Source organism: Streptomyces sp. PA03-1a, from assembly GCF_033792805.1.
Taxonomy (GTDB): Bacteria; Actinomycetota; Actinomycetes; order Streptomycetales; family Streptomycetaceae; genus Actinacidiphila.
Genome location: NZ_JARAVO010000041.1, coordinates 1 through 48,517 on the forward strand (window position 1 = coordinate 1; position 48,517 = coordinate 48,517).

General features: G+C 70.0%; 43 protein-coding genes, 6 pseudogenes and 1 CRISPR repeat array. Of the genes and pseudogenes, 29 read left to right on the plus strand and 20 right to left on the minus strand.

The genetic code is table 11. From position 1 onward, the window contains the following. The first annotated feature begins 134 nt into the window (after nt 1-134). Nucleotides 135-1,538: a Si-specific NAD(P)(+) transhydrogenase gene (gene sthA, locus PV341_RS11870; RefSeq protein ID WP_499509511.1), complete on the plus strand. Its 1,404-nt coding sequence runs from the start codon at nt 135-137 to the stop codon at nt 1,536-1,538. A gap of 150 nt (nt 1,539-1,688) precedes the next feature. Next, a complete protein-coding gene (locus tag PV341_RS11875) occupies nt 1,689-2,465 on the plus strand; it encodes a class I SAM-dependent DNA methyltransferase (RefSeq protein WP_500357619.1) in 777 nt (258 codons plus the stop codon). A gap of 191 nt (nt 2,466-2,656) precedes the next feature. Here the strand turns inward: PV341_RS11875 and PV341_RS11880 are convergent, their stop codons facing one another. Both PV341_RS11880 and PV341_RS11885 read right to left on the minus strand, forming a co-directional pair. Continuing rightward, nucleotides 2,657-2,833 (minus strand): hypothetical protein, encoded by a 177-nt coding sequence (locus PV341_RS11880; RefSeq protein ID WP_500357620.1) that lies wholly within the window; start codon nt 2,831-2,833, stop codon nt 2,657-2,659. Nucleotides 2,834-2,857: 24 nt separating this feature from the next. Continuing rightward, nucleotides 2,858-3,118 (minus strand): acyl carrier protein, encoded by a 261-nt coding sequence (locus PV341_RS11885; RefSeq protein ID WP_500357622.1) that lies wholly within the window; start codon nt 3,116-3,118, stop codon nt 2,858-2,860. A 371-nt stretch (nt 3,119-3,489) separates the two neighbouring features. On the opposite strand from PV341_RS11885, the gene PV341_RS11890 reads away from it, so the two are divergent. Beyond that, complete coding sequence (locus PV341_RS11890; protein ID WP_500329627.1) at nt 3,490-4,713, plus strand: alpha/beta hydrolase family protein; 1,224 nt, start codon at nt 3,490-3,492, stop codon at nt 4,711-4,713. A 32-nt stretch (nt 4,714-4,745) separates the two neighbouring features. Here the strand turns inward: PV341_RS11890 and PV341_RS11895 are convergent, their stop codons facing one another. Continuing rightward, nucleotides 4,746-5,678: a 2-dehydropantoate 2-reductase gene (locus tag PV341_RS11895; protein ID WP_500357624.1), complete on the minus strand. Its 933-nt coding sequence runs from the start codon at nt 5,676-5,678 to the stop codon at nt 4,746-4,748. Nucleotides 5,679-5,746: 68 nt separating this feature from the next. On the opposite strand from PV341_RS11895, the gene PV341_RS11900 reads away from it, so the two are divergent. Further along, nucleotides 5,747-6,379, plus strand: a complete 633-nt coding sequence (locus PV341_RS11900; protein WP_500357625.1) for a CGNR zinc finger domain-containing protein — start codon at nt 5,747-5,749, stop codon at nt 6,377-6,379. Nucleotides 6,380-6,388: 9 nt separating this feature from the next. On the opposite strand, the gene PV341_RS11905 is transcribed toward PV341_RS11900, so the two are convergent. From PV341_RS11905 to PV341_RS11915, 3 genes are all read right to left on the minus strand, one after another. After that, on the minus strand, nt 6,389-7,288 hold the full coding sequence (locus PV341_RS11905) for a LysR family transcriptional regulator (protein ID WP_500357627.1): 900 nt from the start codon (nt 7,286-7,288) through the stop codon (nt 6,389-6,391). A 137-nt stretch (nt 7,289-7,425) separates the two neighbouring features. After that, nucleotides 7,426-8,385 carry an NAD(P)-dependent oxidoreductase gene (locus PV341_RS11910; protein WP_500329633.1) on the minus strand — a complete coding sequence of 320 codons (960 nt, stop codon included), beginning with the start codon at nt 8,383-8,385 and terminating at the stop codon, nt 7,426-7,428. A 417-nt stretch (nt 8,386-8,802) separates the two neighbouring features. Further along, a complete protein-coding gene (locus PV341_RS11915) occupies nt 8,803-9,264 on the minus strand; it encodes an ATP-binding protein (protein WP_499509520.1) in 462 nt (153 codons plus the stop codon). 173 nt (nt 9,265-9,437) lie between these two features. On the opposite strand from PV341_RS11915, the gene PV341_RS11920 reads away from it, so the two are divergent. Further along, entirely contained in the window at nt 9,438-9,674 is a 237-nt protein-coding gene (locus tag PV341_RS11920) for a DUF397 domain-containing protein (RefSeq protein WP_500329635.1), read from the plus strand. A gap of 89 nt (nt 9,675-9,763) precedes the next feature. Then, the gene (locus PV341_RS11925; protein WP_499509522.1) at nt 9,764-10,672 is read left to right on the plus strand and encodes a Sco1979 family transcriptional regulator; all 909 of its coding nucleotides are present in this window, start codon (nt 9,764-9,766) and stop codon (nt 10,670-10,672) included. A 53-nt stretch (nt 10,673-10,725) separates the two neighbouring features. Here PV341_RS11925 and PV341_RS11930 read toward each other — a convergent pair whose 3' ends face one another. Beyond that, entirely contained in the window at nt 10,726-11,541 is an 816-nt protein-coding gene (locus PV341_RS11930) for an SAM-dependent methyltransferase (protein WP_500329637.1), read from the minus strand. Between the two features lie 238 nt (nt 11,542-11,779). Between PV341_RS11930 and PV341_RS11935 the strand changes: the two genes are divergently transcribed. After that, nucleotides 11,780-12,067 (plus strand): DUF1905 domain-containing protein, encoded by a 288-nt coding sequence (locus tag PV341_RS11935; protein ID WP_500329639.1) that lies wholly within the window; start codon nt 11,780-11,782, stop codon nt 12,065-12,067. A gap of 139 nt (nt 12,068-12,206) precedes the next feature. After that, nucleotides 12,207-12,590: a VOC family protein gene (locus PV341_RS11940; RefSeq protein ID WP_500329641.1), complete on the plus strand. Its 384-nt coding sequence runs from the start codon at nt 12,207-12,209 to the stop codon at nt 12,588-12,590. 645 nt (nt 12,591-13,235) lie between these two features. Here PV341_RS11940 and PV341_RS11945 read toward each other — a convergent pair. Together PV341_RS11945 and PV341_RS11950 are read right to left on the minus strand one after the other, a co-directional pair. Then, complete coding sequence (locus PV341_RS11945; RefSeq protein ID WP_500329643.1) at nt 13,236-14,825, minus strand: site-specific integrase; 1,590 nt, start codon at nt 14,823-14,825, stop codon at nt 13,236-13,238. Between the two features lie 26 nt (nt 14,826-14,851). Next, nucleotides 14,852-15,472: a helix-turn-helix domain-containing protein gene (locus PV341_RS11950; RefSeq protein ID WP_500357629.1), complete on the minus strand. Its 621-nt coding sequence runs from the start codon at nt 15,470-15,472 to the stop codon at nt 14,852-14,854. A gap of 103 nt (nt 15,473-15,575) precedes the next feature. Between PV341_RS11950 and PV341_RS11955 the strand changes: the two genes are divergently transcribed. Next, on the plus strand, nt 15,576-15,806 hold the full coding sequence (locus PV341_RS11955; protein WP_500329646.1) for a DNA-binding protein: 231 nt from the start codon (nt 15,576-15,578) through the stop codon (nt 15,804-15,806). A 75-nt stretch (nt 15,807-15,881) separates the two neighbouring features. Here PV341_RS11955 and PV341_RS11960 read toward each other — a convergent pair whose 3' ends face one another. Next, nucleotides 15,882-16,187, minus strand: a complete 306-nt coding sequence (locus PV341_RS11960) for a hypothetical protein (protein WP_500357631.1) — start codon at nt 16,185-16,187, stop codon at nt 15,882-15,884. 105 nt (nt 16,188-16,292) lie between these two features. Further along, nucleotides 16,293-16,697, minus strand: coding sequence for a protein kinase family protein (locus tag PV341_RS11965; RefSeq protein ID WP_500357633.1), 405 nt, complete (start codon nt 16,695-16,697; stop codon nt 16,293-16,295). 350 nt (nt 16,698-17,047) lie between these two features. On the opposite strand from PV341_RS11965, the pseudogene PV341_RS11970 reads away from it, so the two are divergent. Next, nucleotides 17,048-17,254 (plus strand): annotated as a pseudogene (locus PV341_RS11970) (ABC transporter ATP-binding protein); the annotation flags it as partial. Here the strand turns inward: PV341_RS11970 and PV341_RS11975 are convergent. Beyond that, nucleotides 17,234-17,314, minus strand: a pseudogene (locus tag PV341_RS11975) (helix-turn-helix domain-containing protein); the annotation flags it as partial. The pseudogenes PV341_RS11970 and PV341_RS11975 sit on opposite strands and share 21 nt — an antisense overlap. Nucleotides 17,315-17,582: 268 nt before the next feature. Between PV341_RS11975 and PV341_RS11980 the strand changes: the two are divergent. From PV341_RS11980 to PV341_RS11990, 3 genes are all read left to right on the plus strand, one after another. Further along, entirely contained in the window at nt 17,583-18,530 is a 948-nt protein-coding gene (locus tag PV341_RS11980; protein ID WP_500357635.1) for an NmrA/HSCARG family protein, read from the plus strand. A 58-nt stretch (nt 18,531-18,588) separates the two neighbouring features. Next, nucleotides 18,589-19,653, plus strand: a complete 1,065-nt coding sequence (locus PV341_RS11985) for an MBL fold metallo-hydrolase (RefSeq protein WP_500357636.1) — start codon at nt 18,589-18,591, stop codon at nt 19,651-19,653. Nucleotides 19,654-19,806: 153 nt separating this feature from the next. After that, nucleotides 19,807-20,664, plus strand: a complete 858-nt coding sequence (locus PV341_RS11990; protein WP_500357638.1) for a helix-turn-helix transcriptional regulator — start codon at nt 19,807-19,809, stop codon at nt 20,662-20,664. Nucleotides 20,665-20,901: 237 nt separating this feature from the next. On the opposite strand, the gene PV341_RS11995 is transcribed toward PV341_RS11990, so the two are convergent. After that, entirely contained in the window at nt 20,902-22,464 is a 1,563-nt protein-coding gene (locus PV341_RS11995) for an MFS transporter (protein ID WP_500357640.1), read from the minus strand. A gap of 89 nt (nt 22,465-22,553) precedes the next feature. Between PV341_RS11995 and PV341_RS12000 the strand changes: the two genes are divergently transcribed. The 7 genes and pseudogenes from PV341_RS12000 to PV341_RS12030 all read left to right on the plus strand — a co-directional run bounded on the left by PV341_RS12000 (nt 22,554) and on the right by PV341_RS12030 (nt 29,421). Then, nucleotides 22,554-23,456 carry a LysR family transcriptional regulator gene (locus PV341_RS12000; RefSeq protein ID WP_500357642.1) on the plus strand — a complete coding sequence of 301 codons (903 nt, stop codon included), beginning with the start codon at nt 22,554-22,556 and terminating at the stop codon, nt 23,454-23,456. A 282-nt stretch (nt 23,457-23,738) separates the two neighbouring features. Then, nucleotides 23,739-24,635, plus strand: coding sequence for an alpha/beta fold hydrolase (locus PV341_RS12005; RefSeq protein WP_500357644.1), 897 nt, complete (start codon nt 23,739-23,741; stop codon nt 24,633-24,635). A gap of 318 nt (nt 24,636-24,953) precedes the next feature. Continuing rightward, nucleotides 24,954-25,717: pseudogene (locus PV341_RS12010) on the plus strand (transposase family protein). Nucleotides 25,718-25,962: 245 nt separating this feature from the next. Next, nucleotides 25,963-27,167: pseudogene (locus PV341_RS12015) on the plus strand (IS110 family RNA-guided transposase). A 40-nt stretch (nt 27,168-27,207) separates the two neighbouring features. Then, nucleotides 27,208-27,426, plus strand: a complete 219-nt coding sequence (locus PV341_RS12020; RefSeq protein ID WP_500329663.1) for a deazapurine DNA modification protein DpdA family protein — start codon at nt 27,208-27,210, stop codon at nt 27,424-27,426. A 373-nt stretch (nt 27,427-27,799) separates the two neighbouring features. Then, a protein-coding gene (locus PV341_RS12025) for an IS630 family transposase (RefSeq protein ID WP_500357646.1) occupies nt 27,800-28,884 on the plus strand; the annotation gives its coding sequence in 2 pieces (ribosomal slippage) (nt 27,800-28,247 and nt 28,247-28,884; 1,086 coding nt in all). Between the two features lie 84 nt (nt 28,885-28,968). Further along, the gene (locus tag PV341_RS12030; protein WP_451636275.1) at nt 28,969-29,421 is read left to right on the plus strand and encodes a DUF5959 family protein; all 453 of its coding nucleotides are present in this window, start codon (nt 28,969-28,971) and stop codon (nt 29,419-29,421) included. A gap of 229 nt (nt 29,422-29,650) precedes the next feature. Here the strand turns inward: PV341_RS12030 and PV341_RS12035 are convergent. Both PV341_RS12035 and PV341_RS12040 read right to left on the minus strand, forming a co-directional pair. Continuing rightward, nucleotides 29,651-30,213: pseudogene (locus PV341_RS12035) on the minus strand (DDE-type integrase/transposase/recombinase); the annotation flags it as partial. Nucleotides 30,214-30,386: 173 nt separating this feature from the next. Further along, nucleotides 30,387-30,713, minus strand: a complete 327-nt coding sequence (locus PV341_RS12040; RefSeq protein WP_500329665.1) for a winged helix-turn-helix transcriptional regulator — start codon at nt 30,711-30,713, stop codon at nt 30,387-30,389. Between the two features lie 357 nt (nt 30,714-31,070). Between PV341_RS12040 and PV341_RS12045 the strand changes: the two genes are divergently transcribed. The 4 genes from PV341_RS12045 to PV341_RS12060 all read left to right on the plus strand — a co-directional run bounded on the left by PV341_RS12045 (nt 31,071) and on the right by PV341_RS12060 (nt 35,290). Further along, the gene (locus PV341_RS12045) at nt 31,071-31,841 is read left to right on the plus strand and encodes an SDR family NAD(P)-dependent oxidoreductase (protein WP_500329667.1); all 771 of its coding nucleotides are present in this window, start codon (nt 31,071-31,073) and stop codon (nt 31,839-31,841) included. A gap of 82 nt (nt 31,842-31,923) precedes the next feature. Next, complete coding sequence (locus PV341_RS12050) at nt 31,924-32,484, plus strand: NAD(P)H-dependent oxidoreductase (protein WP_500357648.1); 561 nt, start codon at nt 31,924-31,926, stop codon at nt 32,482-32,484. A gap of 631 nt (nt 32,485-33,115) precedes the next feature. Next, nucleotides 33,116-34,108 (plus strand): aldo/keto reductase, encoded by a 993-nt coding sequence (locus tag PV341_RS12055; RefSeq protein WP_500329671.1) that lies wholly within the window; start codon nt 33,116-33,118, stop codon nt 34,106-34,108. A 1,026-nt stretch (nt 34,109-35,134) separates the two neighbouring features. Beyond that, a complete protein-coding gene (locus PV341_RS12060) occupies nt 35,135-35,290 on the plus strand; it encodes a hypothetical protein (protein ID WP_500357650.1) in 156 nt (51 codons plus the stop codon). A 47-nt stretch (nt 35,291-35,337) separates the two neighbouring features. On the opposite strand, the gene PV341_RS12065 is transcribed toward PV341_RS12060, so the two are convergent. Then, on the minus strand, nt 35,338-35,724 hold the full coding sequence (locus PV341_RS12065) for a winged helix-turn-helix transcriptional regulator (protein WP_500357651.1): 387 nt from the start codon (nt 35,722-35,724) through the stop codon (nt 35,338-35,340). Nucleotides 35,725-36,011: 287 nt separating this feature from the next. Between PV341_RS12065 and PV341_RS12070 the strand changes: the two genes are divergently transcribed. From PV341_RS12070 to PV341_RS12080, 3 genes are all read left to right on the plus strand, one after another. Beyond that, a complete protein-coding gene (locus PV341_RS12070) occupies nt 36,012-36,956 on the plus strand; it encodes an aldo/keto reductase (protein WP_500357653.1) in 945 nt (314 codons plus the stop codon). Nucleotides 36,957-37,317: 361 nt separating this feature from the next. Beyond that, nucleotides 37,318-37,968, plus strand: a complete 651-nt coding sequence (locus PV341_RS12075) for a DsbA family oxidoreductase (protein ID WP_500329678.1) — start codon at nt 37,318-37,320, stop codon at nt 37,966-37,968. An 808-nt stretch (nt 37,969-38,776) separates the two neighbouring features. Beyond that, nucleotides 38,777-42,493: a S8 family serine peptidase gene (locus PV341_RS12080; RefSeq protein ID WP_500357655.1), complete on the plus strand. Its 3,717-nt coding sequence runs from the start codon at nt 38,777-38,779 to the stop codon at nt 42,491-42,493. Here PV341_RS12080 and PV341_RS12085 read toward each other — a convergent pair. Then, a complete protein-coding gene (locus tag PV341_RS12085) occupies nt 42,456-42,878 on the minus strand; it encodes a transposase domain-containing protein (protein ID WP_500357661.1) in 423 nt (140 codons plus the stop codon). The genes PV341_RS12080 and PV341_RS12085 overlap by 38 nt on opposite strands. Before the next feature lie 42 nt (nt 42,879-42,920). Here PV341_RS12085 and PV341_RS12090 point away from each other — a divergent pair. Together PV341_RS12090 and PV341_RS12095 are read left to right on the plus strand one after the other, a co-directional pair. Then, nucleotides 42,921-42,977 (plus strand): annotated as a pseudogene (locus PV341_RS12090) (hypothetical protein); the annotation flags it as partial. Between the two features lie 3 nt (nt 42,978-42,980). Continuing rightward, nucleotides 42,981-43,220, plus strand: a complete 240-nt coding sequence (locus PV341_RS12095; RefSeq protein WP_500357663.1) for a MerR family DNA-binding protein — start codon at nt 42,981-42,983, stop codon at nt 43,218-43,220. A gap of 100 nt (nt 43,221-43,320) precedes the next feature. Next, nucleotides 43,321-46,283: direct repeats of the CRISPR family, unit length 29 nt; unit sequence GGGACCATCCCCGCGGGCGCGGGGAGCAG. A 101-nt stretch (nt 46,284-46,384) separates the two neighbouring features. Here PV341_RS12095 and cas2e read toward each other — a convergent pair. The 3 genes from cas2e to cas6e are packed head-to-tail and all read right to left on the minus strand — an operon-like array spanning nt 46,385 to nt 48,396. Then, entirely contained in the window at nt 46,385-46,735 is a 351-nt protein-coding gene (cas2e, locus tag PV341_RS12100) for a type I-E CRISPR-associated endoribonuclease Cas2e (protein ID WP_500357657.1), read from the minus strand. Next, nucleotides 46,732-47,682, minus strand: a complete 951-nt coding sequence (gene cas1e, locus PV341_RS12105; RefSeq protein WP_500357659.1) for a type I-E CRISPR-associated endonuclease Cas1e — start codon at nt 47,680-47,682, stop codon at nt 46,732-46,734. The genes cas2e and cas1e overlap by 4 nt, the downstream gene beginning before the upstream one ends. Nucleotides 47,683-47,685: 3 nt before the next feature. After that, nucleotides 47,686-48,396, minus strand: a complete 711-nt coding sequence (cas6e, locus tag PV341_RS12110; protein WP_500357665.1) for a type I-E CRISPR-associated protein Cas6/Cse3/CasE — start codon at nt 48,394-48,396, stop codon at nt 47,686-47,688. Between the last annotated feature and the right edge of the window lie 121 nt (nt 48,397-48,517).

The following is a 48,517-nucleotide window of genomic DNA, read 5'->3' on the forward strand; positions in this document are numbered from 1 at the left end:
CGGCGATGCGGCCGGTGGCGTCCCCGGGTCCCCGGGCACGGGTCCCGCACCCGTGCCCGGGGACCCGGGGACGCCACCGGCCGCATCGCCGACAGCCCTTTCCCGGGGACGCCGTGGCCTGACAGACTCGTCCGGTGACCGAATTCGACCTGCTCGTCATCGGATCCGGCCCGGGTGGCCAGAAGGCCGCCATCGCCGCGGCCAAGCTGGGCCGCCGGGTCGCCGTCGTCGACCGCCCCGACATGGTCGGCGGGGTCTCCATCCACTCCGGCACCATCCCGTCGAAGACGCTACGCGAGGCCGTGCTCTACCTGACCGGGCTCACCCAGCGGGACCTGTACGGCCAGAGCTACCGCCTCAAGGAGGACATCACCATCGCGGACCTCACCGCGCGCACCCAGCACGTGGTGAGCCGCGAGGTGGACGTGATCCGCAGTCAGCTCTCCCGCAACCGCGTCACCATGCTCACCGGGACCGGCCGCTTCATGGACGACCACACGGTCGCCGTGGAGGACCCCTCCGGCCGCGAGGTGCTGGTCACCGCCGGGAACATCGTCATCGCCACCGGGACGCGCCCGGCCCGCCCGTCGACCGTGGAGTTCGACGACCGCACGGTGATGGACTCCGACAGCGTGCTCAACCTGGACCGGGTGCCGCGCTCCATGGTCATCGTCGGCGCCGGCGTCATCGGCATCGAGTACGCCTCGATGTTCGCCGCGCTGGGCAGCAAGGTGACGGTGGTCGAACAGCGCGACGGGATGCTGGACTTCTGCGACGTCGAGGTGGTCGAGGCGCTCAAGTACCACCTGCGGGACCTCGCCGTCACCTTCCGCTTCGGCGAGACGGTGGCGGCCGTGGAGCGGCATGCGACGGGCGCGCTGACCGTCCTGCAGAGCGGGAAGAAGATCCCCGCGGACGCCGTCATGTACTCGGCCGGGCGGCAGGGCCTCACCGACGCCCTCGACCTCGGCAAGGCGGGCCTGACCGCCGACAAGCGGGGCCGGATATCGGTGGACGAGCACTACCGCACCTCCGTGCCGCACATCTACGCCGTCGGCGACGTCATCGGCTTCCCGGCGCTCGCGGCCACCTCCATGGAGCAGGGCAGGCTCGCCGCGTACCACGCCTGCGGCGAACCGGTGAACGCGATGCACGGCCTGCAGCCCATCGGCATCTACACGATCCCGGAGATCAGCTTCGTCGGCCGTACGGAGGACCAGCTCACCGACGACAACGTGCCCTTCGAGGTGGGCATCTCGCGCTACCGAGAGCTGGCCCGCGGCCAGATCATCGGCGACTCGCACGGCATGCTGAAGCTGCTGGTGTCCACGGAGGACCGCACGCTGCTCGGCGTCCACTGCTTCGGCACCGGCGCCACCGAGCTGTTGCACATCGGCCAGGCGGTGATGGGCTGCGGCGGCACGGTCGACTACCTGGTCGACGCCGTGTTCAACTACCCGACCCTCGCCGAGTCGTACAAGGTGGCCGCCCTCGACGCCACCAACAAGCTCCGCCAGATCAACCGCCTCACCGGCTGACGCCGGGCCGTCGCGTGCGGGGCGCCCCGGCCGGGGCGCCCCGCACACCGGTACCACCCGTTCGGAGGGGGAACGGCGGGGGCGCTGCGTGGCAGCCTCCCGAGAGGGACGAAGAACGCGTCCCCCGTGACCCCCGAGGGAGTACCCGCCATGGCCACCAGGAAGAACCTCCGGGCCGACCGGACGAGCCTCACCCACAAGGTCGGCTACGCCCTCCGGCACCCCACGCGGGTCGCCGGGTACGCGCGCCGGGCCGCGCGGGACCGCTGGCTCGCGCACCGGCACCGCGACCACGTGGCGTACTACCGGGCGGTCATGGCCAGCGACACCGCGCGGGACCCCGAGGCCGCCGTCGGCAGCGGCAGCCACGACCGCTGGCTGGCGCTGGGCGCGATGCAGTTCGACTACCTGCGTGAGCACGGCCTGTCGCCCCGGCACCGGCTGCTGGACATCGGGTGCGGCAACCTGCGCGCGGGCTGGCGCCTCATCGAGCACCTCGACGCCGGCCACTACTACGGCATCGACATCTCCCCCGACATCCTGATCGCCGCCAAGCGCACCGTGACCGCGCAGGGCCTGCAGCGCAAGCTGCCGTACCTCACGCTCACCCACGACCTGACCTTCGACTTCCTGCCGGACCGCCACTTCGACGTGGTCCACGCGCACAGCGTCTTCTCCCACTCGCCCCTGGAGGTCATCGACGAGTGCCTGTCCCACGTGGCGCGGATCCTGGCCCCGGGCGGGTGGTTCGACTTCACGTTCGACCGCACCGAGGGGAAGGAACACCACGTGCTGCGCGAGGACTTCTACTACCGCACCGAGACGCTGATGGATCTGGCCGCCCGGCACGGGCTGCGCGCCCGCTTCATGGACGACTGGGAGCTGCGCGGCCACGGGCAGTCGAAGATCCGCGTCCACGCGGGCTGAGCCGTGCCGGACGTCCCGGCACGCCGGGGGCGTCCCCCCGGCGTGAGGCCGGAAGGGTCCTGCCGTCCGTGACGGCCCCTCGCGCGTACGACGGCGACGTGTTCAGGAGGCGCGTAGGCACGCAGGCTCCCGGCATCGACGGAGCCGTCACCCGCAGGGCCGACGTCGGCCACGAGCCCGTGCGCGCGCGCTTACGGTCCCGGCTCCGCCACCGCGGCCGGGCGGCCGGTGTCGATGCCGCGGTGCCGCAGCGCGGCGTCCCCGATGCCGGCCCCGCCCGCACCCGCGTCCCGGACCTGCCGCGGGACACGGCCTTCCCGGTCCTCGGCGAGAGCTACGTGGTGCCGTGCGCGGTGTGGGACGACCACGCCGCAGACGAGGCGTGGCCGTCGTCAGGGGGCCTCCGCGGCCTCCTGTTCGGCGCGCTTGCCGGCCACGTGCTCGACGAGGTCGCGCACGGTGCCCATCCGCTCGACCTCGTCGGCCAGCAGCATCACGCCGACCTCGCGTTCGACGGCGTCGGCGGCATGCTGCTTGGCCCGGTCGCCCAGGCGCAACCGGGCGAAGGTCGTGTCCGGCCCGATCTCCTCCGGCGCCACGTCCGCACATCCGGCGACCACCCTGCGCACGATGCCGGCGACGTCTTCGGTCATGTTCCCTCTCCCCTCCGGTGACTGTCCGATACGCCTACCCCGCCGGCGGCGGAGGACCGCACCGGTGCGCCGGGCCGTTCGGGGGAACGGCCGGTGTCGTGGGCCGGCGTGCCGGGGCGCGGCTCGTACGTTCGGCCGGTATGACGCACCTTCCGCACGGCCCCGCCCCCGCGCCCACCCGTCGCACCGCGCTGGCCGGGCTCGCGGCAGGGGCCGGGGCCCTGGCGGCCGCCGGGTGCACGCCCTCGGGCGCCTCCCCCGCGGGCCCGCCTTCGCCCGGCGGTCCGGGAACGGGGCCCGGGTCCGGGTCCGGGTCCGGGCGGACGTCGGCCTCCGCTGCGGGTCCCGCGGGCGGCGCCACCCCCGGGGTGATGACCCTCTTCGACGACCCCGCCTACGACTTCAACGCGCTCCTGGCCCTCGGCGCCTGCGGCTACGGCTCCGCCGAGGCCGGTGAGGTGCTCACCGCCGTGAACGCCGTCACCACGGCGGGGGTGTCGGCGCAGTCGTACACCCGCACCTTCAGAGAGCTGGGCGACCGGCTGCTCACGACGCCGAGGGGCAGCATGCCCGGGCGCCAGACCACACGGTTCCGGACGCTGCGGGCGGCCCAGTACTACGGCCAGGCGCTGTTCTTCGTTCTCGGCTCCGAGGACCCGGGCAGCGAGGAGCAGCTCTACCGTGCCGGGCGCCGCGCCTGGGACGCCTTCTGCGAGCGCTGCGATCCGGCCCCGGTGACGGCGGGCGTGGCCTGCGGGAGGACGCGGATGCCGGTGTGGTTCTTCCGCCCGGAAGGGGCGCAACGGCGCAGGCCCACGGTGATCCTGACCAACGGCAGCGACGGCCAGAACGTCGACATGTGGACGTACGGCGTGTCGGCGGCCCTGGACCGCGGCTGGAACGCACTCGTCTACGACGGCCCGGGGCAGGGCCATGTGCTCTTCGTGGAAGAAGTCGTCTTCACCCCGCGCTGGGAGAAGGTCGTCACCCCGCTGGTGGACTGGCTGACCGCCCGCTCCGACGTGGACCCCGGCCGGATCGCCCTCACCGGGCTGAGCATGGGCGGCAACCTGGCGCCCCGGGCGGCCGCCTTCGAGCACCGGATCGCCGCCCTGGTGGCGATGCCCGGCTGTGTGTCCCCCTGGCTGGCCTTCCCCCAGGAGGTCCGGGAGATCCTCACCGCCGACAAGGAGCGGACCAACGCCGTCTGGACCAAGGAGGTCGTCCCGGCGCTGAGCCCGTCCGAGGCGGCGACGCTCAAGAAGCGCTTCGAACCCTTCTCCGCCCCGGCGATGACCGAGGCGCGGGAGGGCAGGATGTTCACCGACTTCTTCACCCCCGCCCGCCTCATCGCCTCACTGGACGTCAGCGACGTGCTGGGCCGGATCAAGGCGCCCACCCTGGTGCTGGACTACGAGTTCGAGCAGTTCTACCCGGGGCAGCCGCGCCGGATGTACGACGGGCTCACCGCCCCGAAGGACTACGTGAAGCTCACCGCGGCCACCGGGGCGCAGCTGCACTGCTCCCCGATGGCCCCCCAGCAGCACTGCGAGGTCGTCTTCGACTGGCTGCAGGACACGCTCTCGGTGCGCTGACCGGGGGCGGGACCGGCCGCCCCTTACGGCGGTCACGGCACGCGCGGCCGGCCCGGCACATAGGGCGCGAGGATGTCGGCCACGGTGCGGTTGCGGGGCGTGGGGACGCCCAGTTCGCGGCCGAGGTCGGCGACGCCTCCGCTGAGCCACGGCAGTTCCAGGCGGTTGCCCTGCTCCAAGTCGTTGTGCATGGAGGAGGTCATCGTGGCGGGCAGCGTGTCACAGAAGGCCAGTTGCTCGTCGACGAAGGACTCGTCGACGCGCACGCCCGAGGCCCGGCCGACGGCGACGACCTCCGCCATGACGTCGCGCAGCAGCGACCGCGTCGCGGGATCGGCGCGGACGACGCCGATCGGCTGGCGCACGGCCGAGGTGGTGCCCGACAGGCCCGTGAGGAACACGAACTTCTGCCACAGGACCCGCGCGATGTCGGCGCTGACCTCCGCGTCGACGCCGGCCTTCTCGCACACCTCGCGGAACTCCTCCGCCCGGGCCGCCCCCTGCCCGTCGTACGGGCCGAAGACCAGCTTCTGCATCGTCCCGCGGTGGGAGACGACGCCGGGTTCCTCGATGACGGCGGAGATGTAGCAGACCCCGCCCCACACGGCCTCGGGCGGCAGGTGCCGGCGCAGGACCGAGTCCTTCTGGACGCCGTTCTGAAGGGAGATCACCCGCGCGCCCGCCTCGGCGAGGCCGCGCAGCCGGGTGGCGACGTCCTCGGTGTCCCACAGCTTGACCGCGACCAGCACGACGTCGGCGGGACCGACGTCACCGATGTCCGGCACGAACCGGTCGGCCGGTGCCCGGAACTCCCCCAGCGGGCTGCGGACGGCCAGCCCGCCGTTGGCCCGGATCGCCTCCAGGTGCCGACCGCGGGCGACGAAGGTGACCTCGTTGCCCGCCTCCGCGAGACGGGTGCCGAAGTAGCCGCCCACTCCGCCCGCTCCCACGACCGCTATGCGCATGGCGTGCTCCCTTCCCGGTCCGGCCTGGCCGATGGCTTGGTAACCGTCTTCAAGGTTACTATGGACACATGAGCGAGCGCGCACCGGCCACGGGGACCCCGGCCACTCCCCGCACCCGCGTCACGGCCAAGGTCCGTGCGCTGCGCTTCGACGCGGGCTCCCTCTCGCTCGACCTCGTCGCCACCGTCGGCCGCCGTCCCAGCACCCCCGTCGAGCGGCTCGGCGATCACGACCGCCTCCGCGCCTGGTGCGGCGGCGTCGGAGTGACGCTGCGGGACGGGGGGGACGGGACGGCCCTGCTCGACGCCCTCCACGAGCTGCGCGCCGCCGCCACCGACGTCGCCACCGCGGTCGTCGACGGCCGCACGCCGCGAGCGGAGTGCGTGGACCTGCTCAACGACCTGGCCCGCGTCGAGCCGCCCGCGCCCCTCCTCCGCGTCGACGCCCACGGGCGCCCGAGCGCCGGGACGGAACCGCTGTCGGCCGCCCAGTTGCTCTCCGCCGTGTCCCGGGACCTGATCGCGCTGGTCACCGAGCCGCGCCTGCGGGACCGGCTGCGCACCTGCGCCGCGGAGATCTGCGGCATGCTCTACCTCGACACCGGCAACGGGAAGCCGCGCAAGTGGTGCTCCATGGAGCGCTGCGGCAACAACGCGAAGGCCGCCCGGCACCGGCACCGCGCCTCCGCGCCCACCCCGTAGCCCCACCGCCTACGGCGACACCGGCTGGGCGAAGGCCGCGATGAAATGCCCGAGGTCACGCCGGTGCGAACTGGACGGCCACACCGCCCAGGTCCTGCGGACCAGGGGATCTCCCACCAGGGGCGACCACACGACCGTTTCGGGGATCGGCTGCGCCCAGTTCGGCGGGGCCAGCGCGAACGCCCGCCCGGTGATCACGGCCGCCAGCTTCACCTCCGCGATCAGCGGCTCCCCCGCGCCCGCCTCGGGACCCACGTCCAGCCCGTGGCTGCGCAGCACCGAGGTCAGCTCGTCCCACCAGGCCGGACTCCCGGCGCGGGGGAAGCCCACCCACTCCAGCCCCGCCAGGCACTCCAGGCGGACGCCGTGCGGTCCGGCGAGTTCGGCCGCCTGGTCCGCCGCGAGCAGCACCCCGAGGTTCTCCCGGACCACCAGCATCGCGTCGAACTCGGGCCCGGCCGGGCGCTCACGCGTCAGACCGACGTCGAGCTCGTCCGCGTGCAGCGCCTCCAGCTGGGCCGCCGTGGACAGATGACGGGCCTGCACCCTCGTGTCGGGGTAGGCCCGGGACAACTCGGTGAGCACGGGGGTCAGCAGGTCGGGCGGCAGCTCCAGCGGGATGCCCAGCCGCAGGGTGCCCCCGCCCTGCGCCGTCAGGGCCGCCATCGTCCGCACGGCCTGGTCGTGGCGCGCGAGCACGGCGCGCGCCTCGGAGAGCAGGACCGCCCCGGCCTCCGTGGTCCGTACGCCGGAACTGGACCGCACCAGGAGTTTGACGCCGAGTTGACGCTCCAGCGCGGTGACGGTCTGCGACAGCGCCGACTGGCTCACGTGCAGCCGCCGCGCCGCGGCGGACATCCCGCCCTCCTCCGCCACGGCGACGAAGACACGCAGCTCCCGCAGTTCCATCCGGCCATCCCACCACGCGGCGCCGCAAGGACGTCCCGACGGGCCAGGCGATTTCCCGATCGGGGAACACGCCGACCCCTGGGGGTGATTCGCCGGGCCGACCGGCCCCCGGGATGTTTCCCGGGGGCCGCCACCGCTCAGCGCGCGGCGGCCATCTGCGGCAGGACGTTCACCAGGGACTCGCCGCCCGCGTAGCGGGCCAGCTGCTGCGCGATGAAGGCGAGGGAGGTGGGCGTGAAGGCGTCGGTGAAGGCCCCGACGTGCGGGGTGATGAGGACACCGGGCAGGTACCACAGCGGGTGACCGCTGGGCAGCGGCTCGGGCGCGGTGACGTCCAGGGCGGCACGCAGCCGCCCGCGTCCGGCTTCGCGCACCAGCGCCCGCGTGTCGACGAGTTCCCCCCTGGCCACGTTGACCAGGACGGCCCCGTCCTTCATCAGGGCCAGGCGGGAGCCGTCCATCAGGTCGCGGGTCTCGTCCGTCAGGGGCGCGCACAGCACGACGGCGTCGGCGGAGGGGAGCAGCCCGGGCAGGTCCGCGAACCCGTGCACGTGGCCGTCCGCGGTGTCGCGCGCGGTACGTGCCAGCCGGACCACCCGGCAGCCGAACGGGGCGAGCCTGGCGGCCACGGCCCTTCCGACCGCGCCCTGGCCGACGATCAGGACCTCCTTGCCGGACAACGTGGGGAAGACACGCGGTTGCCACTGACCCAGGGCGTGCCGGCGGGAGAAGTCGTCCAGACCGCGACCCGCGGCCAGCAGCAGCGTCACCGCCAGCTCGGCCGTGGCCTCGCCGTGCACGCCGTTGGCCGTGGCGACGCGGGTGCCCGGGGGAAGCAGCCCCAGGAAGGGTGCGAGGTAGTCGTGCCCGGAGCTGAGGACCTGGAGGACCTCCAGCCGCTCGGCGTGGTGCAGCAGCCGGTCGAGGATCTGGTGCTGCTTGGCCGGGACGGGCGGGACGACGACGAACCGTACGTCCCGGGGATCGGAGGGGAAGGCCGAAAGACCGTCCCAGAAGTGGTACGACAGGCCGTCGGGCAGCGGTCCGGCGAATTCGCCGGACCGATAGGGCAGCCAGACCGCGCGGCTTTCTTGCATGAATCGCTGTGCTTTTCTGTGGAGCTCGGAGAACGGGCGTGCCACGCCGGGTGCGCCGGGGCGCCGTCCTTCAGAGCAGGGGCCCTTCCGTCGCGGACGGACGCGTCCGCGGGCCCGGAGAATCTGACATCGTTGTCAAACCGTGAACCTCACGAACGCTAGCACATCTAACGAAAGGGCCATTGACGGCGAGCGGCAGGAAACAGCGGCGCGTCAACAAAAGGTGAATTCCTTTCCCGGGAAAGGCAAAGACACAGTCATCGACCGCCCCGGAGAGCGCCGGCGTCCTCCCGGCCAAGCGGAGCGGCGAACCGTCAGGCCGCGGCGAGGCATCCCCCCGGTGCCCCGCCGCGGCGCTTCTGGCCCCCGTTCCCCCGTCCCACGGCGTCCGGTCTGCGGGACACCGTGGGGCGGAAGTCACATGGGCGCGGAGATCAGCGCCCAGACGGACTTGCCCGCCTCGTCGGGCGGTGTCCACCCCCAGGACTCGCTGAGCGAGTCGATGATGTGCAGCCCCCGCCCGGTCTCGGCGAACCAGTCCGGTTCCTTCACCACCGGGACACCCGTGCCGGGGTCGGCGACCGTACAGAGCACGGACTCGTCACGGCGGAGCAGGCCCAGCCAGACCGGCCGGCTCGACAACGGCGCGTACGCCGGGTCGTCGAGGCCGTAGCGCACGGCGTTGGTCAGCATCTCCGACACCACGATCGAGGCGGTGTCGACGATCGCGAGCATCCCCCAGTTGCTCAGGGTGGCACGCGTGAACTGCCGTGCGGAACCTGCTGCGTGGAGGTCACCGCTCAGGCCGCAGGCGGCAAAGCGTGACCCTGAGTCCTCGGTCAGGCCGTAGTCGAGGGGGATCGCCGGATGCGTAGTCATCGGGAACTCCGCAGAGCTGTCGGGCGGGGGGCGCGGTGCTGTCTGCGTCCACCACTATCCCCGCCGGATCCCTACCCGTGCAAGCACATCTGCAATTACAGTCGTAAGTGCAAGGGTAAGTACATCTGCACGTGCATCTGCACGTGCAGATGGCCCGTCAAGGAGGCGTAGCCATGCGGGAGTTCGACAACGGCGTACCGGCCACCGACATCGAGGGCGCGGACTGGAGGAAGAGCGGCCGGAGCAACCCCAGCGGCAACTGCGTCGAGCTGGCGGCGCTGCCCGGTGGAGGCTTCGCGATGCGCAACTCCCGCCACCCGGGCGGACCTGCGCTCATCTACACGCGCGCGGAGATCGAGGCCTTCCTCGGCGGCGTGAAGGACGGCGACTTCGATGACATGACGGGCTGACAAAACGTCGGCATGCCATAAGATGCGGCTGTATTCGGGCACCACTCAGTGAGACACTGACGGTCCGCCCAGTCACCACGGGAGCCGGCATGACCGCGACGCGGCCGAGCAACGAACCGTCGATAAGGCAGTACCTGGAGCACCCGCGCGGTGGTCCGACGGTGCTGCGCATCGTGCTCGGCACCCAGCTGCGGAGGCTGAGGGAGTCCCGGGGCATCACCCGCGAAGCGGCGGGTGACGCGATCCGCGGCTCCCACGCCAAGATCAGCCGCCTCGAACTGGGCCGCGTCGGCTACAAGGAGCGTGACGTCGCCGACCTCCTCACCCTCTACGGCGTGACCGACGAGACCGAGCGCGCGGACTGCCTCAAGCTCGCCCACCAGGCCAACACCCCCGGCTGGTGGCACCGGTACGCCGATGTGCTCCCCGGCTGGTTCGAGACGCTCGTGGGCCTCGAGGAGGCCGCCTCCGTCATCCGTACGTACGAGGTGCAGTTCATCCCCGGTCTGCTGCAGACCGAGGAGTACGCCCGCGCCGTCATCCGGCTGGGGCACCCCAGGGCGTCCGGGGTCGAGGTCGAGCGCCGGGTCGCGCTGCGCATGGAGCGCCAGCACCTGCTGAACGGGCCCAACGCGCCCCGGCTGTGGGCGGTCGTGGACGAGGCGGCGCTGCGCCGTCCGATGGGCGGCGCCGAGGCGATGGCGCGCCAGCTGGAGCGGCTCATCGAGGCGGCCGCGATGCCGAACGTGACGCTGCAGGTGGCGCCGTTCAGCGTCGGCGGCCTCGCCACCGCGGGCGGACCGGTCACGATCCTGCGTTTCCTGGAGCCGGACCTGCCCGACATCGTCTACCTGGAGCAGCTCACCAGCTCGCTGTACCTGGACAAGCAGGACGACGTCGACAACTACCTGGCCGTGATGGACCGGCTCAGCGCCGAGGCCGAGCCCCCGGTCCGGACGCCGGACTTCCTGCGCGACTTCCTCAAGCAGTTGTCGTGAGCTGACGCGGTTCCCCGGGGCCGGCCCTTCCGGCCCCGGGACCCCTGACGTCCTCAGGCCTTGTGGCCGACCCCGCCGAACTCGATCCACTCCTGGGTGGCCTGTCGGGGCGCAAGGTCGGTGTCGGGGCGCCAGGTGGACACCTCGACCAGTCCCGGCTCCAGGATCCGCAGACCGTCGAGGAAGCCCTCGACGTCGCTCTCCTGACGGACCCGGCCCCAGTTGCCCTGGGTGCTGGCGTCCATGAACTCGGTGACGAAGTCGCGCACCGCCTTGTCCTCGCTGACCAGCTGGCACACCACGAGGAAGCTGCCCGGCGCCAGCCGCTCCGCGACGCGCCTGACCAGGCCCGCCGGGTCGTCCTCGTCGGGGATGCAGTGCAGGACCGAGACGAAGAGGGCGGCGACCGGCTGGCTGAAGTCGATCAGCCGCTCCACCTCGGAGTGGCCGAAGATGCCGTCGGTGTCACGGAAGTCGGCCTGGATGACGGCCGTGTTCTCGTTCTCCTCCAGCAGCGCACGGCCGTGCGCCAGCACGATCGGGTCGTTGTCGACGTAGACGACGCGCGCGGCCGGGTCGACGCGCTGGGCGACCTGGTGGACGTTGTCCTGCGTCGGCAGGCCTGACCCGTGGTCCAGGAACTGGCGTATCCCGTACTCGCGGGCGAGCACGCCCACGACGCGCTGCAGGAACCTGCGGTTGTTGACCGCCAGTTCCTTGGTGCTCGGGACGACCTTGAGCAGCTCCTCGGAGGCCTCACGGTCGACGGCGTAGTTGTCCTTGCCGCCGAGCAGGAAGTCGTACATCCGGGCGACGCTGGGAATCCCGGTGTCGATCGCGGTCGGCAGCGGCTCTCGCTCCTGGCTCATCCGGCCCCTCACAGTCCTGCCCACGCCCTGAACGCGGGGTGATCGCGGAAGTCCCATTCTAGGCTCAAGTCACCCTGCCGCCCTGCGGTTTCACCCATGGGAAGTGAATTGATCGCCAACATGTTTGACTCCTGAAACACCATCAGTCACCGCGCTACCGGACGTATCCCCCTCGCTACCGGGGCGCCACCTGTACGCTGAGGCGGTCCGGCCACCCTGCAGGAACGGGACCGACCCCATGGAGCTCGTCTTCGCCGGCCGTGTGATCGAGTGGCGCGGACCATCGCCGTACTACTTCGCGACCGTCCCGGAGGAGGAGTCCGAGCACATCCGCGAGGTGGCCGCGATGGCCACCTACGGCTGGGGCGTCATCCCCGTCGAGGCCCGCATCGGGGACACCGCCTTCACGACGTCGCTCTTCCCCAAGGACGGCGGTTACCTGCTGCCGCTGAAGGTCGCCGTGCGCAGACCCCAGGGCATCGCGGCCGGGGACGAGGTGACCGTGGAGATGACGGTCCGCCTCTGACGTGACGGCGACGCCCCGGGCGGTTCGGTCCCGTTGGGGGCGGCGCGCGCTCAACCGACCCGCCACCGGTCGTCGCAGGCCGAACGCCCTTCTGCGCGAAGGCGTGGACAACCCCCCGGCGCCGCGACAGACTACGGCCGTGCGATCACGAACGCTGGGCATGTGGTGGGGCACCGCCATGGAAGCACCGGATCCCGCCGCCCTCGCGGCGTTCTACGCCGAGCTGCTCGGGTGGCCCGTCGTGCACGAGGAACCGGGCACCTCCGTGGTCGCCGCGCCCGAAGGTCCGGCCTACCTCGTGTTCCAGCAGGCGACCGGCTACCGGGCCCCCACGTGGCCGCCCGCCGACGGCGATCAGCGGCCCATGATGCACTTCGACTTCCAGGTCGGCGACCTCGACGGCGCCGTCGCCGACGCGGTCGCGCTGGGCGCCTCGCTCGCCGGCCACCAACCCCGGGAGAACGTCCGCGTCCTCCTGGACCCGGCCGGCCACCCCTTCTGCCTCTGCCTGGACGAGGAGTAGGCGCGAGCGGTGCGGTGGACGCGTGCTCCCGGCCGCGTCACGCTCGGCGCCTGCGATCCCACATCGCAAGACAGCGTGTCCTGGAATGCGAGACCGAGGTCAGGGTCGGCCGGGCGGCGACGAGGCCAATCGGGCGCATGACGAGTTGATCGCCGACGACGACGTCGTGGGCACGTGCGTCAACGCCGCCCGCGCAGACGGGTTGAGTCCGAGCTCGTACGCCGCGGCCTCGCCTTACGCGTTGCCCGCGACGAGTTCCTGCGCTTCACGTTGGAAGGCGCCACCGTGATCACCTTCTGGCGTCACGACCCTTGCGCATGGGCCTCCTTCGCGGTGCGAACGGGGTCCATGTGCGGCCGGGGCCGTGTCGGTTGCTTGCAGGGGCGGCAGGATTCGAACCTGCGGCGTGCGGGTTTGGAGTCCGCTGCTATGTCACGCCGCTCCATGTCGGCTCATGCCGCTTCGTGCCCCACGTACCGGAACATTCAGGTCAGGCTCCTCTTCGGCGCCCAGGCCTTCCCCTGTTGGTGACGGCTCATGCTGCCCCGTATCGGCTCGTTCCGCATCGTCCGAGCGAGCACTGAGCGAGCAGAAGGACTCGTCGACCTGCAGCAACACGTACCCCGCCGGCTGCTGACTCCGGCCCTATCCATCGGCCGAAACGGCATCCTCGCGGCTGCGCCGGGCGCGCGGGACCAGGGCCGCGGCTCGCTCCGCGATATCCCGGTCCGTTTCCTCCAGCAGCTCGGTGTACGTGTCCGATGTCAGCTGGATCGTTGAGTGCCGTAGCGTCGTCTTGACCGCATGGATGTCGCCGCCGCCAGCGTGGATGAGGGTCGCCGCCAAGTGCCGGAGGTCGCGGAGGTTGATCGGGGGCAGGCCTGCTCGCCGGTAGATCCGCCGGAACTCGCGGCTCACCTTGGCAGGGTGGAGCCACGTGCCGTCGGGCTGGGTGAACACCTTCCCCGTGTCCTGCCAGTCCACGACGTCCTCCCCCGCCTGCCGCCTCTCGGCCGCTTTCCGGTTCCAGCTATCCCGCTCGGCGAGCTGCCGCGCCCGGTGTTCCCGCAGGACGCCCACGTTCAGCGAGTCGAGGGCGATCGTGCCCGCGGACTCCTCGGTCTTCGGGTCGTCCTCGAACACCTCCCAGGAGTCAACGACCAACTCCTTCCCCACGGTGAGCGCATTGCCGTCGAGGTCCACGTTGCGCCAGTCCGCCCCGACGCCCTCACCGCGGCGCAGGCCTCGGAAGGCGATCAGATGGAAGAACGCGTACAGGTGACTGCCCATGGCCTCATCGAGAAACGTCCCGAGCTGCTCCGGGGTCCAGACCATGACCGCACTCGGCTTCTCTCCGGTGCGCTCCCAGTGCTCAACGTGTCGGTCCGTCCACAGCTTCGCCTTGGGTCGCTTGCCCGGGGACAGTTCCACCCACTTGGCCGGGTTGAACGTGATGAGCTGCTTCCTGATTGCGGCGTTGAGTGCGGCCCGCAGCGTCGCCCGGATGCGCTGCAGCGTCGCGGGACCTGTGATGATGCCATAGGGCGGCATCGCGGCCAGTCTCTCGCGCTCGGCCGCCAGTTGCTCGGACTCCGCCCGCGAGGGCCGACCGTTCTTTCCCCAGCGGCAGCGGGCCTCTTGTTCTCGCCGCGCGGCGTTTTGCGCCGCAATCACCTCGTTGCGTTCCTGGTAGGCGTCGAAGAACGCCTGACAGTGGGCAATGTTGAAGCGGTCGAGCCTGTACTGCCCGACCCCGGGCTTCAAGTGCACGCGGATGTGAGACTGATAAGCCTTGGTCGTCAAGCGCTTCGTCTTCTTCGCCTCGGCCCACTGCTCCAACCACTCGCCGAGGGTCACGGTGCAGTCGAGGGCCACTCCGCCTGCAAGACGGCGCTTAACTTCCGAGGAGTCCGGGATGCTGGCCCGGTCGCGTCCAACCGCCGCCAGGAGATCACCGATCCGCGTCTCTCGCTGCTTGTCGTCGGCGGCGTCGACGAGGTCCAGGACCGCACGGAGCTTGTCAAGGTCGCTCTGCGCGTCCTTGACCGTCGCGTAGCCGGTGCGGCGGAAGATCCGCCGAGACCCGTCCGCAGCCGCCGGGATTTCCTGTTGGAGCTGGTAGGTACCGTGGTTCCGCTTCGACATCATCGGGCACTCCTTGCCCAGCCGTTTGCCGTCCCTTCCCCGGCACTCGCAACGCCTTGTAATGCTGCCAGCACGGCGTGCGGCGGCCATTCGTCCTCCTCGTATAGATTGTGTGCCTACTGGGCTGGCGCACGGTCGCCGCCGGGCGGCAGCGGTGCCACTTTGTCCAGGCCCGCCAGTGGCGGCAGCCGCAGTCCTCGGCGGGCAATCTCGTCGCGTAGCTCATGAAGTTGGGTCGTCAGGTCGCGGGCAACGTCACGGGCCGCCTCAGCCTCCGGGCCGTCCGGCTCACCGTGCCACTGGTACTCGGCGATGGCCTGCTCCCAGATCCCCCGGTACAGGTTGCGGATGCGGACCTCGAGGTCGCGGTGGCGACGCAGCAGCGCCAGGGGCGAGGAGGCAGGTGCAAGGAGGCCGTGCCACCACTCGACCGCGGCCAGGGGCGGGACGGGCTGGCCGGGCAGGTGCTCGACCTCGTCGACGTGACCAACGGGGAACACCAGCGTCGCCGGCGGCACGTCCAGGGCGGCGGCCAGGACCATGACCTCCGCCACCGTGATGCTGCCGCGGCGGCCATTCTCCAGGTTGGAGATCACCGTCCGGGGCATCGGCGCGCCCAACGCCTCGCACGCGTCGGCAAGCTGCTGGGCGCTCATGCCGCGGCCAGTGCGATGCCGGCGGATCTCGTGGGCGATCGTTCTGCTGACTCGCGTTGTCCAGTCCGGGCTCTGCTCCATGGTGACCCAAAGTACGCGCACGATTGCTCTGCGCCAACCCATGCCATACTGTGCGCCGGGAATACCCACAGCCGCGCATTTTGCCCTCAGGAGTTGTGCCGAAATGACCCAAACCTTGACGGCGGACGAAGTGCTCCGCCTGCCGGCGACGACGGACCTCGAGACCGCCGCCGCGGCATTCGGCATTGGGCGAACCACGGCATACGACCTCGCCCGCAAGGACCAGTTCCCGTGCAAGGTGATCCGGGCCGGGCGCGTCCTGCGTGTCGCCTCGGCGGACATCATCCGCGCCCTCGGCCTGGAGCACCGGGTCCCCGTCGCGTCCCAGGGGTAAGCGGCCCGCTCCCCGGGACGTCGCGGGCCCGGCAGGCTCACCGCTGCCGGGCCCGTCTTCACGTCCGCCCCCGCCTCATGCCGAGGCGGCAACCGGCTCGTTGACCAGGGCCGTGCCCAGCAGGATCACCAGGTCCGCCGCCGACGGCCGCCGGTAGTCCGGCTGGGACATCACGTGACTGAGCACGTGCTGGGCAGCGGGCCACACCGTGGCGTCCCGGACCGGGATCACGTGGGTGGCGATCGAGTGCCGCAGTCCGGCGGCGTCCATGGCGCGCGGGTCGACGATGGCCTCCTCGTAGGAGAGCGGCCACTCGTCGGTGATCGCCCACCACAGGCTCGCCGCCAGTGGGTACACCTCGTCCGTGGAGGTGACGACCACGGGCTGGTGTCCGCGGTGGACCTTCCACGCCAACTCGGGGGCGAGGAGGTGGGGCAGGCCGCCCCGGAACAGGTTGGACGGGCCGAGGGTGAGCGGGTGCCGCGCCTATGAGCAGTCCCGGAACCGCACGCCGGCGGGGGTGTGCACGAGGTGGTCGGGCTCGATGTCGCCGTGTACCCAGCCGACCGCGTGGAGGGCAGCCACCGCTTCGCATAGCGCGACCACGGCGTCCCGCGCGGCAGCCAGATCGATGGTCCCGTCGCGTACGCCGGCGAGCACCTGCTGGGTCGACGGGCCCTCGTGCCAATCCGTGAGCATGCACGCGGCGCCCGGGCTGCGGCCGTGTGCCCTCACCGCCGAGGCGCCGTAGATGCCGGCGACCGCGGCGGACTCGCGGAGCACGATGACCGTCCCGTCCACGCCCGCGCCGCACTTCACGGCTGCGGTCCGGAGCGGGCCGGTCGCCTGCCACACCATGCAGCCGCGCCGGTCACTGACCGGTTCCAGCACGGTTCCGTCACCACATGTCGCATCTCCACGTCCGCCTCCCGGCCCGGCTCCCCGCCGCGTACTGCGCGGTGTGGGCCGTGTCCCGGGCTGCTCCTCGCCCTAAACGGACTTGCCGGGAGCCTGCCGGTGCTGCTGGTCCTCGCTGCCGTCTAGGGGATGATGGCCCCGTTCTGCGGCGTCACCCTGCGAACGTACCTCGCCAGGTTCCCGGCCGGGCCGCGGCGCCGACTGATGTCGCTGGACTCACGGTCATCCGCACCGCCGGGACGGCGTCGATGCCCCCCGTCCCCGCGCTCGCGGCGGGCTCCCCCGCGGCCGGGTTCCTGGCCGGCGGCCCGGGCACGGTGGCCGTCTCCGCCCTCGCGCTGGCCCTCGTCTACGGACTGGGCGGCCGCTTCGCGCTCACCGGCGCCCTCGACGCCGGCTCCGTGGTCACCCTCGCCCTCCTCCTGGCCCGCCTCTACGCGCCCCTGACCTCCCTCGCGGGCGCCCGCGTCGACATCATGAGCGCCCTGGTCAGCTTCGAGCGGGTCTTCGAGGTCCTCGACCTCAAGCCGGATCCGTTCACGTAACGCCCGCCGCTCAGCGGTCAGGCCCCCACCCTGCGCATACCGCATAGCAACGGCATACCGCAGGGATCATCACCCGTCACCACCCGACGCCCACACGAAAACCTCAGTAGGCGGGGATGGCCGGCGCCCAGGGAGTGCAGGAAGGCAGGCAGGACGCCGGTGACCTCCCCGCCGGCGGTCGACCACCGGGCGCGCCGGTCCGCCATGAGCCTCGCCCAATCCGTGCCTGGTTGGCCTTCCGGAGTGCTCGCACCATCGAGTCGTGACAGGGCAGCGGAGCCCGTCGCGTTCACACGATGCGGAGTGATCGGCAATGACCCAGAAGAAGATCATCGCGGTACTCGGGGCCACGGGTGCGCAGGGTGGCGGACTGGCCCGCGCCATCCTCGCGGAGCCGGACGGCCCATTCGCGGTCCGGGCGATCACCCGTGACGCGGATTCGGACAAGGCGCGTGCTCTGGCCGGGCGCGGCGCGGAGGTCGTCGAGGCCGACCTCGGCGACGAGGGGAGCCTTCGCCGGGCGTTCGACGGCGCGCACGGCGCGTACGTGGTGACGAACTACTGGGAGGGCATGTCCGCCGAGACGGAGCTGGCGCAGGCCGGCAATGCGGCGCGGGCTGCGAAGGACGCGGGGCTGCGGCATGTGGTCTGGTCGACACTGGAGGACACCCGCGCCCACTTCCCGGTCGCCGAGGCGCGCGTGCCCCTGCTCGACGGGGCGTACACCGTTCCGCACTTCGACGCGAAGGCCGAGGCGGACCGGTTCTTCATCGACCTCGGCGTGCCGACGACGCTGCTGCGCACCACGTTCTACTGGGAGGCGTTCCTGCAGGGCTTCGCCCCGCGTCGTGACGACTCCGGGGATCTGGTGCTGAGCCTGCCGATGGGCGGGAGCGCGCTGGCCGGGATCGCCGCGGAGGACATCGGCAGGGTGGCACTGGCGATCTTCGGCCGTGGTGAGGAGTTCGTCGGGAGGACGGTCGGCATCGCCGGTGAGCATCTGACCGGCGAGGAGCTGGCCTCGGCGTTCGCCGAGCTGTACGGCGAGCCGGTGGTCTACCGCCCGCTCACCCACGACCAGTTCCGTGAGCTGGGCATTCCCGCCGCCGCGGAGATTGGCAACATGTTCCAGTACTACACCGAGGCGGCGGGGGCCTTCACGGGAGCCCGCGACCTGGGCCTCGTCCGGGACCTGCACCCGGGTGTGCAGACCTTCCGCGAATGGCTGACCGCCCACAAGGACGCCCTCACCGTCGGCTGAGACCACCACCACCGCGTTGCCGCCGGCAGCGCGCCCCCCACCTTCACCGGAGAGAAGCATGTCCACGTCCGACTCCTCCACCAGCCGACGGTCGTTCCTCGCCCGCACCGCCGCAGTCGCGGCCGCCCCGTCGGTCGCTGCGCTGGCGACCGGCACGCTTGCCCAGCCCGCGGCGGCCGCGGCCGCCCTGCCCGACTACGCCCCCGTCCCCGAGTCCGCGCTCGGCCCGGCCCTCAACGAACAGGGCTACTACGTCGGGCGGGTGGAGCGGAACCTGTACTGGGTCACCGACGGCACCTACCAGGCGGCGTTCCTCACGACCCGCGACGGCGTCGTACTCTTCGACGCTCCCCCGAGCATCGGCCACAACCTGCAGCGGGCCATCGACCGGGTCGCCGTCGACAACGGCGTCTCCCGCGAGGTGACGCACCTGGTGTACTCGCACCACCACGCCGACCACCTGGGCGCCTCCTCCCTGTTCGGCCGGCACGTCACACGCATCGGTCACACCGAGACCAAGCGGTTGCTGCTGCGGGACGGCGATCCGACGCGGCCGGCGCCCGACGTCACCTTCCAGGACCACCACACGCTCCGCGTCGGCGGGGAGCGCGTCAAGCTGGCCTGGCACGGCACCAACCACAGCCCGGACAACACCTACATCCACCTGCCCGACCACGACACGCTGATGCTCGTCGACATAGCGCTGCCCGGCTGGGTGCCCATCTACAACCTCAACGTCAGCGAGGACATCCCCGGCTTCATGGCCGCCCCGGCCACCGCGCTGTCCTACCCCTGGAAGCACTACATCGCGGGACACCTGGGCCGGCTCGGCAACCGCGACGACGTGATCCTGCACCAGCGGTACGTCGCGGACATCGCCGCCGGCGCCCGAACCGCCCTCGCCACCGTCGATCCCACGCCGTACTTCGCGAAATACGGCGCCAATACCTGGGCCGCGGTCAAGACCTACCTGGACGCCGTGACCGACTACGCCGCCGCACCCGTCATCGCGAAGTACACAGGCGTGCTGGCCGCCGCGGACGTCTTCACCACGAGCAGCACCCTGGTGATCCTGGAGTCGATCCGTCTCGACCTCGGCTACGGCTCGCAGATCCACCCCTAGTGCACCGATCCGCGGCACACCTCAGCACGGCGTCGAGCCGGCCGGCGAGGCGTGCCGCGGATCGGGTTTGGTGCCTTCCGCAGGCCGGCGCCCGGACCATCCACGCCCAGTCTGTACCTGGCAACGTGCTCGGCGAGAGCGATACTGGCGTGCATGGACCGCAATGACCTGGCCGAATTCCTGCGCACCATGCGGGAACGGCTGCAACCCCAGGACGTCGGCCTGCCGGCGGGCACCGCGCGGCGGACACCCGGACTGCGCCGCGAAGAGGTGGCCCGGCTCGCGCACATATCCGTCGAGTACTACGCGCGCCTGGAGCAAGCACGCGGCTCCAGCCCCTCCCGCCGTGTCCTGAGCGAACTGGCCCGCGCCCTGCGCCTGGGTACGGACGAACGCGCCCACCTCTTCGAACTCGCGGGCGTCGCACCGGAGTCGCCGACGGGACCACGCTCGGACGTGCCGGACTCGGTGCTGAACCTGCTGGAGCACATGACCGAGATCGCGGCATTCGTCGTCAATGCCCGCTACGACGTCGTCGCCTGGAACTCACTCGCCACGGCACTGTTCGAGGATTTCTCCGCCGTCCCACCGGCCCGGCGCAATCTCATCCTCCGCCATTTCCTGCATCCCGATCCCGCCTCACGGCACTACGGCATGACCGGAGCCGAGGAGTTCGGCCGCCTCGCGGTGGGCCACCTGCGCGCCGCCGCCGGCCGGTACCCCTCCGACCCGCGGATCCGCACCATGGTCGGCACACTACACAAGCAGAGCACCGAGTTCGCCGAGCTGTGGGACGGCCATCACGTGGAAAGCGGTGCCCACCACCGCAAGACCATGCAGCACCCCCTGGTCGGCACCCTGCAGCTGAACTGCGACACGCTCGCCGTGCCGATGCGCGACCAGTTCCTGGTGTGTTTCACCGCCGAGCGCGGCAGCCTCTCCCACAACGCGCTCCGGCTGCTCTCCGTCGTCGGCACCCAGGACATGACCCCAACGCCGGACAACGCCTGACGGCGCGGCGTCCCGGACCGATCCCGGATCGGCCGCCACCCGAGCCCGGACATTCAGCTGCCCTTGGGCAGATCCTGTTCCGCCCACACCACCTTCCCCCCGTGGTCCAGCGGCTGCCCCACCTATGGGACAGCTGGGAGACCAGAAGCATGCTCAGCGCGGCGTCGGCGACAGCGCCCATCAGCCCGAGACGGCCCCCGCCGTACAGGAGATGGACGCCCCGTTCAGTCGGTCCTGTCACCTCTCGTCGAGCTGCGCCGCGGTCCGCGCATTGGGCGTTCCGTCAGGGCCGGGCTGCCGGCGTTGGGGTTCGAGGCGGCGGGGTGTCGAGCCGAGCTGGTGCGCGACGATGATCGTGGCGAGGACCGCGAGAGCGGTCGCGATGTGGAACGACAGGCGGTAGCCGTCCACCGGAGAGCCGCTGTGGCCGGTGGAGGCCGCGGCGGCGGCGAGGATCGCCAGCCCGACCGCGGCGCCGGTCTGCTGGCTGGTGGTGAACAGCGCCCCGGCCAGTCCCTGGTCGCGGGCCTGGACCCCGCTGGTGATCGCGATCGACGCGGTCGGCAGTGCCAGCCCGACCCCGGCCGCGGTCAGTATCAGGCCGGGCAGTACGGCCGCTGGGTAGTCGGCCCCGACGGTGATCTGGGCGAGCCACAGCTGCCCGGCGCCCATGCAGGCCAGCCCGGCCAGCAGCACGGTCTTGATGCTGAACCGGGTCAGCAGCCGGCGGGTACCGAAGGTGGAGACGAGTACCACGGTCACGGTCGACGGGGCCAGTGCCAGGCCGGTCGTCACCGGGCTGAACCCCAGCACCTTCTGCATGTACAGCGACGCGAAGTACACGTAGCCGGCCAGGATGGCGCCGATCAGCAGCATGGCCGCGATCGCGGCCCGACGGGCCGGCTCCGCCAGGATCGGCAGGGGCAGCATCGGAGCCGTCGACCGCTTCTCGGCGCACACGAAGCCCGTGGTCAGCAGTACCGCCAGGGCGAGAGCGATGAGGGTGGCGGGCGTGGTGAAGCCGTGCTGCTGCCCGCTGCTGAGGCCGAAAATCAGCGCCGCGATGCCGGTGGTCACCAGCAGTGCCCCGCGCACGTCGAGGCTGCCGCCGCCGGACCGCTTCCCGGCCGGCAGGTGCGGGACCAGCGCGAGGATGACGGCGATGACCGGCAGGTTGATCAGGAAGACAGCCCGCCAGCCGAAGTACTGGGTGAGTAGCCCGCCGGCCACGATCCCGGCGGTCGCGCCCGCCGCGGTGGTGGCCTGCCAGATCGCCAGCGCCCGGTGGCGCGCTGCTCCTTCCGAGTTGGTCGTCGTCAGCAGCGACAGCGCGGCCGGGGAGACCATCGCCCCGGCTGCGCCCTGCACGATCCGGGCGGCGATCAGCATGATCGGCCACTGCGCCAGACCGCAGGCCAGCGAAGCGATCCCGAACAGGGCCAGGCCGACGGTCAGCACCTGCCGTCGGCCGAGCAGGTCCGCCAGGCGGCCGCCCGGCAGCAGCAGTGACCCGAAGGACAGCGCGTAACCGGTGACGATCCACTGCAATTGCGCTGCGGGCATGCCCAGCTCCCTCTGAACCGACGGCAGCGCCACGTTTACGATGCTGAAGTCCAGTTGCAGCACGAACTGGGCGGCGCAGATCAGTGTGATGACGAACGCGGCCCGCTGCGATCCGCTTCCGGCGGGTTGAGGCACGTCGTGCTTCGCCGAGTGGTCCGGCATGGTGGATCCCCTGTCCTTGATGTTCCTTACCGGTTCGTCGGTGTCAACCACGCAGGTCGGAACGTCGATGGCCATCCGGCGGCAGCGTGCGGAGATAGGCTGCATCTGTCTGACAGATGGAACTGCCCGGATGCACTGCAATGCAGGCCTGGAGGCGGCGGCCGATGGAACTCCGACAGCTACGGCACTTTCTGGCGCTGGTCGATGAGCGCAGCGTCACCCGCGCCGCAAAGCGAGAGCTCATCGTGCAGTCGGGCCTGTCGAACTCGCTCCAGGCCCTCGAACGCGAACTCGGCACGCCCCTCTATGTCCGCGGGACCCGGCCGGTCCGGCTCACCGCGGCCGGCGAAGCCCTGGTCGGCCCGGCACGCCGGACCGTGATCAGCGCCGCGCAGGCGGAAGAGGCCGTGCACCACACCCGTGACGTGCTCATCGGCACCCTGCGTCTGGGCGTCGGGCTTTCCGCCCAGCATCTGGTGCCGTTCGCCTCCTACCTCGGCGAGTTCACCCGCGATCACCCCGGTATCGACCTGCGCCTCCAGTACGGGCCCGCGCTGACGATGATCTCGATGATCGGGACCGGTGAGCTGGACTGTGTGATCGGACCCGCGGTCGGCCGGGTCCCCGGCATCCGGATGACCGGCCTCGCGCGGGAGCCGCTGCGCCTCGTCTGCCGTGCCGATCACCGCCTGGCGGAGCGGTCCGACGTCACCATCGCGGAACTGGCCGACGAGCGGTTCGTCGAGGTGCCCCCGCGGTGGACGGCCCGCCTGCTCAGTGACGCCGCGTTCGCCACCGAGGGGATCCAGCGCCGGGTCGTCTGTGAGGTCGGCGACTGGGAACTGTTCCTCGAACTGGTCGGCGCGGGCGTCGGCATCGGCTTCGCTCCGACCGGCCTGCAGTACCCGGTGCTGACCGACCCGGACAGCGTCCTGCGGTTCGTCGAGGTCGAGGGCGTGCGTCTGGAGCGGCACATCCACCTGATGCTGCCCCCGGCGGGCGAGACCAGCCCGGCAGCGGCGCGGTTCGCCGATCAGCTGCTGCGCGTCCGCTCAACGGGCGGCTGACCCGCCGCCCGTCGGCGACCGCGGCCCCGCCGACCCGGGAGCGGCGCGGCTGCGGAGGCGCCCGCGCTGCCACCATCTGATCGTCAGATGGACTCCATCTGGGGAAAGCACGACGCACGCGACACCAGCGGCGATGGAGGCGCGGTTGCATGGGGGTGAAGCTTTCACACCGACCGCGGACACCGGCTGGACGGCGGCGAAGAAACGCCGCTCCGGAAGATCCGCCACACGGTCTGCGCCTGCACAGCCCATGAGAAGAAGAAGAAGAAGGAGGTCACTGAGGTGAACCTCACTGACCACGCCGGAGCCCGGCTCACACACGGCAAGCCCAAGGTCAACAGTGTGGAGATCCACTACGCGATCGGCGGCACCGGCGAGCCGGTGTTCCTGGTGCACGGCGTGCCGAAGACCATGGCGTACTGGCGTCACGTTGTACCGCTGCTGACCCCGCACTACACCGTCATCGTGCTCGACAACCGGGGTGCCGGCGGCTCCCAGCGCCCCCTGTGCGGCTACGACACCTCCACGATGGCCGCCGACGTCGCCGCACTCGCCACCCACCTCGGCTTCGACCGGTTCCGCGTCGCCGGCGAAGACTGGGGCGCGGCCATCGCCTATGCCGTCGCCGCCTTCTACCGGCCCCGGGTACGGCAACTGGTCTTCCAGGAAACGCTCCTGCCGGGACTTCCGGTCGGCCCGGGAATGCCGGGCGGCGGCCCCGACCCCTCGCTCGCCCCTGACGACGGCCGCACCGGCTGGCACTTCAGCTTCTTCGGCTTGCCGCACATCCCCGAACTGCTGCTGGCCGGACGGGAACGGCCCTTCTGGACGTACTACGCCCGCCGCCAGATGTGGGACCCCAGCGCGCTGGCCGAGGAAGACGTCAACGAGATCGTGCACTCGGCCGAGCAGCCGGGCGGCACCAGGGCCATCCTGGAGATGTACCGCGCCCGGCAGACCGACGCCGAACAGAACCGCCCGCACTACGCCGACCCGCTCAGCTGCCCGGTCCTGGCCGTCGGAGCCGAGGAATACCTCGGGGACGCGGTAGCACAGCAGATGGCGCAAGTGGCCGACGACGTCCACGGCGTCGTCATCCCCGCGGCCGGTCACAACATCGCGCTGGAGAACCCGACCGCTCTGGCCCAGGCCTACCTCGACTTCTTCGCAGCCGGCTGAGGTCCGGCACCGTCCCGTGCCGCGACGTCCGGACGTGAGCAGGCCGAAGGTGGCGTAACGAAAGGGCCGGGCGCGGCGCCGGACGGACGTTCCCCGGCGTCACCGCGGCCTGCAGTGTCGCCGCACCCGGTGAGGCGGCCCGGCGTCACGGGGCTTCGTGACTGGAGACCGTGCTCCGCGGAACGTTAGAAATGAGACGTCCACTCAGTCAGCATTTCCAACCTGCTTCCCTTGTCTCGGAGTTGGCCTGACACAAGGGTGAAGCCCCTGGTAGATGGATTTTCGACCAAGAGCAACCTGTCCCGCCCGGAGCTTCACGTGCTTGTCTACCCATCGGGGATCGATCTGTCCACCTCGACCCTGCGGTACCTCTCCCGCCTGCTGGCCACCCGACGCCGTGAGTGTGGCACGCGGTGGCGCAGGCTCCCCGCGGACCGGCAGGCCCTGCTGGTCCTGGCCCATCTGCGGTGCGGGCACACTTACGCTCAGCTCGCGGCCGGGTTCGGTGTCGGGATCGCCACCGTCTACCGCTACGTCACCGAGGCGGTGGAGGTCCTGGCCGCCGTCGCCCCCGACCTTGCCACGGCCGCCCGGACCGCCGCACGCAAGGCGTTCGTCATCCTCGACGGCACCCTGCTGCCCATCGACCGCATCGCCGCCGACCGCCCGTACTACTCCGGGAAGCACAAGAAGCACGGCATGGACGTCCAGGTCATCACCGACCCGTTCGGGCGCCTGCTGTGGGCCTCACCCGCCTTACCCGGCGCGGTCCACGACATCAAAGCCGCCCGCACCCACGGCGTCATCGACGCCCTGGCCGAGGCCGACGTCCGGTGCTGGGCGGACAAGGGGTACCAGGGCGCCGGGGCACCGTGCGTGTCCCCTACCACGGCCGTTGGGAGAAGCTCTCCGCAGGCCAAAAATACGTCAACGTCACCCACGCCAAGATCCGCGCGGTCGGCGAGCAGGCGATGGCCACCCTGAAGTCCTGGCGGCTGCTGCGCAAGCTCCGCTGCAGCACCACCCGCGTCACTGACCTGATCAAGGCCGTACTCGCCCTTCACCTGGCAACGCCGAGCTGAGGTTGGAAAAGCCTCCCTACCTTGTTCGTGGGCTTCATCCTGGTCATTCGTAGGATCGGGAGGCCCAGGGGTTTCGGGTGTGGCTCAAAAGGCTCATGCCACTGGTGTGGCTTCCACTGATTGGCCGCCCGAGGCCCCGCGACGACACGGCCACTGATTGGGATGCGCGAACAGTCGCTTCGTAGGGACACGTCGGCGTGGTCGTCCGCAGGGACCAGTACACGTTTCGACGAGGGGAGAGGCCGGTGCCCGAGCTGTGGGCGGGAACGGACGCGGGAAAGGCCGAGCACCACTGCCCGGTGATCGATGGGGACGGGGTGAAGGTCCTGTCGCGTCGGGTGTCGAACGACGAGCACGAGCTGCTGGAACTGATGAGTGACGTGCTGGACCTGGCCGACGGTGATGCGGTGACCTGGGCAGTCGACCTGAACGCCGGCGGGGCCGCGCTGTTGATCGCTTTGCTGACCGGACACGGGCAGCGACTCATCTATATCCCGGGCAGGACGGTCCACCACGCCTCCGGCTCCTACCGCGGGGACGGCAAGACCGACGCGAAGGACGCCTACGTCATCGCAGACCAGGCCCGGATGCGCCGCGACCTGCAGCCTTTGCAGGAGTGGGACGACATCGCGATAGACCTGCGGATCCTCACCGCCCGCCGCTACGACCTGACCGCCGACCGCACCAGGGCGATCAACCGGCTCCGCGCGCAGATCCTGGAGTACTTCCCGGCCCTGGAACGTGCCTTCGACTACAGCACCTCCAAAGCCGCACTCGTCCTGCTGAGTGGCTATCAGACGCCCGCAGCACTCCGCCGCATCGGCCGGTCACGGCTGGCCACTTGGCTGTCGAACCGCAAGCTTCGCAACGCCGAAGCGGTGGCGGCCGCCGCGGTCGAGGCGGCCCAGGCTCAGCACACCGCGGTTCCCGGCGAGAGGACGGCAGCCGCCATGGTGCACACCCTCGCACGGGCGGTGATGGCCCTGGACGAGGAGATCGCCCGCACCGACGCGGCGATCGAGGCCCGGTTCCGTCAGCACCAGCACGCCGCGGTGATCACCAGCATGCCCGGCATCGGCACCCTGCTCGGCGCCGAATTCATCGCCTGCACCGGCGGCGACATGGACGCCTTCGGCAGCTCCGGCCGGCTTGCCGGTGTCGCGGGCCTCGCACCCGTGCCCAAAGACTCGGGCAGGATCAGCGGCAACATGCGCCGGCCACACCGCTACCACCGCCGCCTGCTACGCGTGTTCTACCTCTCCGCCCAGGTCGCGCCCGCTGCTGCCCCACCTCACAGGCCTTCTACCAGCGCAAACGAAGCGAGGGGAAAACCCACAAACAGGCGATTCTCGCGCTCGCCCGGCGCCGCCTTGATGTCCTCTGGGCCCTCATCCGAGACCAACGGACCTTCACCACCGAGCCACCCCAACATGGCCGCACAGCGGCGTGACCTGATCGCCCAGCGTCACCGAAGTCCTTGACAAACACCATTGGGAATCAGTGCCTACGGCCACCTGCTGGTCTCCGCCGACTCTCTCGCCTGGAGCACTGGCGCCCGCTACGGCGAGCGCATGTCCGGCTGCACTCACCGAGCTGCAAAATGCCAGAACTGCAAGCGGTACGCGCTTCGGTGGCGCAGCCGCATCGTCAACACCTCGCCCGGCTGGCGCCAACTCGCCCTTTCCGAGGCCGACGACAGCCAGCCCTGATCCCGGCAGCGTTGTACGCGTTGCCCTTGCACGAGGCTTCATGACTATCTCGGGTGAGGGCCTCGAAGTCCGGAGGGGAAACGGACTTCGAGGCCCTCGGTCATGTGTGCTTGGCCATGCTGCGAAATCGAGGAGCAGGAATGATTATGAGAGCAGCATCGAATGCGGCTAGACAAATAGCCACTGGATTGGCCCGGGAGGGTGGCAAGGGCCATATCCCAAGGGACTGCCGATCTCGTGGTGTAGCCACAGCATGAGGCCAGGAGAAGGTCCCCGGCAGAGAGTGGGCTCTGCAGGTGGCTACTGAACTTGATTGGGTGATGTCGGAGCCGTTCGCCTGACGGTGGGAGGGCCGTTCCGCTAGCCCTGGACTGTGAGATACGCGCAGGGCGGCGGGCTGACCGACGCCGGGAGGGCCGCCCGGGAGCGGATTCGGCTGCAGGCCGTGGAACGCTTCGAGGGCGGGCAGAAGAATCGGGAGATCGCTGCCGCGCTGCGGGTCAGCGAGCGGTCCGTGGAGCGGTGGCGTCGCCAGTGGCGCGAGCGTGGGAAGGCTGGCGTCCTGTCGAAGGGATCCCCGGGCCGACCGAGGCTCAGTGATACGCAGATCGCCCGGTTGGAAAGGGAGTTGGAGCGCGGACCGCTGATCCACGGCTGGGTGGACCAGCGGTGGACCCTGGCTCGGATAAAGACACTGATCGGTCGCCTGTTCCACGTCTCGTACACGGTCGAGGGCACATGGCTGCTGCTCAAGCGGCATGGCTGGTCGTGGCAGCAGCCTGCCCGGAGGGCCATCGAGCGTGACGACACCTCGGTCGAAGTCTGGAAGAAGGAGACATGGCCGCGGGTAAGAGCATCGCGGCGGAGCGGGGGGCCTGGATCGTCTTTGAGGACGAGGCCGGGCAGTCGATGACTCCGCCGCGTGCCAGGACCTGGGGCCGCCGGGGCTGCACGCCGGTGGTGCGGGTGCGCGGCTGCGGGTCCGGGCGAGTGTCGATGGTGGGCATGACCTGCTACAAGCCTGGTGAGCGGTCCCGGCTGTTCTATGCGGTCCGGGAGTACACCGGGCGCAAGGACCAGCCGAAGGGCTTCGGCTGGCGCGATTTCCGTGATCTGATCGTCCGGGCCCGCATCCAGTTGGGTGGCCCAATCGTGCTGATCTGGGACAACGTCCGACTGCATCTGACGAAGCCGCTGCGCGAGTTCATCGACGCGAACGCCGAGTGGCTTACCGTCGTTCAGTTGCCCACCTACGCGCCCGACCTCAACCCAACCGAGGGCGTGTGGTCCCTGGTCAAGCGCGACATCGGCAACCTTGCCGCCGCCAGCCTTGGTCAAGTCACCCGCGCGGTCAAGGATCGGCTCAAGAAGCTCCAGTACCGGCCAGACGTGATCGACGGCTGTCTTACCGGCACCGGCTTGGCCCCTGGGCACGTGCCTCTCCAGGGCTGGGCCTGACTGTTTCGCTCGTCCGGCGATAGGAGACGATGCAGCCCACGCCAGCGCACGAAAGCGAGTAACTCAATGACGGAACCTGCTCCGATGGATCTGATCCACCTCGCCGATCCGGATGGGAACCGCTGTATCGTGCGCGTCACAGGACGGTCCCAGCCGGGCGTGCTGACCGGCCACGACATTCTGCACGCGGACGTGCTCGTCTCCGCGAGTTTCGTCGATGCCCGGCTGGACCTTTACCTCTTCCAGCATGACCTGGACTCCTGGGAGCAGGAGCTCTCCAACCTGGGACCAGGCCAGACGGTCAGCATCGGCGGAGACCGCGGCCTGAGCCTCGACATCCACGTGCACGAAGACGGCTGGCTGTCGATCCAGGTCAGCGACCCGGACCGCCTTACGACAGCCCTGGGAACCCGACCCCAGGAAGACTGGATCGCCGAGCATCGCGGGCGCCTGGAACAGGTCCGACTGACCTGGCCCCGCGAAGTCATCGAGACGGCACCAGGAGCTTACGAGTGGAGCCCCAATCGCAAGCGGTGACCACCTGATCCCAGCAACCGACATCACGCTTTCAAGTTCATTAGTCGTGCTCGGAGTCCTCGCTGCTCTGGGCCCTTCAGGGTGCGACGTGTCCGGTGATCGAACCATCGCGTGGTGCTACCCCGCCCCGACAGGACAGGCAGCACCACGCGGGCTGCACCGAACAAACAAAACACTGGCAGCGAGAACGCGGTCCCGCCACGAGACCCAGCCTTCGCTCGGCCGTCCGGGCCCACTCCTCGAGCAGGGTGCGGTGGAAGCGTTCGACCTTGCCGGCCGCGCCGAGGTCGGCGAGCGCCTGCTGCCAAGCGAAGCTCTTGCGGTAGGGCCAGTCGTTGTTGGTCAGGACCCGCTCGACGTCGCCAATACCCGACGCTGCGAAGAACGCCGTGGCCTGGCGTAGGAAGCCAGCGCAGGTGTCGGCCTTCTCGTCGGTGTGGATCTCGCGGTAGGCGAGGCGGCTGTGGTCGTCGACGGCGGAGTGGACGTAGTCGAAGCCCATGTTGCTGCGTCGGGCCCGGCCAGCCTGGCGGCCGAGGACCTTGTGGCCGCCGCTGTCGGGGATCCGGCCGAGTTTCTTCACGTCGATGTGGATCAGTTTGCCGGGCCGGTCGCGTTCGTAGCGGCGGATGACCTGGCCGATGGGCCGGTCCAGGTGGGCCAGCCGGTTCAGACCGTGGCGTGGGAGATGCCCATTTCGGCGGCCACATGCGCAACAGGGCGACCCGAGCAGACACGCTCGACCAGCGACCGCCTGACATGAACGGTCAACCGGGCATCACGGAGGGGCACGAAGACCTCCGGGTGGTGCAGTCCTAAACAGCTCCACCACACCGGAGGTCTTCGCCATGATCAATCCCGGGCCAGTGTGAACAACGCTCATGATCAATACAGCTAGCCCATGCCGCCACCAGCTGACCAGCCCGAAGTCCGCAAAATGATCACACGGACATCAAGCCTCCGCCTCACGCCAGGCACTCACTCCGTGTGGCGGCGTTCGTGTCGTACGCGTCCTGGTGGCGTCGGATCTCGGCGTGCTGTTCGACGCACCAGGCGGCCAGGTGCTCGACGGCGGAGACCAGGGAGGCGCCGAGGCTGGTGAGGGAGTACACGACGCGGGGCGGCACCTCCGCGTGGGCAGTGCGGTCAACCAGCCCGCTGCGCTGCAGGCGCTTGAGGGTGAGGGTGAGCATGCGCCGGGAGATGGCGGGGATCTCGGTGTCGAGGTCCGAGTAGCGGGCGTCGCCATCGGCCAGGGCGCGGATGACCAGCATGCTCCACTTGTCGCCCACCAAGTCGAGGATCTCGCGAATAAAGTCCGCGTCCCGCGCCCAGCGCTCACACGGACCCGAGAGGCGCACTACGTTCGCCCGCGACGCGCCAGTGCAGGCCGCCTGGCCCTCATGGTTGCTCACTGATGACGCCCTTCCGATGTTCCTCAGGAACATAGACGTACCTTTTGTAACCCTCGTCGCGCTCCTGCACAGTGGCCCTACGCACCAGGCGTCAACGCGGTCAAAGCGGTCATTTCCTGCACATACCGGTAACTGTCGCGCATAAAGGTGTATTCCCGCCTCATCGCCTCCGGCGCTGTTCCGACCTGCCGCGTCGGCGCCGCACCCTCGCAAGCCGAAAGGATGTGCCCAGCAATGGAAGGGCTCAAGGGCAAGGTCTTCATCGTCACAGGGGGTGGATCGGGCATTGGCGCGGCCACCGTGCTGCGACTGCTGGCCGAAGGCGCCCGAGTGACCGCGGCCGGTACCAGCGTCGAGAAGCTCGCGTGGATCCGCGAGCAGGCATCGGAAACGGCCGATGGGCTGCTTACGGTCCAGTTCGATCTTCGGGACGAGGATTCCATCGTCGGTTTGGTCGCCCAGACCACTGACCGGTTCGGGCGGCTCGACGGCGTCGCCAACGTCGCCGCCGCTGTCAACGCGGACCTCATGGCCCGCGATCAGGGCGTGGACTCCATGGACCCCGACGTGTGGGCCGAGATGATGCGGATCAACGTCACCGGCGCCGGGCTCGTGATCCGCGAAAGCCTGCCCGAGCTGGTCGCCGCGGGTGGCGGCTCGATCGTCAACGTCTCCTCCCTGGCTGCGTGGCAGCGGGAATCGGCGCTCGCCGCGTACGCCTCATCCAAGATCGCCCTGCACGCGCTCACCCGCCACACTGCCCAGGCGTGGGGCCAAGTGAACATCCGGTGCAACGCCGTCGCCCCCGGGGTCGTCCTCACGGAGAACGTCCGTGCCGGCACGCCCCCCGAGGTTCGCGCGGCTCTGCTGGAGAAGACCGCGCTCCCGCGCCTTGGCAAGCCCGAGGACCTCGCTTCCATGCTCGCTTTCCTGCTGTCTGCGGAGTCCGGTTGGATCACTGGCCAGATCTTGTCGGTGGACGGCGGTTTGACCATGCGCGAGTAGCGCTGCTCGCTACCGCGGACCGAGATCCACTCCTCTCGCGGTGCTTATTTGTTCCGTCGGCACGTTTATGTATGGAGTACCCATGTCTGTCCACATCCTCGCCCTCGTCGGCAGCCTACGGTCCGGCTCACACAACCTTCAGCTCGCCGAGGCGGCCGTCAAGCACGCACCCGAGGGCGTCGAGGTCACCCTCTACGAGGGCCTGGCCGAGGTGCCCTTCTACAACGAGGACATCGACACCGACGAGCAGCGTCCTGCCGCCGCCACCCGCCTGCGTGAGAGCGCCGCGCGCGCCGACGCGTTCCTGCTCGTCACCCCTGAGTACAACGGCACCATGCCCGCCGTGCTGAAGAACGCCATCGACTGGCTGTCCCGCCCGTTCGGCTCCAGCGCCCTGGCGGGTTCGCCGACTGCTGTCGTCGGTACCGCCTTCGGTCAATACGGCGGGGTGTGGGCCCAGGACGACGCCCGCAAGTCCGCGGGTATCGCCGGCGCCACGATCCTGGAGGACGCCAAGCTGGCGATACCCAGCTCGGTGACCCGCTTCGCCGAGACCCACCCGGCCGATGACACCGAAGCCGTCGCGCAGCTCAGGCAGGTACTCAGCGCCCTTGCCGACACCGTCGAGGTCCGTGCGTCCTGAGCCCCCTATCCCCGGCACGCTCCGAGCGGAAGCGTTCCGGTGCCGGGTGGAGGGCAGGGGATGGCCCTCCACCCGGCGTTATCCGTACACAAGACGCACGGGCGGCCGGGAACCTGGGCGACGCCCTGTTCCCCGCACCGGCACCGGAAATGACCGGGCTTACCGCACTCGGCAGTCGGCGCGGGGCCATCTGAGGCCGGCCACCCTGCTCGTGCGGATGGTGGATGTGGCAGATCACGAAGGCGGTGGATTGCCTTGTGGATGCCGCCGCGTTACGCAGCGATTCGGTAGGGGGCACAGTCTTCGCCATCCACGAAGGTGCCTAATTCCGGTGCCCCTCAGGAACATAAAAGTACCTTTTGTAACCATCGTCGCGCTCCTGCACAGTGGACTTACGCACCGGGCGTCAACACACCGGTCGAAGCGATCACTCTCTGCGCACAGGGCGGAAACCACCGGGCACTACAGGCGGCGCATTCCCGTCTCGTCGCCTCCGGCACTGTTCACACCTCCGCGCAAGCGCCGCACCCTCACTTGCCGGGATATGCCCAGCAATGGAAGGGCTCAAGGAAACGGCGAGCCTCGCCGCCATCGAATACGAGATCGGTCTCTATCAGGAAAGGCTATCCGCATGAAGAAGATCACACTGGGAGGCGAGGGGCTCGAGGTCTCGCGTCTGGGCCTCGGCTGCATGGGTATGTCCGGGGGCTACACCGGCGCCGGCACCGACGACCCCGGGTCGATCGTCACGATCCACCGCGCCATGGAGCTGGGCGTCACCTATTTCGACACCGCCGAGATTTACGGTCCGTACACGAACGAGGAACTGCTCGCCAAGGCGTTCGCCGGCCGCCGTGACGAGGTGGTCATCGCCACCAAGTTCGGTCAGATCAACCACCTCGTGCCCGAGGAGAACGGTGAGCCGGTCCTCGGGCTGAACGGTACCCCCGAGAATGTGCGGCGGGCGGTCGAGGGCTCGCTGCGACGCCTGAACACCGACTACATCGACCTCTACTACCAGCACCGGATAGACCCTGAGACGCCGATCGAGGACACGGTCGGGGCGCTTTCCGAGCTGATCGAGGAAGGCAAGATCCGCCATTACGGGCTGTCGGAGGCCGCGCCCGCCACCATCCGGCGTGCGCACGCCGTGCACCCGGTGACCGCCATCCAGACCGAGTACTCGCTGTGGACGCGCGACCCCGACGCCGAAGTGCTCCCCACCGTGCGCGAGCTCGGCATCGGCTTCGTGCCCTACTCGCCGCTCGGCCGCGGCTTCCTCACCGGTACGATCCGCTCGCTCGACCAGTTCGACGCCGACGACTGGCGCCGGTCCAACCCGCGCTTCGAGGGGGACAACCTGGAGGCGAACATCCGGATCGTGGAACAGGTGGACGGCATCGCCAAGCAGCTCGGCGCGACGCCCGCTCAGGTTGCGCTCGCGTGGCTGCTCGCGCAAGGCGACGACATCGCGCCCATCCCTGGCACGCGCCGGGTCGCCAACCTGGAGCAGAACGTGGTGGCGGACGAGCTGGTGCTCTCGGCCGAGCAGCTGGATCGGCTGTCCGAGGTGGCGGCACCGGTCGGCGACCGGTACGCCGACATGAGCCGCATCAACCAGTAGTCCACGCCCGTTCGGAGGGGTCCCGGCTCGCGTGAGCCGGGACCCCTCACAGGGCTGGTCTGGAACGCCATCGTTATGCGCGCTTTGGTGAGGGATGTCGCGTGTGCGGGTCCGGAGAAGGATCGGCGTACAGCAATCCAACTCCAAAGGCCATCCCCGCCCCGTACACCCTTCTGCGGCCTTGAGGCGATCGGTACGACCACCGTCGACCGATTCGGCTTTAGCTGCGAAGCAGAAGGTTCGCCAGCAATTTCGACAAGTCCAGGCCGCAATTCTGATATCCGTTAACGGTTCAGGCTGCAATTCCCTCCATCAAAAGAGCAGGCGCGCCACGGTCATAGGGTGTCGACGCTCACGAACAGCTATGCCGGATTCCCGCAAAAGTCGGGCAGCGTAGTAGCCTAATGACGGGTCGGGCAGAGAACAGTAATATCGTGCGGTGCGTGCCCCGAATCGACCAAGGGCTTACCTCGCGCGGCGCGCGGGCGCGGGGCTCGTTCCGTTAAGCGGTGCTGGTGCCGCGCTGGTTCTGTGACGCGGCTGCGTTCACTGCCTGGCCCGGGAGGTCGGGATCATCCAGGCCGCCGGCTACCGCTATCTGCACGACGGCATCGAAGACCCCGCCGACCAAGCCCCGGTCTCCCATGAGGTGTTGGACCGCTGCCGCGCCAGAGCATGACGCATGTGGTGCTGGACGGCACCCTCATAGATCCGGCTGGGCCTCCGGGGTCCGTGAGAACGGCAACGACCTGTGCTTCCGCCAGAAGCACAAGAGCTTCGGCGGCAACATCCATTCCTGTCCGCTCCGGACGGCACCCCGCTATGAGTCTCCGATGTCGAGCCGGGCCCCACCCCGGACATCACCGTCGCCTGCCTGCACGCGCTGCCCGCGTTGCACAAGGCCGCCGCTGACGGCGTGCCCACCCTGGCGGACAAGGGCTACATCGGAGCCAGGATCGGCATCCGCGTTCCGGTCCGCCGCCCCAAGGCCAGTCCGAGAAGGCCCTTCCCGTCGATACCCGCATGATGAACGAGCTGATCAGGCACATCCGAGCGCTCGGCGAGCGCACCGCCGCCGAACTCAAGGAACGCTGGCGTGCGTTCGAGCACATCAGCCTCGGCCCCAGCCGCATTGGCGACATGGCCCGCGCCGCTCTCGTGCTCAACAACCACTGGAAGTGATCTTCGAAACTTCACGGTGGCACGGGATCCACTCCGCCTCACGCCGGTCACGCACTCCGTGTGGCGGCGTTCGTGTCGTACGCGTCCTGGTGGCGTCGGATCTCGGTGTGCTGTTCGGCGCACCAGGCGGCCAGGTGCTCGATGGCGGAGAGCAGGGAGGTGCCGAGGCTGGTGAGGGAGTAGACGACGCGGGGCGGCACCTCCGCGTAGGCGGTGCGCTCGACCAGCCCGCTGCGCTGAAGGTGCTTGAGGGTGAGGGTGAGCATGCGCCGGGAGATGGCGGGGATCTCGGTGTCGAGGTCCGAGTAGCGAGCGTCGCCGTCGGCCAGGGCGCCGATGACCAGCATGCTCCACTTGTCGCCCACCAGGTCGAGGATCTCGCGAATGAAGTCCGCGTCCTGCGCCCAGCGCTCGCACGGGCCCGAGAGGCGCACTACGTTCGCCCTCGTCGCGCCAGTGGAGGCCGCCTGGCCCTCATGGTTGCTCACTGATGACGCCCTTCCGATGTTCCTCAGGAACATAGACATGCCTTTTGTAACCCTCGTCGCGCTCCTGCACAGTGGGCCTACGCGCCAGGTGCCAACGCGGTCGACGCGGTCGTTTTGTGCACAGGCTGCAAGCTACCGGGCACCCATGCGTATTCCCGCCGCACCGCCTCCGCCACTGGTCCCACCTGCCGCGCCAGCACCGCACCCTCACGAGCCGAAAGGATATGCCCGTCGTGACTGCACTCCACAAACTTGGCACGTCCGACCTCGCCGTCTTCCCCCTCGCCCTCGGTGGCAACGTCTTCGGCTGGACGGCCGAAGAGAAGCATTCTTTCGCCGTGCTCGACGCCTACACCGCGGCCGGCGGCAACTTCCTCGACACTGCCGACGTCTATTCGGCCTGGATCGAAGGTCTCAAGGGCGGTGAGTCCGAGACCGTCATCGGCAAGTGGCTGGCCGCACGCGGCAACCGCGACAAGGTCATAGTGGCCACCAAGGTCGGTTTGCACCCGGACTACAAGGGCCTGTCCGCGTCCAACATCAAGGCCGCGGCCGAGCAGTCGCTGCGCCGCCTCGGCATTGACCACATCGACCTCTACTACTCCCACTACGACGACCCGTCCGTGCCCGTGGAGGAGATCGTCACAGCTCTGGACGACCTGGTGAAGGCCGGCAAGGTGCGCGCCGTGGGCGCCTCGAACCTCTCCGCGAAACGGCTCCAGGCATCCCTCGACTTCGCCGAGCGCGAGAACCTCGCCCGGTACGTGGTGATCCAGCCGGAATACAACCTGGTCTCCCGCGACACCTACGAGGGCGCGCTCCAGGACACCGCCGAGGCCGCCGGCCTCTCCGCCCTGCCCTACTTCTCGCTCGCCACCGGCTTCCTGACTGGCAAGTACCGTCCTGGCATCACCGTCGACAGCGCACGCGCCGATCGCGCGGCCGGGTACGCGTCGACAGAGCGGGGCGTCGCGGTGCTCGATGCGCTGGACACTGTCGCCGCGGCACACGGCGCCGAGCTCGCCACCGTCGCTCTCGCATGGCTCCTCACCCGCCCCACCGTCGTCGCCCCGATCGCCAGCGCCCGCAACCTGGAACAGCTCCCGGGACTGCTCGCCGTCCAGGACCTCACCCTCACCGACGAGGACATACGCCTCCTCACGAAGGCCTCGACCTGAAACACCAGCCTCCGCGAGGTTGACGGCTCTGCCGACGGTGGACCTTTCGCTACGGCGTCCCTGGGCCCGAGCCGCTCAGCGCACGGACCCGACACCTCCGGAATGCCCCCCGCCCGGCCCCTGCGGTGCCCTTTGCGGCAGGACCGCGAGCGCGCACGGCGCTACCCGAAGTCGAACGCTGCGCGAACCCCAGATGCGGCAACCGTCGATCCCAACCTCGCCCTGCACCTCATCGGCCATCGACTTCGACGAATCCCGGACGGCCTCCAGCGGCTGGAGCACCGAACCGCCGGCTCCCGCCTCATCGCAATCCCCACAAACCTGAACCCACGACCGCAGCAGCACCGCTGAAGGAGATCTGGTGGCAGCACAGACCGACAAATTGCACATCGACGTCTGGGCAGACGTGGCCTGCCCGTACTGCTACGTCGGAAAGCACCGCCTCGAGACCGCGATCTCGCGGTCGGGACGCCAGGACGAGATCGAGCTGGAGTTGCACACCTTCGAACTTGACGCCTCAGCTCCGAAAGAGCCGGCCGGGATTGCGAGCTACACCGCCCAGAAGATGGGAGTGAGCCTGGAGCGGGCGCTCGAGATGGATCGCCGCGTGAAGGTCATGGCTGATCAAGATGGGCTGCCGTACGAGATGGAGCGCATCCATGCCAGCAGTTTCGACGCGCTGCGGCTGCTCCAGCTGGCCAAGCAGCACGGGGTCGCCAATGAGCTCATGAGCCGGTTGCAGCGCGCCCTGTTCAGCGGCCGCCAGGACACCTACGACCACGCCGCCATGACTGCCTCAGCGGTCGTGGTGGGTCTCCCTGAGGATGAGGTTCGCACCGTGCTGGCCGGGAACCAGTTCGCCGCCCAAGTCCGCCGCGACCAGCAGGCGGCGCTCCGTCTGGGGGCTGCAGGCGTCCCGTTCGTGGTGCTCGCCGGTCGTTATGGCGTCCCCGGTGCCGGGACCGTTCGGTCATACGCGGATGCCATCCGCACGGCGTGGGAGAAACGATGAGTGACAAGTACGATCCGCTCGAGCCCCTCGAGTTGCTGTCCGACGCTGTCGCGGGGTACTGCGACCTCGAAACCGGCGAATGCGTCACCTCGCCGCTTCCAGCGGACGACAAGTCGGTGACACCCGACCCGTCGACTGTCGCTGAACGCGAAGCCCTTCACCTGGACCGTCACCGCCGACGAGATCCTCGCCAAGGTCCGACTCGTCCAGACCAGCGCGAAGAAACGCGTCAATAACACCTCGAAGTAACACAATCAGGATCACGAGACGCTAGCGCCCGAGCGCCATGGGTGCACGCCGGCGGGTGTCCACCCGCCACAGCACGATGGCGGAGCACGATCAAAATCAGCCGTGCACCGAGGCGTCGCCCAGTTCCACCAACCGGGCCACCGCATTTCGTATCCGGCTGAGTGTGGTGCCCAGGTGTTCGGCGATCTCCCGCGCTGTCCGGCTTGGCCAGTTAAGCGAGATAGACCCGCTCGTCGAACTCGCCGATCCCGAGGGCGCCGAGCACCGGGCGTCCTCCTGGTCCCAACCGCTCGGCGGGCCGTCGGGCCGGTAATGGCGCGATTCGCCAGCTGGCGATTTCAGCCACGAGTCTGATCAATACACCTCCCGGCTACAAGCCTTAAGTCTGATCGTCCACGCCAACCGGCTTCGCGATCCCAGAACCCCCGCGATCGGTCCACAGCGTCGGCCATCCGATCCCCCGCCGATCCGTCACTTCAGTCATGAATCGCTCGCGGGCCGACTCGGCCCTACGGAACATTGAGGGAATGCCTTGAGATCATCACAGAGACGCTGGAGCGTGTTCGCCGTCGCCGGCGCCGCCCTCCTGTCCCTCGCGCAACCCGTCGCCATGTCCGCCGCGCATGCCGCGGCGTCCGCGACCACCGACTCCGCCGCTCCCGCCGCGCAGCGCAACGTGCCTCCGGGCGTCCACTCGGTCACCCTGATCACGGGTGACGTGGTTGTCACGCGGCAGTCCGGCGCTGGCGGGGGTACCGTGCAGGTGCGCAGTGCCGCCGGGACACAAGCCCAGGCGCGCATCACGGAGTCGAACGGCGACCTGTACGTGTATCCCGAGTCCGTTCTCCCCTACGTGGCGGCGGGCACGCTGGACAAGCGCCTTTTCAACATCAGCAAGCTGGTCGCGGACGGCTACGACGACGCACATCGCGACCAGTTGCCGCTCATCGTCTCGTACGGCAGCAAAACCGCCTCGGGGCTGCGTTCCGCAACCCCGACGGGCGCCACCCGCGTCAGGGCCCTCGGCAGCGTCCAGGGTGCCGCGCTGGCTGAGGACCGGGACCAGTCGGCCGACTTCTGGCGGGCCATCACCTCCACGCCGGCGTCGGGCTCGAGGATCGCGGCAGCCACGTCCGCGTCCGGCACGCCGGCCTTCGGCGCGGGTATCGTCCGGATCTGGCTCGACGGAGTCGTCAAGGCGGATCTCGCCGAGTCCACGTCCCAGATCGGCGCGCCGCAGGCGTGGGAGGCCGGTGACACCGGGCAGGGCGTGGACGTCGCCGTCCTGGACACCGGCGTCGACGCCGAACACCCCGACCTGGCCGGCCGGATAGCGGCCTCGCAGAGCTTCGTCCCGGACGAGGACGCGACGGACCGGCATGGGCACGGCACCCATGTCGCGTCCATCATCGCCGGCACGGGGGCCGCGTCGGACGGCAAGGAGAAGGGCGTCGCGCCCGGCGCGGACCTGCACATCGGCAAGGTGCTCTCCGACGAGGGTGCCGGCGAGGAATCCTGGGTGCTGGCCGGCATGGAGTGGGCCGCGGTGGACCAGCACGCGGACATCATCAACATGAGCCTGGGCGACCCGGCTCCGTCCGACGGCACCGACCCCCTCAGCTCGGCGGTGAACCGCCTGAGCGCCGAGACCGGGGCCCTGTTCGTGGTCGCCGCGGGCAACACCGCTACGGACCACAGCATCGGCAGTCCGGCCGCGGCTGACGCCGCCCTGACCGTGGGGGCCGTCGACTCCTCGGACGACCTCGCCTACTTCTCCAGCCGGGGCCCGCGCGTCGACGGCGGGCTCAAGCCGGAGATCAGCGCGCCCGGCGTCGACGTGCTGGCGGCCCGCTCCCAATACTCGCCGTTTGGCGAGGGCAGCTACCTGACGTTCAGCGGGACCTCTCAGGCCACCCCGCATGTCGCGGGCGCCGCTGCCCTGCTCGCGGCCACGCACCCCGGGCTGACCAGCTCCCAGTTGAAGGACCTGCTGGTGAGCAGTTCGAAGCAGCTGCCCGCGTGGAGCGCCTTCCAAGCGGGCAGCGGCCGGGTGGACGTCCCGTCGGCGCTGAGTGCCGGCGTCTTCGCCTCCGCGACCGCGTTCGCCCCCCTGGTGCCGGCGGACGGGTCCGGCGCGGTGAAACGCCCGATCGCGTACACCAACATGGGTGACGTACCGGTCACCCTCGACCTGTCCGTTCAGGCCCCCAACGCCCCAGCGGGAATGTTCCAGTTGTCCGCCCCCCAGGTCGTCGTGCCGGCGCGCGGCACCGCTTCGGCCACGCTGACGATCGACGCGTCCAAGGCCACCGGCAGGGCTCCCTGGTCGGGGCAGATCGTCGCGACCGACGCGGCGGGGAATGTGGCCACCCACACGGCCGTGTCGCTGGGCGACATCTCCCACAAGCTGACCGTGGTCCTCAAGGACGCTCACGGAAAGCCGATGTCAGGGGTCGTCGACCTGCTGCGGTCCGGCGACGACGCGCCCCAGCAGTGGATAGTCGACGAGACCGGCACGGCGGAGGGCTACGTTGCGGGCGACGTCTACTCGGTGCTGGAGTGGAAGGCCGTGCAGGGTGTCCACGGCTCGCACTCGATGGGGATGGCGCTGCTCGGTGACCCCGATGTCGTGATGGACCACAACACCACGGTCACCCTGGACGCCTCGAAGATCGAGCGGATCGACATGACCACGCCGCAGCGGACCGAGGCGACCTACCAGCGCCTGGAGTACACCCGCTCGATGGGCGGCCAGCTTTACCGCGACTACATGGAGACCCAGACCAACTACGACAGCCTGTGGGCCCAGCCCACCACGCACAAGGTGACCCACGGCGACTTCGACCTCGGCGCCCGCTGGCGCAAGGAGCAGCCGGCACTGGCTGTCGCCACCAAGACCACCGAGTTCACCGACGCCCTTCGGCAACAGGACGTCACCCCGCTGCCCCAGGGTCACTACAGGCTCCCGCTCGTGGCAGCCGGCGACGGCACGAGGGCGGACTACGCCGGTGTGGACGCGAGGGGCAAGGCGGTGGTCGTCCGCCGCAACGACACGATCAGCGACGCCGACCAGGCAATCGCGGCGATCGAGGCGGGCGCCAAGCTCCTGCTGGTCGTGAACAACACGCCCGGGCGAGGGTTCCGGAGCTACAGCAACGACGAATGGACTCACACCCCCGCCCGAATCGACGTCACGCTGTTGAGCACGGACGAGGGCGAGAAGCTCTTCGGCCAGGCCTCCGATCACGGGGCGACGCTCTCGGTGGACTCGCAGCCGGTCAGCCCTTACGTGTACGACCTGATGTGGACGTGGCACAACGAGATCCCGGACAACCTGGTCGTCCAGGGCGGCCCGAAGAACCTCGCGCGGGTGAACGTCACCTTCGACAGCCCCGACCCGTCCCTGGGCGGCGGCGAGTTCCGCTACGACTGGCCGGTCTACAACCCGAGGTGGGGGATCGGTATGCCCATGTCGGAGCCGGTGAACTCACAGCGGGTTGACTGGGTCTCCACTCAGCCCGCGTACTCCTGGGGCCAGGAGGCGTACGTCGACGACCTGCTCTACGAGATCGAGCCGCGCACCACGTACCGGGCGGGCAGCACGCAGATGCAGGAGTGGTTCAAGCCCATCGAGCGCCCGTACCTGAACAACAACTACATGCTGCCCACACGCAACGGGAGCCACCTGGTCCTCGACGTCCCCGCCTGGGGCGGCTCGGACCACGTCGGCATGTCCCTGGACTACCGGGACGCGCATCACACCCTCACGCTCTACCAGGGTGACACCCAACTGGCCCAGAACTCGCGAAACACCATGGTGCAGGCCGACGCACCCGACGTCGGAAAGCTGCCGTACCGTCTCGTACTGGATGCCGACCGGGACAGCACCGTGAGCCCGTACTCCTCCACGACGCACACCGAGTGGGACTTCACCTCCCAGGCCCCGTCGGGCGACGAGCAGGCGGTCCTGCCGCTCCTGCAGATCTACTACGGCGTCGACACGGACGAGGCAGGCAAGGCCGCGAGGAACGCGAGACTGACGGCGTCCGTCGCCCACCTCGCCCACGCCGCGGGCGCTGGCACCCTGTCGGCGGTCACCTTGGAGGTGTCCTACGACGACGGCCGGACCTGGCGGAAGGTCACCAGCGGAGAAGACGGCCGGTTCGGGCTGTCCGCCCCGAAGCAGGCCCGGTTCGTCTCGATGCGGGCGCAGGCCCACGACAGTGCCGGCAACGCGGTCACTCAGACCGTGATCCGGGCCTTCGGTCTCCGCTGACCAAGAGTCGGCCACTTACACGCGGGACCTGAACCACTTGTGCGGCGGACCGCCCCTCCAGGGGTGGCCCGCTGCACAAGTTTGCCCGCGCGCGAGGATCCGGATCGTGCGGACCCGCAGGTTTCCCACCCGCGGGTCGGCGTAGGCGGTGTCGTCCAGCAGCCCGGCGACATGGTCGTCGGGCCCGACGAGCGCGTCGGCGAGATGCCACGTCCGGCGCTCCGGCTGGTCGAGGAAGTGCCGTCCAACGCGACCACCAGCAGGCCGCGCATCGTGTCCCGGCTGCCCGCACATCGGCCCCGGGGCCTTTCATGTCGAACAGCCACCGCAGGGGCGCGGCGCCGATCCGGCGGCGGGCCTGGGCCAGTGCGCTCGCCGAGGGCACGGCGACCCGCAGACCGGCCAGCGCGCCAGTGAGCTCTGCGACATCCGGCGCACGGCAGGCGGGCAGCGCGTCTTCACCGAGGACGACCTCGATTGGCTGGGCGTGCTGCGCTGCCTGCGCGAGACGGGCATGCCGATCGCGGACATGCGCCGCTACGCCGAACTCGCCCGGCACGGCGAGGCCACGAACGCCGAGCGCTTGCGGGTGCTGCGCGAGCATGCGGTGCAACTCCGTGAGCACATAGCGATGTTGCTCGACCAGCAGCACCTGCACGCGAAGATCCAGTGGTACGAGTCGCAGGCGGGCGGCGAGCTGGACGACGCTTCCGCTGGGACGCCATGAGCGGCGACCCGCTGGGCACCGCTGACGGGGCTTCGAGGTTGTGTCATGGCCGCGGGCGCGGGGAGCAGACGCACCACCACGACGACGGGGTGACGTTCGCGGGACCATCCCCGCGGGCGCGGAGAGCAGTTCGGGCTTGATCACTGGCTTCCCCCGGTCATGGGACCATCCCCGCGGGCGCGGGGAGCAGTTACCAGACCGCCCTGGCGCTGTTGTCTCCCCGGGACCATCCCCGCGGGCGCGGGGAGCAGCTGCAGCTCGTCGTCGCTCGTCGCGCCGGTGAGGGGACCATCCCCGCGGGCGCGGGGAGCAGATGGCGATGACCGTCGGCGAGCTCCTCGCCACGGGACCATCCCCGCGGGCGCGGGGAGCAGCTACTACGTCGTGAGCAGGGTCTCCGCTGGCACGGGACCATCCCCGCGGGCGCGGGGAGCAGTCCGACAGCCTCGCCGCAGACACCCTGGGCCCGGGACCATCCCCGCGGGCACGGGGAGCAGTTGGTGGTGGACTTGACCGACTTCACGGCCTTGGGACCATCCCCGCGGGCGCGGGGAGCAGGTCATGAAGCGTCGGGACGAGACTGTCTCGGAGGGACCATCCCCGCGGGCGCGGGGAGCAGCTGCTCGCGGGCGTCGGTGGCGATGCGGCGGCAGGACCATCCCCGCGGGCGCGGGGAGCAGCACACCGTGCTCTACGGTGAGCGGCCGGCCCAGGGACCATCCCCGCGGGCGCGGGGAGCAGGCGTCGTACAGCACCCGCGCCGCCCGCGCGTTGGGACCATCCCCGCGGGCGCGGGGAGCAGTTGCCGGTGGTCTTGGTGACGGTGGCGGTGGCGGGACCATCCCCGCGGGCGCGGGGAGCAGTAGTCGGCGGCCGAACAGCCGCGCACGGCGTGGGGACCATCCCCGCAGGCGCGGGGAGCAGTGGTGAGGATCTGGCAACGCGGACGCTCGGAGGGGGACCATCCCCGCGGGCGCGGGGAGCAGATCAAGGGCTCTGCCGACATGTTCACCGGGCTGGGACCATCCCCGCGGGCGCGGGGAGCAGGTGACGGCGATGGTGACCTGCGCGGAGTGGTCGGGACCATCCCCGCGGGCGCGGGGAGCAGAGCAAGACCACGATCGAGCGGTTCGTCAACATGGGACCATCCCCGCGGGCGCGGGGAGCAGATGCGCGGCTTCGAAGCGGGCCTGCTCGACGGGGGACCATCCCCGCGGGCGCGGGGAGCAGCCCCCGGCCTTCGGGCCGGGGGCCTTTTCTGCGGGACCATCCCCGCGGGCGCGGGGAGCAGGACGACGACGCCCGGGTCACCTTCGCCGTCGCGGGACCATCCCCGCGGGCGCGGGGAGCAGCACCCGACAGCGCCCGCCCGGCCACCCCCGGGGGGACCATCCCCGCGGGCGCGGGGAGCAGAATCCCCCCGAAAGCGGGGCGGTTCCGTTCGCGGGACCATCCCCGCGGGCGCGGGGAGCAGCATCTCGGGGAGTTCCAGGGCGTCACTCATGCGGGACCATCCCCGCGGGCGCGGGGAGCAGGAGATCGAGGATCCATGAGCACTCAGATCACCGGGACCATCCTCGCGGGCGCGGGGAGCAGAGGTCGCCGAGTCCCCGGAGCGGTACACCCTCGGGACCATCCCCGCGGGCGCGGGGAGCAGCTGGCGACGGACGTGACGAAGAAGGACTCGACGGGACCATCCCCGCGGGCGCGGGGAGCAGTGGCGGGCCTTGCCGGTCGCGTAGATCGTCCGGGGACCATCCCCGCGGGCGCGGGGAGCAGATCAGGAACTGCCAGCCCAACCGGCGATACCGGGGACCATCCCCGCGGGCGCGGGGAGCAGCGTTATCTGGGTTACCGGGCACGCTGCGGGAGGGACCATCCCCGCGGGCGCGGGGAGCAGGGTCTGCTGGCCGAACGGTTCGGGCACGACTGGGGACCATCCCCGCGGGCGCGGGGAGCAGCTGGTTGCCGGTCTGGCGACCCTTGCCGGCGAGGGACCATCCCCGCGGGCGCGGGGAGCAGTGCCTGTGGCTTCCGGCGAGAGCGGGCCCGGAGGGACCATCCCCGCGGGCGCGGGGAGCAGAGCTTGGCCTTGACGCGGTGGTGGGGGCGCTGGGGACCATCCCCGCGGGCGCGGGGAGCAGGTCGAGGGGCTGGAACGGCGGGGCCACCTCGTGGGACCATCCCCGCGGGCGCGGGGAGCAGGAGGTGTTCAAGGCCGCGGACAAGACGCGTCCGGGACCATCCCCGCGGGCGCGGGGAGCAGGGGACCTGCGGCGAGACGGGCAGCTTGTCGTCGGGACCATCCCCGCGGGCGCGGGGAGCAGCTGGTCGCGGTCATCGTGAAGACCGTTGCCGCGGGACCATCCCCGCGGGCGCGGGGAGCAGGGATCCGTCGTACCGGAACGGCATCGGGGTGAGGGACCATCCCCGCGGGCGCGGGGAGCAGGCAGGGCGTACTGCTCAAGGCCCAGCAGCGCGGGGACCATCCCCGCGGGCGCGGGGAGCAGGTTGCCGATCTGGCTCATGCGGGTTCTCCGGTGGGACCATCCCCGCGGGCGCGGGGAGCAGGAAACGGACACGCGCCATGAGCTCACTCCTTGGGGACCATCCCCGCGGGCGCGGGGAGCAGTCGAGAGCCATGCCCAGCAGGTTCAGCCCGTTGGGACCATCCCCGCGGGCGCGGGGAGCAGTTGCTGTAGGCGTCGGTCGGCGCGGTGAAGGTGGGACCATCCCCGCGGGCGCGGGGAGCAGCAGCCGCCCGCTTCTTGCGGCTGGAGGAGGTAGGGACCATCCCCGCGGGCGCGGGGAGCAGCTCGGTCGGGGTGACGGTGTAGAGCTCGCCGTGGTAGGGACCATCCCCGCGGGCGCGGGGAGCAGTGCCCGAAGTGGTTCGGCGCCATGTTCGGGTAGGGACCATCCCCGCGGGCGCGGGGAGCAGCTCGGTCCGGTAGTTGCCGCGGATGCCGGGGAGGGACCATCCCCGCGGGCGCGGGGAGCAGCGGACGTGGCCCTCGAACGGGGTGAAGCGGAAGGGACCATCCCCGCGGGCGCGGGGAGCAGACTGCGGGACCTGCGCCTTTACCGACGGCGGGCAGCCGTTTTGAGCACTTCTTCAGATTCCGACATCACGCCCACACCCCTCAACACGCGACATTCTGGAATCAGCGACGACCGAAGCGGTGCCGCTTGGCTGCCTTGCTCCACCCGGACCTCGGCGCCGTGGCCTTGGAGGCGTCTGGGGCCTTGGGGCGTCGGATGAGGGTGAGGCCTTCGTGGTCCATCGGGTACCAAGCGTGATCGTGGGCGTCGAAGGTAAAACCCTGCTCGGTGTTGGTGGTGTAGGCGAGGAGGGCTCGGCCCTGGCCCGCGTACTGCCGTACCTCGTCCCAGAGAGCCTCGCGAATCCGGGCGGATGGGTTGCCGATGAAGACGCCGGGCGAGATCTCCAGTAGCCATCTGGTGAGAAAGCCACGCAAGCCGGCCGGACAGTTGGTGAGCACGATGATGGTCACCAACTGGCCTCGAGTGCGTAGTTGACGCCCGCGGCAACGTGTTGATCGCGGTCTGTGTGAAGTCTTACCACGTCAGGATCGTCGCTTACTTGGGAAGCTCGCTCGTCTGGGGCGAGCAGGTTGTGGATGTCGGTGACAACGCGGTCGAGTAGTCGCAGGTGGTGAATCTGGTCTCTGAGTGCGCGGCGGGTCCGTGGCCCGATGTCCTCCGGCGATTCCGCCGCGACGTCGAAGGCGACGGGGATCCCGACTTCGGTCTTGTAGAGGTCGGCGATGTCCAGGACGAATGACAGCTCGTGGCCGGAGTGGACGAATCCGAGGGCAGGCGAGCAGCCCAGGGCAGATACAACCGCGTGCGCGACGCCGTACATGGCCTGTGCGGCCGCAGTGATCGCCTGATTGACAGCGTCCCCGGAGGAGAAGTCACCGGGGGTGTAGCGGCGGCCTTTCCATGGGACACCCGTGCGTTGCGCCTGGACGCGGTAGCAGTCCTTCATGCGGCGGCCTTCTCGGCCCAGGAGTTCTTGCCGGGTGAGGCCTGATGGATCTTCGTCTGGGAAGCGGCGGCGGTACATGGCCCGGGCTACTTCCAGCCGGGTGCGCCGGTTGGCCCACTGGGTGGCTTGGGTCTCAGCGAGTGCGGCGGAGCGGGATAGCGCCCGGCCTCCTGCGTAGTAGCGCACTCCGTGCTCGCCGACCCAGGCGACGCATGCCCCGGTCTCGCCTAGGACGCTCATGGCCTGGTGTGTGATGCGGGTTCCGGGCCCAAGCAGCAGGGTGCCGATGGTGGCGGAGGGGATGTGGGTGGTGCCGTCTGCGTCTTCGACGGTGATGGCGTTGGCGTCGCGGTGGATGGTGCAGCGTTCCAGGTAAATAAAGGAACTGCGGTCGGAGACCCGGGTGAGTTCGCGTGGGCTGCTTGCCGGTCTGCTGCCGATGGTACTCATGCGTCATCCCAGAGGGGAGAGGGTCATCAGGCCGCAGCCGTAAGCCTTGGCCTTGCCCAGGCCGGCGGTCAGGACTCCGCGCAATGCGTCGGGTTTGGTGACCTCCAGGCGGCCGTCGTAGGTAACGGTGGTGAGGGTGACGCGGCCGTTGGCGCCCCGTTTGCCGAAGTCGAGGCTGCGCTGGTCGCGGACGATCGCCTGGTGTTCATCGCCGTGCTCGGTGAGCTGCTTGTCCTGCGGTTTGGCAAGGATGCGGAACCCGCCGGTGTCCTGCCGTTGCAAGAGCCAGTGCAGTTGGTGCTTAGGGGTGAGGTGGGCGGTGCGCTTGGTGGTGGGCTGGTCGTCCTTGGTGCGGGCGTAGTGGACGGGGTTGGCGGTCAGGCGGAAGTTCCAGACGGTGCCCTTGTCCAGGCGCTGCAGGAAGGGGGCGTAGGCGTAGGTCTGCCAGCCGGGGGTGCCGGAGGCGGCTGCGGCGGGCCAGCCGGCTTGCTCGACGAGGTGGGTGAGGTCGGGCCGGTGGGGGCTGACCACGTAGAGGAGGACTTCGGCGGTGGCGTTTCGGTCGAGGCGCCACAGGACCCGGGGGGTCTGTTCGGCGGTGGGCATCAGGTCGGGGAAGGAGGACATGACGGCGGCGTGCATGGCCTGGGGGGTGGACAGGAGTCGTCGGGCGCCTGGGCGTGCGGTGTTGACGCGGAAGCGGGTGAGGTACATCAGGCGCCTTCCAGGTGTCCTGTCCTTAAAAAAATTCTCGGAGCCCAGGGGACCTTCCACCACCCCGTATGCGTCTTTCGCTTGAAAAAAAAAAAAAACCATAAACAAAAAGCATAACCAG

Coding starts and splice junctions, on each gene's coding strand:
- PV341_RS11875 (WP_500357619.1), top strand. CDS start 1,689: ATGGCCACCAGGAAGAACCTCCGGGCCGACCGGACGAGCCTCACCCAC.
- PV341_RS11885 (WP_500357622.1), bottom strand. CDS start 3,118: ATGACCGAAGACGTCGCCGGCATCGTGCGCAGGGTGGTCGCCGGATGT.
- PV341_RS11890 (WP_500329627.1), top strand. CDS start 3,490: ATGACCCTCTTCGACGACCCCGCCTACGACTTCAACGCGCTCCTGGCC.
- PV341_RS11895 (WP_500357624.1), bottom strand. CDS start 5,678: ATGCGCATAGCGGTCGTGGGAGCGGGCGGAGTGGGCGGCTACTTCGGC.
- PV341_RS11900 (WP_500357625.1), top strand. CDS start 5,747: ATGAGCGAGCGCGCACCGGCCACGGGGACCCCGGCCACTCCCCGCACC.
- PV341_RS11905 (WP_500357627.1), bottom strand. CDS start 7,288: ATGGAACTGCGGGAGCTGCGTGTCTTCGTCGCCGTGGCGGAGGAGGGC.
- PV341_RS11910 (WP_500329633.1), bottom strand. CDS start 8,385: ATGCAAGAAAGCCGCGCGGTCTGGCTGCCCTATCGGTCCGGCGAATTC.
- PV341_RS11915 (WP_499509520.1), bottom strand. CDS start 9,264: ATGACTACGCATCCGGCGATCCCCCTCGACTACGGCCTGACCGAGGAC.
- PV341_RS11920 (WP_500329635.1), top strand. CDS start 9,438: ATGCGGGAGTTCGACAACGGCGTACCGGCCACCGACATCGAGGGCGCG.
- PV341_RS11925 (WP_499509522.1), top strand. CDS start 9,764: ATGACCGCGACGCGGCCGAGCAACGAACCGTCGATAAGGCAGTACCTG.
- PV341_RS11930 (WP_500329637.1), bottom strand. CDS start 11,541: ATGAGCCAGGAGCGAGAGCCGCTGCCGACCGCGATCGACACCGGGATT.
- PV341_RS11935 (WP_500329639.1), top strand. CDS start 11,780: ATGGAGCTCGTCTTCGCCGGCCGTGTGATCGAGTGGCGCGGACCATCG.
- PV341_RS11945 (WP_500329643.1), bottom strand. CDS start 14,825: ATGGCCGCCGCACGCCGTGCTGGCAGCATTACAAGGCGTTGCGAGTGC.
- PV341_RS11950 (WP_500357629.1), bottom strand. CDS start 15,472: ATGGAGCAGAGCCCGGACTGGACAACGCGAGTCAGCAGAACGATCGCC.
- PV341_RS11955 (WP_500329646.1), top strand. CDS start 15,576: ATGACCCAAACCTTGACGGCGGACGAAGTGCTCCGCCTGCCGGCGACG.
- PV341_RS11980 (WP_500357635.1), top strand. CDS start 17,583: ATGACCCAGAAGAAGATCATCGCGGTACTCGGGGCCACGGGTGCGCAG.
- PV341_RS11985 (WP_500357636.1), top strand. CDS start 18,589: ATGTCCACGTCCGACTCCTCCACCAGCCGACGGTCGTTCCTCGCCCGC.
- PV341_RS11990 (WP_500357638.1), top strand. CDS start 19,807: ATGGACCGCAATGACCTGGCCGAATTCCTGCGCACCATGCGGGAACGG.
- PV341_RS11995 (WP_500357640.1), bottom strand. CDS start 22,464: ATGGCCATCGACGTTCCGACCTGCGTGGTTGACACCGACGAACCGGTA.
- PV341_RS12000 (WP_500357642.1), top strand. CDS start 22,554: ATGGAACTCCGACAGCTACGGCACTTTCTGGCGCTGGTCGATGAGCGC.
- PV341_RS12030 (WP_451636275.1), top strand. CDS start 28,969: ATGGATCTGATCCACCTCGCCGATCCGGATGGGAACCGCTGTATCGTG.
- PV341_RS12045 (WP_500329667.1), top strand. CDS start 31,071: ATGGAAGGGCTCAAGGGCAAGGTCTTCATCGTCACAGGGGGTGGATCG.
- PV341_RS12050 (WP_500357648.1), top strand. CDS start 31,924: ATGTCTGTCCACATCCTCGCCCTCGTCGGCAGCCTACGGTCCGGCTCA.
- PV341_RS12055 (WP_500329671.1), top strand. CDS start 33,116: ATGAAGAAGATCACACTGGGAGGCGAGGGGCTCGAGGTCTCGCGTCTG.
- PV341_RS12060 (WP_500357650.1), top strand. CDS start 35,135: ATGAACGAGCTGATCAGGCACATCCGAGCGCTCGGCGAGCGCACCGCC.
- cas1e (WP_500357659.1), bottom strand. CDS start 47,682: ATGAGTACCATCGGCAGCAGACCGGCAAGCAGCCCACGCGAACTCACC.
- cas6e (WP_500357665.1), bottom strand. CDS start 48,396: ATGTACCTCACCCGCTTCCGCGTCAACACCGCACGCCCAGGCGCCCGA.